The organism is Kitasatospora sp. NPDC091207 (assembly GCF_044768625.1).
Lineage (GTDB): Bacteria > Actinomycetota > Actinomycetes > Streptomycetales > Streptomycetaceae > Kitasatospora.
This window is the reverse complement of record NZ_JBIVVS010000005.1, coordinates 115343-171904: the sequence shown is the minus strand read 5'-3', so window position 1 is coordinate 171904 and position 56562 is coordinate 115343. Positions and strand designations below refer to the sequence as shown.

General features: G+C 73.8%; 47 protein-coding genes (2 of these 47 only partly in view). 17 read left to right on the top strand and 30 right to left on the bottom strand.

Translation table 11 applies throughout. The features are described 5' to 3' along the window. Positions 1-74 carry the 3' end of a UBP-type zinc finger domain-containing protein gene (locus tag ACIQTO_RS12285; RefSeq protein ID WP_402386584.1) on the top strand. Its footprint begins 286 nt before the window's first position, so the window shows 74 of its 360 coding nt (coding positions 287-360); its start codon lies beyond the left edge, outside the window; its stop codon occupies positions 72-74. 5 nt (positions 75-79) lie between these two features. Here the strand turns inward: ACIQTO_RS12285 and ACIQTO_RS12280 are convergent, their stop codons facing one another. The 4 genes from ACIQTO_RS12280 to ACIQTO_RS12265 all read right to left on the bottom strand — a co-directional run bounded on the left by ACIQTO_RS12280 (position 80) and on the right by ACIQTO_RS12265 (position 5830). Beyond that, on the bottom strand, positions 80-1024 hold the full coding sequence (locus ACIQTO_RS12280; RefSeq protein WP_402386581.1) for a DUF5996 family protein: 945 nt from the start codon (positions 1022-1024) through the stop codon (positions 80-82). A 253-nt stretch (positions 1025-1277) separates the two neighbouring features. Next, entirely contained in the window at positions 1278-3113 is a 1836-nt protein-coding gene (locus ACIQTO_RS12275) for a glycoside hydrolase family 15 protein (protein WP_402386578.1), read from the bottom strand. A gap of 99 nt (positions 3114-3212) precedes the next feature. After that, positions 3213-4469 (bottom strand): FAD-dependent monooxygenase, encoded by a 1257-nt coding sequence (locus tag ACIQTO_RS12270; protein ID WP_402386575.1) that lies wholly within the window; start codon positions 4467-4469, stop codon positions 3213-3215. Between the two features lie 359 nt (positions 4470-4828). Then, positions 4829-5830, bottom strand: coding sequence for a 2-hydroxyacid dehydrogenase (locus tag ACIQTO_RS12265; protein ID WP_402386572.1), 1002 nt, complete (start codon positions 5828-5830; stop codon positions 4829-4831). Between the two features lie 476 nt (positions 5831-6306). Between ACIQTO_RS12265 and ACIQTO_RS12260 the strand changes: the two genes are divergently transcribed. Beyond that, positions 6307-6711, top strand: coding sequence for a tyrosinase cofactor (locus ACIQTO_RS12260; RefSeq protein WP_402386569.1), 405 nt, complete (start codon positions 6307-6309; stop codon positions 6709-6711). Between the two features lie 56 nt (positions 6712-6767). After that, positions 6768-7595 (top strand): tyrosinase family protein, encoded by an 828-nt coding sequence (locus tag ACIQTO_RS12255; RefSeq protein ID WP_402386566.1) that lies wholly within the window; start codon positions 6768-6770, stop codon positions 7593-7595. A 156-nt stretch (positions 7596-7751) separates the two neighbouring features. On the opposite strand, the gene ACIQTO_RS12250 is transcribed toward ACIQTO_RS12255, so the two are convergent. The 9 genes from ACIQTO_RS12250 to asnB form a co-directional block, all read right to left on the bottom strand. After that, on the bottom strand, positions 7752-8570 hold the full coding sequence (locus tag ACIQTO_RS12250) for an alpha/beta fold hydrolase (protein ID WP_402386563.1): 819 nt from the start codon (positions 8568-8570) through the stop codon (positions 7752-7754). 200 nt (positions 8571-8770) lie between these two features. Continuing rightward, positions 8771-9442 carry a DUF4097 family beta strand repeat-containing protein gene (locus ACIQTO_RS12245; RefSeq protein ID WP_402386972.1) on the bottom strand — a complete coding sequence of 224 codons (672 nt, stop codon included), beginning with the start codon at positions 9440-9442 and terminating at the stop codon, positions 8771-8773. 290 nt (positions 9443-9732) lie between these two features. After that, positions 9733-10758, bottom strand: coding sequence for a 6-phosphofructokinase (locus ACIQTO_RS12240; protein WP_380575072.1), 1026 nt, complete (start codon positions 10756-10758; stop codon positions 9733-9735). Between the two features lie 348 nt (positions 10759-11106). Continuing rightward, the gene (locus tag ACIQTO_RS12235) at positions 11107-11835 is read right to left on the bottom strand and encodes a type 1 glutamine amidotransferase (RefSeq protein WP_402386561.1); all 729 of its coding nucleotides are present in this window, start codon (positions 11833-11835) and stop codon (positions 11107-11109) included. A gap of 43 nt (positions 11836-11878) precedes the next feature. Further along, positions 11879-13141 carry a MurT ligase domain-containing protein gene (locus ACIQTO_RS12230; RefSeq protein ID WP_402386558.1) on the bottom strand — a complete coding sequence of 421 codons (1263 nt, stop codon included), beginning with the start codon at positions 13139-13141 and terminating at the stop codon, positions 11879-11881. Between the two features lie 335 nt (positions 13142-13476). Further along, on the bottom strand, positions 13477-14895 hold the full coding sequence (locus ACIQTO_RS12225; RefSeq protein WP_402386555.1) for a GNAT family N-acetyltransferase: 1419 nt from the start codon (positions 14893-14895) through the stop codon (positions 13477-13479). A 170-nt stretch (positions 14896-15065) separates the two neighbouring features. After that, a complete protein-coding gene (locus ACIQTO_RS12220) occupies positions 15066-16502 on the bottom strand; it encodes a pyridoxal phosphate-dependent decarboxylase family protein (protein WP_402386552.1) in 1437 nt (478 codons plus the stop codon). 163 nt (positions 16503-16665) lie between these two features. After that, positions 16666-17790 (bottom strand): hypothetical protein, encoded by a 1125-nt coding sequence (locus tag ACIQTO_RS12215; protein ID WP_402386549.1) that lies wholly within the window; start codon positions 17788-17790, stop codon positions 16666-16668. Positions 17791-17991: 201 nt separating this feature from the next. Further along, positions 17992-19842, bottom strand: coding sequence for an asparagine synthase (glutamine-hydrolyzing) (asnB, locus tag ACIQTO_RS12210; protein ID WP_402386546.1), 1851 nt, complete (start codon positions 19840-19842; stop codon positions 17992-17994). A gap of 271 nt (positions 19843-20113) precedes the next feature. Between asnB and ACIQTO_RS12205 the strand changes: the two genes are divergently transcribed. From ACIQTO_RS12205 to ACIQTO_RS12185, 5 genes are all read left to right on the top strand, one after another. Then, a complete protein-coding gene (locus ACIQTO_RS12205) occupies positions 20114-20398 on the top strand; it encodes a hypothetical protein (protein ID WP_402386544.1) in 285 nt (94 codons plus the stop codon). A gap of 44 nt (positions 20399-20442) precedes the next feature. After that, positions 20443-22269: a glutamine--fructose-6-phosphate transaminase (isomerizing) gene (gene glmS / locus ACIQTO_RS12200; RefSeq protein ID WP_402386541.1), complete on the top strand. Its 1827-nt coding sequence runs from the start codon at positions 20443-20445 to the stop codon at positions 22267-22269. Positions 22270-22557: 288 nt separating this feature from the next. Next, positions 22558-23877 carry an aldehyde dehydrogenase family protein gene (locus tag ACIQTO_RS12195; protein WP_402386538.1) on the top strand — a complete coding sequence of 440 codons (1320 nt, stop codon included), beginning with the start codon at positions 22558-22560 and terminating at the stop codon, positions 23875-23877. Between the two features lie 347 nt (positions 23878-24224). Then, complete coding sequence (locus tag ACIQTO_RS12190) at positions 24225-24428, top strand: cold-shock protein (protein ID WP_042388274.1); 204 nt, start codon at positions 24225-24227, stop codon at positions 24426-24428. A 211-nt stretch (positions 24429-24639) separates the two neighbouring features. Next, positions 24640-25002, top strand: coding sequence for a hypothetical protein (locus tag ACIQTO_RS12185; protein ID WP_402386535.1), 363 nt, complete (start codon positions 24640-24642; stop codon positions 25000-25002). A 113-nt stretch (positions 25003-25115) separates the two neighbouring features. Here the strand turns inward: ACIQTO_RS12185 and ACIQTO_RS12180 are convergent, their stop codons facing one another. From ACIQTO_RS12180 to ACIQTO_RS12165, 4 genes are all read right to left on the bottom strand, one after another. Beyond that, positions 25116-26090, bottom strand: a complete 975-nt coding sequence (locus ACIQTO_RS12180; RefSeq protein WP_402386532.1) for a DUF1648 domain-containing protein — start codon at positions 26088-26090, stop codon at positions 25116-25118. Continuing rightward, the gene (locus ACIQTO_RS12175) at positions 26087-26434 is read right to left on the bottom strand and encodes a GntR family transcriptional regulator (RefSeq protein ID WP_402386529.1); all 348 of its coding nucleotides are present in this window, start codon (positions 26432-26434) and stop codon (positions 26087-26089) included. The genes ACIQTO_RS12180 and ACIQTO_RS12175 overlap by 4 nt, the downstream gene beginning before the upstream one ends. A gap of 114 nt (positions 26435-26548) precedes the next feature. After that, positions 26549-28342: a beta-galactosidase family protein gene (locus tag ACIQTO_RS12170; protein WP_402386526.1), complete on the bottom strand. Its 1794-nt coding sequence runs from the start codon at positions 28340-28342 to the stop codon at positions 26549-26551. A gap of 205 nt (positions 28343-28547) precedes the next feature. After that, complete coding sequence (locus ACIQTO_RS12165) at positions 28548-29516, bottom strand: carbohydrate kinase (RefSeq protein ID WP_402386524.1); 969 nt, start codon at positions 29514-29516, stop codon at positions 28548-28550. 251 nt (positions 29517-29767) lie between these two features. Between ACIQTO_RS12165 and ACIQTO_RS12160 the strand changes: the two genes are divergently transcribed. Further along, positions 29768-31171, top strand: coding sequence for an amidase (locus tag ACIQTO_RS12160; protein WP_402386521.1), 1404 nt, complete (start codon positions 29768-29770; stop codon positions 31169-31171). Between the two features lie 240 nt (positions 31172-31411). Here the strand turns inward: ACIQTO_RS12160 and ACIQTO_RS12155 are convergent, their stop codons facing one another. Further along, positions 31412-33442: an FUSC family protein gene (locus tag ACIQTO_RS12155; protein ID WP_402386518.1), complete on the bottom strand. Its 2031-nt coding sequence runs from the start codon at positions 33440-33442 to the stop codon at positions 31412-31414. A 303-nt stretch (positions 33443-33745) separates the two neighbouring features. On the opposite strand from ACIQTO_RS12155, the gene ACIQTO_RS12150 reads away from it, so the two are divergent. Next, positions 33746-34111 carry a hypothetical protein gene (locus tag ACIQTO_RS12150; protein WP_402386515.1) on the top strand — a complete coding sequence of 122 codons (366 nt, stop codon included), beginning with the start codon at positions 33746-33748 and terminating at the stop codon, positions 34109-34111. Between the two features lie 183 nt (positions 34112-34294). Here ACIQTO_RS12150 and ACIQTO_RS12145 read toward each other — a convergent pair whose 3' ends face one another. The 4 genes from ACIQTO_RS12145 to ACIQTO_RS12130 form a co-directional block, all read right to left on the bottom strand. Next, a complete protein-coding gene (locus ACIQTO_RS12145) occupies positions 34295-35692 on the bottom strand; it encodes an MFS transporter (RefSeq protein WP_402386513.1) in 1398 nt (465 codons plus the stop codon). After that, entirely contained in the window at positions 35689-36201 is a 513-nt protein-coding gene (locus tag ACIQTO_RS12140) for a helix-turn-helix domain-containing protein (protein WP_402386969.1), read from the bottom strand. Before ACIQTO_RS12140 ends, ACIQTO_RS12145 begins: the two co-directional genes overlap by 4 nt. A gap of 457 nt (positions 36202-36658) precedes the next feature. Next, entirely contained in the window at positions 36659-37066 is a 408-nt protein-coding gene (locus ACIQTO_RS12135) for a MerR family transcriptional regulator (protein ID WP_402386510.1), read from the bottom strand. 116 nt (positions 37067-37182) lie between these two features. Continuing rightward, a complete protein-coding gene (locus ACIQTO_RS12130; protein WP_402386507.1) occupies positions 37183-38202 on the bottom strand; it encodes an MDR family NADP-dependent oxidoreductase in 1020 nt (339 codons plus the stop codon). A 197-nt stretch (positions 38203-38399) separates the two neighbouring features. On the opposite strand from ACIQTO_RS12130, the gene ACIQTO_RS12125 reads away from it, so the two are divergent. After that, a complete protein-coding gene (locus tag ACIQTO_RS12125) occupies positions 38400-39143 on the top strand; it encodes a PIG-L deacetylase family protein (RefSeq protein ID WP_402386505.1) in 744 nt (247 codons plus the stop codon). Between the two features lie 124 nt (positions 39144-39267). Here the strand turns inward: ACIQTO_RS12125 and ACIQTO_RS12120 are convergent, their stop codons facing one another. From ACIQTO_RS12120 to ACIQTO_RS12110, 3 genes are all read right to left on the bottom strand, one after another. Then, positions 39268-39924: a DedA family protein gene (locus ACIQTO_RS12120; RefSeq protein WP_402386502.1), complete on the bottom strand. Its 657-nt coding sequence runs from the start codon at positions 39922-39924 to the stop codon at positions 39268-39270. Between the two features lie 49 nt (positions 39925-39973). Further along, the gene (locus ACIQTO_RS12115; protein WP_402386499.1) at positions 39974-40168 is read right to left on the bottom strand and encodes a DUF1918 domain-containing protein; all 195 of its coding nucleotides are present in this window, start codon (positions 40166-40168) and stop codon (positions 39974-39976) included. 129 nt (positions 40169-40297) lie between these two features. Then, positions 40298-40975 (bottom strand): TetR/AcrR family transcriptional regulator, encoded by a 678-nt coding sequence (locus ACIQTO_RS12110; protein WP_402386496.1) that lies wholly within the window; start codon positions 40973-40975, stop codon positions 40298-40300. Between the two features lie 484 nt (positions 40976-41459). Here ACIQTO_RS12110 and ACIQTO_RS12105 point away from each other — a divergent pair, with 484 nt between their 5' ends. The 5 genes from ACIQTO_RS12105 (at position 41460) to ACIQTO_RS12085 (ending at position 47289) form a co-directional block, all read left to right on the top strand. Then, entirely contained in the window at positions 41460-41756 is a 297-nt protein-coding gene (locus ACIQTO_RS12105) for a hypothetical protein (protein WP_402386493.1), read from the top strand. Between the two features lie 212 nt (positions 41757-41968). Next, positions 41969-43873 (top strand): amino acid transporter, encoded by a 1905-nt coding sequence (locus ACIQTO_RS12100; protein ID WP_402386490.1) that lies wholly within the window; start codon positions 41969-41971, stop codon positions 43871-43873. A 403-nt stretch (positions 43874-44276) separates the two neighbouring features. Next, positions 44277-45098: an SDR family NAD(P)-dependent oxidoreductase gene (locus ACIQTO_RS12095; protein ID WP_402386487.1), complete on the top strand. Its 822-nt coding sequence runs from the start codon at positions 44277-44279 to the stop codon at positions 45096-45098. 279 nt (positions 45099-45377) lie between these two features. Next, positions 45378-46907 carry a hypothetical protein gene (locus ACIQTO_RS12090; protein WP_402386484.1) on the top strand — a complete coding sequence of 510 codons (1530 nt, stop codon included), beginning with the start codon at positions 45378-45380 and terminating at the stop codon, positions 46905-46907. Positions 46908-47010: 103 nt separating this feature from the next. Then, the gene (locus tag ACIQTO_RS12085; protein ID WP_402386481.1) at positions 47011-47289 is read left to right on the top strand and encodes a hypothetical protein; all 279 of its coding nucleotides are present in this window, start codon (positions 47011-47013) and stop codon (positions 47287-47289) included. Positions 47290-47350: 61 nt separating this feature from the next. Here ACIQTO_RS12085 and ACIQTO_RS12080 read toward each other — a convergent pair whose 3' ends face one another. The 4 genes from ACIQTO_RS12080 to ACIQTO_RS12065 form a co-directional block, all read right to left on the bottom strand. After that, complete coding sequence (locus tag ACIQTO_RS12080) at positions 47351-48247, bottom strand: universal stress protein (RefSeq protein ID WP_402386478.1); 897 nt, start codon at positions 48245-48247, stop codon at positions 47351-47353. Positions 48248-48369: 122 nt separating this feature from the next. Next, positions 48370-49248, bottom strand: coding sequence for a universal stress protein (locus ACIQTO_RS12075; RefSeq protein ID WP_402386475.1), 879 nt, complete (start codon positions 49246-49248; stop codon positions 48370-48372). A 224-nt stretch (positions 49249-49472) separates the two neighbouring features. Next, a complete protein-coding gene (locus ACIQTO_RS12070) occupies positions 49473-50378 on the bottom strand; it encodes a CAP domain-containing protein (RefSeq protein ID WP_402386473.1) in 906 nt (301 codons plus the stop codon). A gap of 205 nt (positions 50379-50583) precedes the next feature. After that, a complete protein-coding gene (locus ACIQTO_RS12065; RefSeq protein WP_402386470.1) occupies positions 50584-51696 on the bottom strand; it encodes a basic secretory protein-like protein in 1113 nt (370 codons plus the stop codon). 305 nt (positions 51697-52001) lie between these two features. Here ACIQTO_RS12065 and ACIQTO_RS12060 point away from each other — a divergent pair, with 305 nt between their 5' ends. Next, positions 52002-54038 (top strand): serine/threonine protein kinase, encoded by a 2037-nt coding sequence (locus ACIQTO_RS12060; protein ID WP_402386467.1) that lies wholly within the window; start codon positions 52002-52004, stop codon positions 54036-54038. 79 nt (positions 54039-54117) lie between these two features. Here ACIQTO_RS12060 and ACIQTO_RS12055 read toward each other — a convergent pair whose 3' ends face one another. Next, positions 54118-56562, bottom strand: the 3' portion of a protein-coding gene (locus tag ACIQTO_RS12055; protein WP_402386464.1) for an AfsR/SARP family transcriptional regulator. It continues 486 nt past the right edge of the window; 2445 of the gene's 2931 nt are visible here — the last part of the coding sequence; its start codon lies off the right edge, out of view; the stop codon is at positions 54118-54120.

The window sequence follows — 56562 nt, the reverse complement described above, 5'->3', positions numbered from 1 at the left end:
CGCACCCGGCCTCGCAGCCGACGCCCGGCCCGCGGGGCAAGGTCCCCGCCGACTGGCAGCTGCACCTGCGCTGAGGCGTTCAGAGCGGCAGGGTCGGCACATCCGGGTCCGTGATCCCACCCGGGCAGGCGAGGCGGCCGACGTCCCAGCCGGAGCGGACGGCTCCGGCCTGGTAGGCGCTCTCGTAGAAGGCGAGTACGGCCGCTCTCGGATCGGCCTCGGAACGGGCCGCGTCGTAGCGCAGTACCGCCAGGTGGCTGTCGTTGAGCGCGATCCACTGGGCGGACGCGGGTGTGAGCGGGTCGTCGGCCAGGTGCGCGGGCTCGGGAGCCGTGTAGGAGTAGAAGGCCGGTTCCCCCAGGTCGGCGTCGCCGAACCAGAACCCGAAGCTGATCAGCTCCCGGGAGTACGCCTCACGGGTCACCGGGTCCACCCGCGGTGGAGGGTCGACGACGCGTCCGGAGAACCGGGTGTGGGCGATGTCCAGTGAGTGCCAGAAGAGGTGGACGGGGCTGACCTTGCCCGAGAAACGGGCCGCGAACTCCTCCAGCACCAGCCCGACCTGGCCGAGTACCTGCCAGGAGCGATTCACCCAGGCGGGATCGTACGTCGTGTGCTCGAAGTCCTCGGCGAACGGCCGGGCGGAGTCGGCGAGCCGGTAGGGCCGGGGGACCTGGATCTCCATCCGGACACCCAACGCCGCCAGGGTCTCCAGCGTCTGCCGGTGGAACGAGGCCACGGACTGGCCGAGGAGGGGGAAGGAATCCGTCCTGCCGTCCGCCGTCGCGACGACCAGCCGGTGGTCGACGAAGTCGAAGTCGATGGTGAAGATCGGGTTGCCGTCGACCTGTCCCATGGGCCGTGTGGTGATCCCGCGCCCGGTGAGGTGGAACGGAACGTTCCACCAGTGGTTGCGCCGCACGCTCGCCGCCAGGCGGATCTTGCCCACCACCTGGGTGAAGCGGTGCAGCGTCTCCTTGGTGTCCTGCCACTCGGCGAGCGGCATCGGTGGGAACAGCTCCATCGAATCCCTCCTGACCGTCGGCCCCGGTTCCATGATGACCACGGTGGTCCGGACGCGCAGCGGCGGGCCGATCCGGCGGCCGTCCGGGCGGGCCGGGCTGGTCGGGGTGGGCCGGTCGGGGCGGGCTGATCGCAGGGGTCGGCGGCCTTGTCACAGGGGTGCCGGCGAGCGCCCCGAGGAGGTTGCCCTCGGCCGCCCGTACCCGGGTCCGCACAGTCCGGAGGGTCTCCACGCCCCGGACGGAGGTGCCGCGTCAGCCCAGCGCGCGGTCGAGGTTGAAGGCGGCACTGATCAGGGAGAGATGGGTGAAGGCCTGCGGGAAGTTGCCCAGCTGTTCGCCGGTCGGGCCGATCTCCTCCGCGAACAGACCGAGGTGGTTGGCGTAGGTGAGCATCTTCTCGAAGGCGAGCCGGGCCTCCTCCAGCCGACCCGCGCGGGCCAGCGCCTCCACGTACCAGAAGGAGCAGATCGAGAAGGTGCCCTCGGGGCCGTGCAGGCCGTCGGGGCTGGTGGCCGCGTTGTAGCGGTAGACCAGCGAATCGGACACCAGGTCCGTGGTGAGGGCGTCCAGGGTGGAGAGCCACTTGGGGTCGGTGGGCGAGACGAACTTGGCCATCGGCATCATCAGCAGCGAGGCGTCCAGCTCATCGCGGTCCAGAGCCTGGACGAACGCGCCCCGCCGGGCCGACCAGCCGCGCCGCATGATCTGCCGGTAGATCGCGTCACGGGACTCCCGCCAGCGGGGCAGGTCGGCCGGCAGGCCGCGGCGGTTCGCCATCCGCATCGCCCGTTCCAGCGCCACCCAGCACATCAGCCGCGAGTACACGAAGTCCCTGCGGCCCGCGCGGGTCTCCCAGATCCCCTCGTCGGGCTGGTCCCAGTGCTCGCAGAGCCAGTCCGCCACCGCGCCGACCTCGTCCCAGCGGGCGCTGCTGATCGGCTGTCCCCACTTGTCGTACAGGTAGACGGAGTCGATCAGGGCTCCGTAGATGTCCAGCTGGAGCTGGCCGGTGGCGGCGTTGCCGACCCGGACCGGCGCGGAGCCGAGGTAGCCCTCCAGGTGCGGCAGCTCGTACTCGGGCAGCTCACTGCGTCCGTCGATGCCGTACATGATCTGCAACGGGCCGGTCGCACCGGCGCCGCGCATGATGCCGCGTTCGTCGAGGAACCCCATGAACGCCTCGGCCTCCGCGGTGAACCCCAGGCGCAGCATGGCGTAGACGCAGAAGGCGGCGTCCCGGACCCAGACGTACCGGTAGTCCCAGTTGCGCTCGCCGCCGATCCGCTCCGGCAGGCTGGTGGTCGGTGCGGCGACGATCGCCCCGGTCGGCGCGTAGGTGAGCAGCTTGAGCACCAGGGCGGAGCGGTTCACCATCTCCCGCCACCGCCCCTGGTAACGCGACCCGGCCAGCCAGTGGCGCCAGAACCGGACGGTCGCCTCGGCCTGCTCCTGCGCCTCGGCACGCGGACAGGACCGGGCCGGGACGTCGTCGCCGACCCGGTCGAGGGCGAACACATGGGATTCGCCCTCAAGGAGCTTGAAGTGCGACCACACGTCCAGGCCGTCGCTCTCCAGCGGGACGGTGGCGGTCAGCGCGAGGGTCAGGGACGGCGAGCGGAACACCGCCGTGTGGCCTTCGAGGCGCGTGGTGTGCGCCTCGGCGCCGTAGCCGAAGCGCGGGGCGATCCGCGCCCTGAAGGGGAGGGTGCCGCGGACGCAGAGCACCCGACGGATCAGCCGGTGCCGGGCCGCCTCGCGCGCCTCGTCGACCACGGGCATGAAGTCCTGGATCTCCGCCACCCCGTCCGCCGCGAAGAACCGCGTGATCAGCACGTTCGTGTCGGGGAAGTAGAACTGCCTGGTGCGGGTCGGGACCTCTGGGGCCAACTCGAACGACCCGCCCCGGTCGGCGTCGAGGATGGACCCGAACACACTGGGCGCGTCGAAGCGCGGGCAGCAGTACCAGTCGATGGTGCCGTTCGCGCCGACCAGGGCGGCCGTCCGGAGATCGCCGATCAGGCCGTGTTCGGAGATCGGTAGGTAGCGGCCACTGTCCGCCTGCTCGTAACCAGTGGTGTCGAACGCCATGCGGGCCTCCCTGCCGCCGCGACGCGGGCCTGGAGATGAAGCCTTGGCTTTCATGCTAGATCGCTACCCGGGGTGCGGCCCCGGCGGGAGCGCGCTGCTTCACCACGCCGCTTGCGGTCCGGTGCGCGGGACGTCCCAGGTGGGACGGCTGTTGAGGTGCCCGGGTGTGGCTTGGGAGAGCTGCTGGTAATGGCGGGAGATCTCCAGCGCCTCTCCGGCGGGTAGTTCGCCGTGGAGGGCCGCGGCCTCGGCGATGATCTTCTCCGGTCCCAGTGCGCGGTTCTGGAGCACGATGCGGTTGACCGGGGCGCGACGCAGGTGGTCATAGCGCCGCAACGCCGCCGCGGGGTCGGGGTCGCGGGCGAGGCACCACGCGAGGACCCGGGCGTCCACCACCGACTGCGATCCGCCGTTCATGCCCATCGGGAACATCGGGTGCGCGGCGTCGCCGAGCAGCGCGACCCGGCCGGAACTCCACCGGGGCAGCGGGTCCCGGTCGAGCATCGGGTACTCGTAGATGTCCGAGGAGTTCTCGACGAGGGAGGCCAGGTCGATCCACGGCAGGCTCCAGCCGTCGAGTCCCGCCCGGGCCTCGGGAGCGCCGATGCGACGGTTCGACCGGACGAGACCGTCGGCGGTGCCCGGGTGCCGGACCTCCAGCACCCAGTTCAGTACCGCGTTCCCGCCGGACGTCGGCGGGTCGGCGATCGGGTAGGCGACGAATTCGTCACCCGGGTCGCCGCCGGCCACCACGATCGTCCGGCCGCCGAGGATGTGCGGAGCCTCGGCGACCCCGCGCCACATGTGCACCCCGTTCCAGTTCGAGGGGCCCTGTCCCGGGTACAGCTGGGCACGGACGGCGGAGTCGATTCCGTCCGCTCCGATCAGTACGTCGGTGTGCTCCACCGCCGCGCTGCCGTCAGCCCGGTTCAGGAAGTGGACCAGGATCCCGTCCCCGCCCTCCTCGAAGCGCTGGAACGCCATGCCGGTGCGTACGGCGTCGGGGCCGATCCGGCGGCGCACCGCTGTCAGCAACAGCATCTGCAGGTGTCCGCGGTGCACCGAGAACTGCGGCCACCGGTAGCCGCCCGTTCGGCCCAGCCGCTCCTCCCAGACCGGGCCGCCCTTCCGGTCGCAGTACAGCAGCCGCTCCGGGGCCAGTGCGATCCCGGCCAGCTCGTCGCCGAGCCCGAGTTCCGTCAACTCGCGTACGGCGTGCGGCAGCAGGTTGATCCCGACACCGACAGCGTCGATCGCCCGGGCCGACTCCCGTACCTCGGACCGGATACCGGCAGCGTGGAGACTCAAGGCGGTCGTCAGGCCGGCGATGCCGCCACCCACGATGGTGATTCTCACCCTTTCCTTCCCGTGTACGACAACGTCGCTCAGTCACCGAGGCGCGGGCCGGATCGGGCGCGGATGCGCACGGCGGCGCCCCGGTCCAGTGTCGCCCGGCGCCCGGTCGCGGGTGCGGTGGTCGACGGAACCGCCGCGCCCGGCACGTGGCGGCCGGCTCGCGCTCAGGACCAGGCCGCGAGGTTCCGGACGGGTGGGTCGGGACGGGTGGGTCCGGACATCGGGAGCCTCCCCGACCTGGCCGGCCGGCGCTGTCATGAGTGGGACGCGGCTTCTCGGGTGCGGTGCCCGCGCTCGCGTCGTCGCGGAGGAGCGGCGTTGGGCAGAGTGGCAGGGAAGTGTCCGGACGTTCCGGCGGGTCAGGCGTCCGCCGCCGGCACGAGGACGTTCTCGCCGCGTCGGCCGGCTTCGAAGTCGTCGATGTTGCGGACGGTGGTGTCGATGATCTGGCCGACGGCGGTGCGGGTGAAGTAGGCCTGGTGGGAGGTGATCAGGACCTGGGGGAAGGTGACGAGGCGGGCGAGGGTGTCGTCGCTGATGCCCTCGACGGAGCGGTCGTAGAAGAAGACGCCGGTCTCCTCCTCGTAGACGTCCAGGCCGACGCCGGAGAGCCGGCCGGCGCGCAGGGTCTCGACCAGGGCGGTGGTGTCGACCAGGCCGCCGCGGCTGGAGTTGATCAGGATCGCGTCGTCCTTCATCAGGGCCAGTGCGGCGCGGTCGATCACGTGGTGGGTGCTGGGGAGCAGGGGGACGTGCAGGCTGATCAGGTCGGAGCGGGCGAGCAGTTCGGCGCGGTCCACGTAGGTCATGCCGAGGGCGGTGCAGGCCGGGTTCTCGGCGATGTCCCAGCCGAGGAGTTCGGTGCCGAAGCCGTGAGCGATCCGGGCGAAGCACTCGCCGATCTTGCCGGTGCCTAGCACCCCGACCGTCATCCCGTGGATGTCGCGTCCGAGCAGGCCGTCGAGGCGGAAGTCGAACTCGCGGCTGCGGTTGGTGGCCCGGGTGAGCCGGCGGTTCACGGCGAGCGCGAGGGCCCAGGCGTGTTCGGCGACCGAGTAGGGGCTGTAGTACGAGACGCGGGCGACGGTGAGGCCGAGCTCGGCGGCGGCGTCCAGGTCGATGTTGTTGAAGCCGGTGGAGCGCTGGGCGATCAACTCGGTGCCGCCGGCGGCCAGGAGGCCCAGGGTCCCGGCGTCCAGGACGTCGTTGACGCTGCTGCTGATCGCGCGGTACCCGGCGGCCAGGGGCGCGGTGTCGTGGTTGAGGAAGACCGCCAGGCTGCGCAGCGCGTGCCGCTCGGCGAAGGCCTTCTCCAGCAGGGGCCGCTCATCTTGTTGGACGCCGTAGGCGAGGATCTCCATCCCGCCACGCTACCGAGACACCCCCGGCCGCCGGCGCGCGGCGTGCCGGGGCGGCCGTAGTTGCCCGCCGCCCCGACGGCCGTTGTGCGCCACGCCCGACTTCGGCCACCGGCGGCCGGAGGGAGGCCGTCGCATCGCGCCATCCTGCCCGGGTGAGGCCGGTCACCGGGGATGGGTCGGGAACGGAGGATCTTCGGCGCAGGATCTGCACAGAGTGAAGATCGATCGTGTTCTGACGATCCTTCCGTGGAGGAACGGGAGATCTTCCTGGGGCGTCCGAGGCGTGGGCGATCGACGGATGGCTGAATCCAGGCCAACCGTACGTACCCCCGCCGATCGGCTGTTCTCTAGGTCGAGTTGCCCTGAAAGCATCGAAACTGCGAGGGCGATCATGGAATCACCTCGCATTAACGTTTCTGCAAGCCTTTCTGAACGGCGCCCCAACACCAGACGGGGCGCTCAAGGGGGTACCAACCATGTCCGAAGACACCCATGCCTCGGAGCTGACCCGGCGCCGGATGCTGCAGGGGGCCGCCGTGGCCCTGACCGCGGCCGCCGGAACCGTCGTGCTCGGCGTCGCCGGGCCGACCAGCAAGTCGGCGACGGCGGCGGACCCGGGGGCGTCCGACACCTTCGACGAGGTCTTCCAGGGCCGCCGCATCCAGGGTCGCCCGGTCACCGACGGCAGCAGCCACCACCACGGCGGCGCCGGCTACTCGGTCCGGATCGACGGCGACGAGCTGCACATGATGCGCAACGCCGACGGCACCTGGATCAGCGTCGTCAACCACTACCAGACCTTCGCCACGCCGCGCTCGCTCGCCCGCGCGGCCGTCACCGAGCTGCAGGGCGCCACGCTCGTGCCGGTCACGACGGTCTGAGCAACGAGTCCGAACACCCGGACCCGTCACACCACTTCACACCCAAGGGGGGACTCATGGCAGTCCGCAAGAACCAGGCGACCCTGACGACCCAGGAGAAGCGCGCCTTCGTGAACGCCGTGCTCGAGCTCAAGCGGGCCGGCGGCTACGACTCCTTCGTCACCACCCACAACAACTTCATCATCAGCGACACCGACAACGGCGAGCGGGTAGGCCACCGTTCGCCGTCCTTCCTGCCCTGGCACCGGCGCTACCTGCTGCAGTTCGAGGAGGCCCTGCAGGCGATCGACCCGACCGTCACCCTCCCGTACTGGGACTGGACGGCGGACCGCACCACCACCGCTTCGATCTGGGACGCGGACTTCCTGGGCGGCAACGGCCGCAGCAGCGACGGCCAGGTGACCACCGGGCCGTTCGCCTACTCCACCGGCAACTGGACGCTGAACGTGCGGCCGGACAGCCGCAACTTCCTGCGCCGTCAGTTCGGGGTCTCGGTCGCCCAGCTGCCGACCCGCTCCGAGGCCACCGGTGTGCTCGCCATCGCCGCGTACGACGCCGCGCCCTGGAACAGCGCCTCGGACGGCTTCCGCAACAACCTGGAGGGCTGGCGCGGGGTCAACCTGCACAACCGGGTGCACGTCTGGGTCGGCGGCCACATGACCACCGGCATGTCGCCCAACGACCCGGTGTTCTGGCTGCACCACTGTTTCATCGACAAGCTCTGGTCCGAGTGGCAGAAGCTCCACCCGTCCTCGGGCTACCTGCCGACGGCCGGCACGGCGAACGTGGTCGACCTCAACGAGACCATGAAGCCGTGGAACAACGTCACCCCGGCGGACATGCTCGACCACAGCGCCCGGTACACCTACGACACCGGTTTCTGACCCTAGCGCCGGTACGGATCCTGTCGCCGGTACTGATCCGAGCATCGGTACGTATTCTGGCGCCGGTACTGAGCCGGTCACCCGACCCGGTCGGGTACCCGGCTCCGCACCACCGACGGCCCCCGAGCGCGTGCTCGGGGGCCGTCGGCCAGGTCATCACGGCCGGCCGTGGTCGAGGGCGGAGACCTCGCGGACGACCTCGGCGACGGCACGGAAGTCCTTCTTCAGGACCGCCCCGTGGTTGCTCGCGACCTTCGCGCTGACCCTGATGTTCGGGTTGCGGGCGGTCACCGCACCGAGGCCGGCGCGGATCCGTTCCTGCTCGTCGCCGCGGCTGCCGAGCGACGTTCCCGAGGCGACCACGTACCGGGTCGGGACGGTGATGCCGTCGAGGACGGGGCCCAGCTCGCGCTCGCGGGCGACCTTGCCGAGTTCGATGTTGCAGTCCGCCATCTCCTCGGCGCTCATCCGCGGAGTCAGGCCCGTCGGGCGCAGCAGCGGCAGGAGTGGGCCCCACAGCCGGAACTGCTTCCGGATCCGCCGCTCCATGGCCTCGTCCAGCCAGTCGTACGGCTGCGCGCCTTCGATCAGGACCGCGCCCAGGGCACGGTCCTGGTTCCGGGCGGCCCAGTGTGCCGCGACGAACGCCCCGTAGGACCAGCCCACCACCAGGGCCCGGTCCACGCCCCTGGCCGCGAGCACGGCGTCGACGTCCCGGACGGCGGCCTCGAAGGAGTAGTCCGCCGAACGCTTCGACTTCCTGCCGCGGGCCCGCTCGTCGTAGGTGATGTGCCGCCAGCCCGTCCCCAGTTCGGTGAGGACCCGCCGCCAGTATCCCTGGGTGGCGAACTGGCCGTTGAGGTAGATCACGGGGACACCGGGACCGCCGGTGTCGGTGACGGCCAGGGCCGTGTCGTCGACCGGCACCATGCCGGTCCAGGTCGGGTCGGTCGCGGACGGGTTGTTCTTCGTCATGGGTGCCACCTGGTCGCGTCGGGTGAAGGGGACGACTTTTGCGGGTTCCGCACACGGCGAGCGGGCGCCGGGACCGGCTCGGCCGGGACCTGATCGGCTGGGGTCGGCCGGGACCTCGCCGGCCGGGACCTCGCCGGCCGGGACCTGATCGGCCGGGACCTCATCGGCCGCCGGCGCCGGCTCGGCCGGTCCGGGCGGTGCTACAGGCTGCGGGCGGTGATGTCGCCGTGGTCGGTGGTCGCGCGGATGGCCAGGCCGGCCGCGGCGCCCTCGGTGTTCTTCAGCGCGTTGTGGACGCGGCCGTAGCCGGTGCCGGCGTCCAGCGAGGCGGAGACCCCGCGGGCGGCGCCGACCGTCACGTCGCCCAGCACGGTGCGCAGCACGACCGTGCCGGAGGTGGCCTCGGTGACGCGGATGTCGCCCTTCTGGGTGCTGATCTCCGCGGGGCCGGTGAGCAGGCCGACCGTGATGTCGGCGGCGTGGGCGGCCACCCGCGCGCTCGCGGCCTCCTCGATCTCGACCGTGCCGTAGGCACCCTCGCAGACGACGTCGCCGAGTCGCCCGACGCACCGGAGCTCGGCGGCCGCCGCCTTCGCCGCGACGTTCGAACCGGCGGGCAGGTGGACCGTCACCTCGACGGAACCGGACGCGCCGAGGATCCGGTCGCTCTCCGCCGGTGCCGTGATCCGCAGGACGCCGTCGACGCACTCGACGCCGGTCCGCTCGGCCGCCGTCACGTCGCGGCCCTTGGCGGTGTCGGCGGGGCGTACCTCGACGGTGGTGTCGGCCCGGTCGGCGGCGATGACCCGGACGCGCCCGGCGGGGATGTCCACGACGGCGGAGATCACGGCCGGGGTGTGGAAGGTCTGCATCATGCTCTCCTCGTGCCCGCACTGTTTCTGACATGTGAAACGCTACGTTGCGTTCGAAGATCACGCAACGACTCTGTTGCGTCCAATCAGAATATCTGCAGGTCAATGCCCAGATTTCGTTGCAACGAGTCTGGATCTAACGCAATGACAGCGATGCCGGTCGTTGCATTGGATGAGGGATGAACGCTACGTCGGCGGCGCTCGGACGGCGTCCCGGCCGACCGGCCGGCACCGGGACGCCGACGGCCCCCGAGCGGGTGCTCGGGGGCCGTCGGCGGGGGAGGGGAGGGTCAGATGACCGTCTCCGCCTCCAGGTAGCGCTCCTGCGGCACGGTCTTGAGTTCGGCGACGGCCTCGCCGAGCGGCACCAGGTTGATGTTGGTGCCCTGCAGGGCGGTGATGTGGCCGAAGGCGCCCTTGTGGACGGCCTCCACGGCGTGCCAACCGAACCGGGTGGCGAGCACCCGGTCGTACGCGGTCGGGGTGCCGCCGCGCTGGGTGTGGCCGAGGATCACCGGGCGGGCCTCCTTGCCCAGCCGGTGCTCCAGCTCACGGGAGAGCTGGGTGGCGATGCCGGTGAACCGCTCGTGGCCGTAGATGTCCTTGCTGCCCTCTTCCCAGTGCATGGTGCCGGGCTCGGGCTTGGCGCCCTCGGCGCAGACCACGATCGCGAACTTCTTCTGCCGGTCGAAGCGCTCGCGGACCACGGCGGTCAGCTTGTCGATGTGGAACGGGCGCTCCGGGACGACGATCGCGTGGGCGCCGGCGGCCATGCCCGCGTTGAGCGCGATCCAGCCGGTGTGCCGGCCCATGACCTCGACGACCATGACCCGCTGGTGCGACTCGGCGGTGGTCTTCAGCCGGTCCAGCGCCTCGGTGGCGACCGAGACGGCGGTGTCGAAGCCGAAGGTGACATCGGTGGCGGCGATGTCGTTGTCGATGGTCTTCGGCACGCCGACGATCGGCAGGCCCGCGTCGCTCATCAGCTTGGCGGCCTTGAGGGTGCCCTCGCCGCCGATCGGGATGACGGCGTCCAGGCCGAGGTCCGCGCAGTACCGCTTGGCGCGCTCGACGCCGTCCCGCAGATGACTCGGCTGCACTCGCGAGGAGCCGAGGATGGTGCCGCCCTGGGCGAGGATGCCACTCACCGAGTCCAGGGTCAGGGGGCGGTGGACGCCCTCCAGGAAACCTCGCCAGCCGTCCTCGAACCCGATGATCTCGTCACCGTGGTCGACCACCCCCCGGTGGACCACGGAGCGGATCACCGCGTTCAGGCCGGGGCAGTCACCGCCGCTGGTCAGCACTCCAATACGCATTGCTTTGCAACTCCCGAGCAGAACCGAACGGCCGGACTACAGGCTGGGACGACGAACCGTCACCGTAGCGGCTTGATCCCACACCGTGATGGCGGGGAGATGACCGTGGAGTGAAGGACCGGCCGATCCGGACAGAACGCCCGAAATCGGCCGTTCAGTCGAGCATACGGCCCCTGCGTCCGGCCGGGCAGGAGCCGACGCGGGAGCGGCGCCGTCGGCGCCCCCGCGCGGAAGTGCAGCCTGCTGCCGAGGAGGGTGTGCAGCCGGCAGCCCCATTGTCGTACGTCCCGGCCCGCCTGTGGACCGGGTGACCGCATCGCGGGCACCCGGTCGGAGCGGGCCGGCGTACTAGGCGGGGCGCGAAGTGGCCGCGATGCGCTCGGCGCGCAGGGCGTCGTACCAGGTGGTGTCGGCCGGCGGCAGGGCGTTCACGTCCAGCGCCAGCTTGATCAGCATGTCCGCGACCGCGGGGTTGCGGGCCATCACCGGGCCGTGCAGGTACGTCCCGAAGACGGTGTCCCGCCAGGCGCCCTCGGTGCCGTCCCCGGTGCCGTTGCCCCGGCCGGCGGTGACGGTGGCCAGCGGCTGGACGCCCTGGCCGAGGTGGGTGACGCCCTGGTGGTTCTCGAAGCCGGTCAGCTGCGGCAGGGCCAGGCGCGGGTCGACGTCGGCGAGCACGTCGCCGACGCAGCGGGCGCCCTCGCCGCGGGTGGTCCAGACGTCGAGCAGACCGAGGCCCGGCTCGCGCTCGCCGAGATCGTTGACGAACTCGTGGCCGAGGATCTGGTAGCCGGCGCAGACGGCGAAGATGATCGCGCCGTTCTCGGCGGCCCGCACCAGCCCGCTGTCGCCGCGCAGGCGCTCGGCGGCCAGCCGCTGCGGGCGGTCCTCGCCGCCGCCGATCAGGTAGATGTCGCCACTGGTGGGCACCGACTGGTCGGAGCGGACGTCGATCCTGGTCACGTTGAGGTGGCGCTGGCGGGCCCGGCGCTCCACGACCAGGGCGTTGCCCCGGTCGCCGTAGGTGCTGAGCAGGTCGGGGTAGACCCAGACCACGCGCAGGCTGCTCTCACTCATCCTCGAAGGCCTTCCATCGTGAAGTGGGCTGCTGGGCCGGGCATCAGCCGGCCACGACCTTCCGCAGCTGCTGGAAGGCGGTGTAGTTGGCGATCGCCTCGATCCGGCCGGGCGGGGCCATCCGGACGGCCTGCTCCAGCGAGTCCACCACGTGGAACTGCAGCCCGGCGACCTCCAGGCGGACGGCGAGGTCCAGCTTGCGCTGCCCCATCACGAAGACCGGGTGCCCGGCGAGGCGCTCGTAGTCGACGTCCCACAGCCACGAGGTGTCGGTGCCGTCGGCGTCGAGCGCGTTGACGGAGAGGATGACCGGCGCCGGCGGGCCGTCGATCAGCGAGAAGGTCTCCAGCCAGCCGGCCGGGTTCTTGGCCAGCAGCAGCCGGATGTCGCGGCCCTGGTACTGGACCACGTCGTAGCGGCCGGCCACGGCGGCCACCGACTGCATCCGCTCCAGCGCGACCTGCGGGGGCACGCCGAAGACGGCGGCGACGGCGGCGGAGCTGGTGGCGTTGGCCAGGTTGGCGCGGCCGGGCAGCTGGAGCTGGATCGGCCAGGCGCCGCGCTGCGGGTCGATCACGTGGGTGCCCTGGAGCGCCCAGTGCGGGTTGGGGCGCCGGAAGCCGCAGTCCTGGCAGAACCAGTCGTCGCCGGGGCGCTGCATCACGCCGCCGCAGGCGGGGCAGGACCAGGCGTCCTCCTTCCAGGCCTGTCCGGCGGCCACCCAGACCACCTTCTTGCAGGAGGAGGCGGCCCAGGTCACCAGCGGGTCGTCGGCGTTGGCGATGACCACGGCCTCGGTGTCCTGGAGGCCCTCACGCCACTTCTCGGCCATCATCCGGGTCTCGGCGGCACGGTCGAGCTGGTCGCGCGAGAGGTTGAGCAGGGCGATCGCCTTCGGGTGGGTGTCGCGGGCGACCCCGGCCAGGTACTTCTCGTCCACCTCGATGACGCCGAAGCGGGCGTCCGAGCCGCCGGCCAGGGCGGAGGTGATGCCGGCCGGCATGTTGGCGCCCAGGGCGTTGGAGACCACCGGGCCGGCGGCGCGCAGCGCCTCGGCGATCAGCCGGGTGGTGGTGGTCTTCCCGTTGGTGGCGCTGACCAGCACCACGTCCAGGTGGTCGGCGAGGGTGGCGAGCAGATCGGGGTCGAGCTTGAGGGCGATCTTGCCGCCGATCACCGAGCCGCTGCCTCGGCCCGCCTTCTGGGAGAGGGCGGCGGCCACCTTGCCGGCCGTGACCGCGATCTTGGCGCGGGCGGGCAGCGAGGCGTCGCGTGCGCCTGTGGGCTCCGATTCGGTGCCTGCCATGCTCAGTGGTTCCTCCTTGCTGCGGCACCGCCCGGGACCGGATAACGGGCCGTCGGGCGGCGGGGACGGGGCCAGCCTACCGACTCCGTCGCCCGGCCCGACGCTCCGGACCCCGTGCCGCCTGCTGCGACGGCGCCGGCGGCCTCGTCGGCGAGATCCTGACGTGGCGTCAGAACGGGCGGTGTACGGAGGGGCCTTGCACAGCGGGGGACGCCTCCGGCGGGGCGCCCGGTTCCCCCGGTGTGCCGGTCCGGCGGGCCCGGGGACGCGACGGTCCGGACGGCGTGACCGCCGTCCGGACCGGTGTGCGTGGTGAGGATGTGGTGAAGAAACGACTACCTGCCCGGCCGGGTGGGCCAGGGGACGGGCAGCTCCTCGGCGGCCTCCGCCAGGTGCGCGGTGATCACCAGGGTGCCCTCCTCGACCTGGTAGTCCAGCGGCGCGGCCAGCTTGCGCATGGTGGCGATCAGGCCGGTGTTGGAGGAGTGGGTGACGGCGTAGACCGTCTCGACCCCGGCCTCCAGCGACAGCGCGGCCATCCGCCGCATCAGGTCGAGCCCCAGTCCGCGCCGCTGCCAGTCGTCCTCGACCAGCACCGCCACCTCGGCGCTGTCGTCGTCCCACATCAGGTGCCCGAGGGCGACGATCCGCCCGTCGGCGGCCTCGACCGCGAGGGTCTGGCCGTGCCGGGCGTCCAGCAGGTGCTCCAGGTAGCGGTCGGCGTCCCGGACCGGGCCGTGGTAGCGCTTGCGCAGGGTCTCCGGGGAGCAGCGCTGGTGCATGGCCAGGGCCGCCTCGTGGTCGCCCGCGTCCGCGCGCCGGACGGTCAGGTCCGCCCCGGCGGGCAGCCTCAGCCGGGCGCTGACGTCCGGCACCCGGGGGCCGAGCAGGGTGTCCAGCTCCACCAGGGCCTGCGCCCGGGCGAACTCGGTCGGGGTGAACGGCAGGTGCGGGCGGCTGAGCTCGATGAGGTCGCCGGACGGCACCGGCAGCCGCATCACAGGCCCGTCGACCCCGGCGCCGCCGCGCCGGGCCGCGCCCGGGTACTGCCGGATGGCGCACTGCCCGAACAGCCGGCGCAGCGCGATCGGCAGCTCGGCGGCGTCCAGCGCGGTGCGGGTCGCCAGCGCCAGGACGTGGGTGGGCACGTCGACCAGGTCGTGCGCGTCCGCCGGGTCGCTCCAGATGTCGTGTCCGCCGGCCGCCGCCACCATCGCGGCCAGATCGGTTCGGGTGAGCGTGTGCGGTGCGCGGACGAAGAACTCGTCGACGGTGCCGTTCGGCAGCGGGTGGGACTGCATCGAGATGATGTTGACCTGCCGCTGCGCGAAGGCCGTGCAGACCCGGGCCAGACTGCCCGGGGAGTCCTGCACCGTGGTGCGGACCCGCCAGAGCGTGGTCTGCTCGAAGTCGTGCAGCGGCCCCTTCAGACCGTCCGCCCCGGGCGCGGCCGGGGGCGCCGGCGCGTTCGGGGCCGGTGGGCCGTGCAGATGGTGCCGGTGCGACCACCAGGTGTGGAACAGCGCCGTGGCGAGCAGGGCCACCGCGGAGGCGGCGAGCACCACCGGGCCCTCCGGGCCGTGTACGACGATCTTGGCCACCAGGTCGGCGGCGGTCACCGAGAGGAAGATCGCGGCGAGTTCCACGGTGTCGCGGCGCCAGCGGTGGGCTCTGGCGCCGCGCCGCTGGGCACGGGAGGGGGTCGGCGAGTGGTCGGTGCGTTCGGTCGTCGTCAGAGGCTCCGTGTGCTCCATGGCATCAATCTGCCGCTCCGGTGTTTCGCGATCACGAATCCCCCGTGACCTGTCGGTAAATGTCGGTGATTTCGCGCTCGCCTCCGAGTGCAGGGCCGCCCTTCGGCTCGGCGCGGTGATTTCGCGCGCTCGCCTCCGGGCGCTCCCGGGCCCGGGCGCCCGGACAGCGGTTACCGGGAGGCAGTGGCGAGCAGGTCGGCCGCGGCCGACTTCACCTCGCTGAGGAGCAGGTCGAGGTCGGCCTCGGTGGTGTCGGCGTTGAGCAGGCAGGCGCGCAGCATCTCGTGGCCGTCGAGCCGGGCGCCGGTGACGAAGACCCGGCCGCGCCGCTGGACCGCCACCGGCAGCTCCCGGTTGAGGGCGTCCAGCGCCGCCTCGTCGAGGCCGGCGGCGCGGTGGCGGAACGCCACGATCGAGGTCTGCACCTCGGCCAGCAGCTCCAACTCGTCGTCCGTCGCGATGAGTTCGCCGAGCCGGCGGGCCAGCGCGGTGCACCGGGTGATGTCCCGGGCGATGCCGTCGCGGCCCCGGTGGGCGATGGTGGCCCAGACCTTGAGGGCGCGGAACGGGCGGGTCTGCTCGGTGCCGTACTCGGAGAACCAGCCGAGCGAGCCGGCGGCCTCGTCGCGCAGGTAGGACGGCACCAGGCTGAAGGTGGCGCGCAGCTCCTCGGTGTCGCGCACCAGCGCGCAGCCGCAGTCCACCGGTACGCCGAGCCACTTGTGCGGGTCGAGGGCGAGCGAGTCGGCCCGCTCCAGGCCGGCATAGCGGTGGGCGATCTGCGGGTCCAGTACGCCGAAGGCCCCGTACGCGCCGTCCACGTGCAGCCAGAGGCGCTGCTCGGCGCAGACGTCGGCGATCGGCCCGAAGGCGTCCACGGCGCCGGTGCCGACCGTGCCGGCCGAGGCGACCACCAGGAACGGCAGCAGTCCGGCCGCCCGGTCGCGCTCGATCGCGGCCCGCAGGGTGGCCGGGTCGAGCCGGCCGTCGGGGCCGGTGGCGACGGTGCGCAGGTGCCGGCTGCCCAGGCCGAGCAGCTCGGCGGCCTTGCGCACGCAGGAGTGCGTCTCGCCGGTGACGTAGCCGACCAGCGGCGGCATCCCGGCGAGGCCGTCCTCGCGGACGTCCCAGCCGGCCGCGCGGGCGGCCCGGTCGCGGGCGGCGGCCAGGCAGACGATGGTCGCCATCGAGGTGCCCGAGGTGAGCAGGCCGCCGCCGGCCGGGTGGGGGAAGCCGACCAGCTCGGCGATCCAGCGGACCACGGCCCGCTCCAGGTGGACGTCGGCGTGGTCGCCGCCGGCCGAGCTGGGGTTCATGGCGGAGGCGGCGAGCGTGGCGAGGACGCCGGCCGGTGCGGGCGCGGAGTTCACCCAGCCGAAGAAGCGCGGGTTGCCGTTGCCCATCGGGTACGGCAGCACGTCCGCGTCGATGGCGGCGAGCAGCTCGGTGAGCGGGCGGCCGGCCGCGGGCAGCGGCGCGTCCAGCAGGCTCAGCCGGGCGGCGTCGTCCATCGGCTGCCAGACCGGGCGCCCGGGCAGCTCGGCGAGGTAGTCGGAGACCAGGTCGGCGGCGGCGTGCGCGGCGGCGCGGAAGTCCTCGGAGGTCACGGCGGGCTCCTGGTGGTACGGGGCCTGGTGGCGCGGCGTCCTCGGCGCACCCGGATCAGCCCGATCCTACGAAAGCGGGCCCGCGCCGTGTGGCGCGGGCCCGCTCCTCGGGACGGCCGTCCGTCCGGGGTGGCCGCCGGTGGCCGCCGGTGAGGGACGGTCGTCAGTCCAGCGAGGCGGAGAGCCCACTGGCGGAGCGGCAGTAGCCCTGCATCTCCTTGTTCGTGATCTTGGCGCAGAGCCGGCCGGCCGCGCCGCCGTCCGTGTAGTTGACCGTGTAGTAGCTGACCAGGCCCTCGGCGCAGGCCTTGCGCTGCCAGCCGTCGGCGGCGGTCGCGCACTGCTGGGCGGCCCAGTCCTCCCGGTCCAGGTTGTACTTCATGGTCCGCGAGCCGACGCCCCGGCTGCAGTCCACCGCGCCGCCGCTCGCCTTGCCGTTCAGGCACCACTTCAGTGCCTCGCCGTACACCTCGGGGTGGTTCGGGTAGTCGTGCGAGGAGAGGAAGAAGGTGGGCGCGTAGAAGTAGCAGGCGGACTGGAACAGGGCCGGCTGGTCCTTGCACGGGTAGAGCGGGTCCTGGGCGAGCTTGTCGGCGGGCAGGTTCGCCTTCGCCTTCTCGTCCTCCTCGTCCGGGCCGAAGAGCTGCATGAACAGGCCCTCCGAGCAGCGGATCCGGTTCTGGTCGGTGGTGAACTTGTTGCACAGGTCGCGGGCCTTGGCGACGTCCTGCTTGGCGACGAACATCGTGCCGTGGCCGACACCGTGGATGCAGGGGCCGCTGTTCTTGGGCGCGCAGAGCTTCAGCAGGTCCACCTCGGGCTGCGCGGAGGCGTTCAGCATCTCCTCGACCGCGCCGTGCAGGTAGCCGGCCGCGCAGGTCTCGTGGGGGAAGGAGATGACCTTCTGGAAGTCGGCGTTGTACCGCTTGACGGCTTCGTGCCCGAGCTCGTGCGCGATCGGGTGGCAGAACCGGACGGTGTACGGCAACTGCTTGGTGATCCGGTCGAGGTCCGCCAGCGCGGTGCCCGGGTCGCCGGCCTGCATCTCGGCCATCATCTTGTTGCGCAGCGTCGAGCGGGTCCACACCGCGGGGTCACCGGTCGGGGTGGCGCTCGCGCCGGCCGTCGCGCTGCCGGCCGGGGGCGCGCCCGAGACCGCCGGGCCGGCCGCGCCCGGCGCGGTCGCCGAGCTGCTCGTGCTGGGCGTCCAGTCGGTGACGGCCACTGATCCGAGGCCCAGGACTCCCAGCAGGAACGCGGTGAGAATCGCGAATACTCGCGGCTGCATGACGAGATCCCCCGGCGGATCGAGATGGACGGTTCGCTCCCCATCCTGACGGCACGGGGGCGGGATTCCGCGTTTTCGGCCGCCATTCGGGAGGTGTCGGCGACGCTATCGCACGTCGTACCCGCTCAACGAGGCGGGATGGCCGAGGGTCACCACCCGGACGGCGGCACCCGGCCGCCGCCGTCCGGAGATGACGGACGTTCACAGTTCCAGGGTCACCTGGTACTCCGTGAGCCAGGTGTTGAGGTCCAGGGCCAGGTCGGCGCCGAGTCGCACACTCTGCGGATCGGTGTCCGGGGCGAGTGCGTCGGTGAGCGCCCGGCGGTCCAGCAGGCCCAGGACGGGGGCGTCGCCGTCGGCGGCCAGCTCGGCGAGCTCGGCCCGCAGCAGCGCCGGGTAGCTCGGGTCCTGGACGACGGGGTACGGGCTCTTCACCCGGTCGGCGATCTCGGCCGGCAGCAGGTCGCGGACGGCGGCCCGCAGCAGGCTCTTCTCCCGGCCGTCGAAGCTCTTCATCGCCCAGGGGGTGTTGAAGACGTACTGCACCAGCCGGTGGTCGCAGAACGGCACCCGGACCTCCAGGCCGTTGGCCATGCTCATCCGGTCCTTGCGGTCCAGCAGGATGCAGACGAAGCGGGTGAGGTTGAGGTAGGAGATCTCGCGCATCCGCCGCTCGACCGGGTCGGCGTCGGGCAGGTGCGGGACTTCGGCCAGCGCCTCGCGGTAGCGGGCCCGCCGGTACTCGTGCACATCGAGCTTGGCGATCAGGCCCCGGTCCAGCAGCTGTTCGCGCGGGCCGGCGCCCGTGCCGCCGAGCTGGGTGACCGCGTCCACCCACGGGAAGTCCTCGGCGGCGATCAGCTTCGGGTCGTGGTACCAGCGGTAGCCGCCGAACAGCTCGTCGGCGGACTCGCCGGACAGCGCCACCGTGGACTTCTCGCGCACGCCCCGGAAGAGCAGCAGCAGCGAGATGTCCATGTCGCCGAAGCCGCCGGGGGTGTCCCGGGCCCGCAGGACGGCGGCGCGCTGCGCCGGATCGGTGAGCGCGGCGCTGTCCAGCTCGATGACGTTGTGGTCGGCGCCGACGTGCCGGGCCAGCATCCGGGCGTACGGGCCGTCCGGTGTGGAGCGGACCTCGTCGGCCCGGAAGTGTTCGCTCTGGCCGGTGAAGTCCACCGCGAAGGAGCGCACCGGGCCGGCGCCGGCCCGACGCAGCGCCCGGGCGGCGATGGCGGTGACGGCGCTGGAGTCGAGCCCGCCGGAGAGCAGTGAGCAGAGCGGGACGTCCGCCTCCAGCTGGCGGTGGACGATGTCCTCCAGCAGGGCGCGGACGGTGGAGATGGTGGTGTCCAGGGTGTGGGTGTGCTCGCGGGCCTCCAGCGCCCAGTACCGCCGCACCGAGACGCCCTGGCGGCGTACCCGGACCACGTGGCCGGGCCGCACCTCGGCGACGCCCCGGTAGACGGAGCGGCCGGGGGACTTGGTCACGGCGAACATCTCGCGCAGCCCGTCCAGGTCGACCACCGGGCGGACGTCCGGGTGGGCCAGGACGGCCTTGGCCTCGGAGCCGAAGATCACGCCGTTCGGTGTCCGGTAGTAGTGCAGCGGCTTGACGCCCATCCGGTCGCGGACCAGCAGCAGCTCCTGGTTGCGGGAGTCCCAGAGGGCGAAGGCGAACATGCCGTTCAGCCGCTCGGCCAGGCCCTCGCCCCACTCCAGGTAGGCGTGCAGCACCACCTCGGTGTCGCTGCGGGTACGGAACCGGTGGCCGGCCGCCTCCAGCTCGGCGCGCAGCTCGCGGTGGTTGTAGACCTCGCCGCTGTAGGTGAGGGCGGCCAGGACGCGGCCGTCGTGCTCGGCGGTCATGGGCTGGGCGCCGCCCTCGATGTCGATCACGGCGAGGCGGCGGTGGCCGAGTGCGGCGTGCCGCTCCAGGTGGACCCCGCCGGCGTCCGGGCCGCGGCAGAGCTGGGTCCGCGTCATCGCGTCGAGCACTGGACGTTGGGAGGTGAGGTCGCGCTCGAAGTCGACCCATCCGGTGATCCCGCACATCAGCAAGCCTCCGGTCTTCCGCTACGTATCTCCGATGCGTATGCGGAGTATCACGCTACGTGGCGTACGGGGATCGCTACAAGGGTGTGTCGGTGGGGTGGCGCACCGGCGCCGGTCCGGGTGGCGAACGCGTGCCGGTCCGGGTGGCGGGGCGCCACCGGCCCGCGGGGCGCGATTCCAGGGCCTTGCTTGACCCGAATGTCTCAAGTCCTGCCCGAAATCGGGCAGGATCTTTGATCTCACCGCCCGCTCCGGCCTAGGCTCCCCCTTCGTGTCCAGCTCACCCGGCTCCTCGCACCCTCACGAAGACCTGCTCGCCCACCTCACCCGGACCAGCCCGCTCGGGCCCCGCGAGGCGGCGCGGGTGGTGGCGGAGGTGCTGGCGTACTTCTCCGAGACCACCGAGGAGTACGTCCGCCGCCGCCACGGCGAGCTGCAGGCACGCGGCCTGACCAACGAGAAGATCTTCGCCCGGCTGACCGAGGAGCTGCCCGCCCGGCGCGTCGCGGCGCCCGGGCTCTCGGCCCGCCAGCTGCGCCGGATCGTCTACGGCTGAGCGCCCTCGCCCCCCGCCCTCCCCGTTACAAGGAGTCCACCAAGATGTGCGGAATCGTGGCCTACATCGGCCCCAAGGACGCGACCCCCTTCCTGCTGGAGGGCCTGGCCCGGCTGGAGTACCGCGGCTACGACTCGGCCGGCGTGGCCGTCACCGGCCGCACCGGGGGCCTCAAGGTCCGCAAGGTCAAGGGCCGGGTCGCCGACCTCGCGGCGGTCGTGCCCGCCCGGTTCAAGGGCGGCACCGGCATCGGCCACACCCGTTGGGCCACCCACGGTGTGCCCAGCGATGCCAACGCCCACCCGCACCTGGACAACGCCGAGCGCATCGCCGTCGTCCACAACGGCATCATCGAGAACGCCGACGAGCTGCGGGCCAAGCTGGCCGCCGACGGCGCCGTCTTCCGCTCCGAGACCGACACCGAGGTGCTCGCCCACCTGATCGCGGCGCACACGGCGGAGGGCACGGAGCTGGAGGACGCGGTGCGTGCCGCGCTCGGCAAGGTGGTCGGCACCTACGGCATCGCCGTGCTCGACGCCGAGCAGCCCGACCGGATCGTGGTCGCCCGCAACGGCAGCCCGATCGTGCTCGGCATCGGCGAGAAGGAGATGTTCGCCGCCTCCGACGTCTCGGCCCTCGTCCGCTACACCCGCCAGGTCGTCCACCTGGAGGACGGCGAGCTGGCCACCGTCCGCGCCGACGGCTTCCGCACCTTCACCGAGGACGCCCGCACCACCCACCGCCAGCCGTCCACCGTGGACTGGGAGATCGACTCCTACGACACCGGCGGCTACGAGCACTTCCTGCTCAAGGAGATCCACGAGCAGCCCGGCTCGGTCGAGCGGACCCTCAGCGGCCGGCTGGACGAGCGGTTCGCCACCGCCCATCTCGGCGGGCTCAACCTGGACGCCCGTGAGCTGCGCGAGATCCGCCGGGTCAAGATCCTCGGATGCGGCTCCGCCTACTACGCCGGCGAGATGGGTGCCCAGCTGATCGAGGAGCTGTCCCGCATCCCCGCCCACAGCGAGCCCGCCTCGGAGTTCCGCTACCGCAATCCGGTGATCGAGGCGGACACCCTCTACGTGGCGGTCAGCCAGTCCGGGGAGACCTACGACACGCTCGCGGCCGTCCAGGAGATCAAGCGCAAGGGCGGGCGGGTGCTCGGCGTCGTCAACACCGTCGGCAGCGCCATCGCGCGCGAGTGCGACGGCGGCATCTACCTGCACGCCGGACCGGAGATCTCGGTCGCCTCGACCAAGGCCTTCACCTCGACGGTGGTCGCCTTCGCGCTGCTCGCCCTGCACTTCGGCCGCATCCACGACCTCTCGCCCGCCGACGGCCGGCGGATCGTGGCCGGGCTGAAGGCGCTGCCCGACCAGATCCGCGAGATCCTCGCGCAGGGCGAGGAGATCGCCGAACTCGCCGCCGTGTACGCCGAGTCCGAGGGCATGATGTTCATCGGCCGGGTCCGCGGCTACCCGGTGGCCCGCGAGGGTGCGCAGAAGCTCAAGGAGATCTCCTACGTCCACGCCGAGGCCTACCCCGCCAGCGAGCTGAAGCACGGCCCGCTCGCACTGATCAGCCCCGAACTGCCGACCGTCGCGCTGGTGCCGGACGACGAGCTGCTGGACAAGAACCTCACCACCCTCGGCGAGATCAAGGCCCGTTCCGGCCGGGTGCTGGCCGTCGCCCACCGCCGGCCCGACGCCAAGCTCGCCGACCACTGCGTCCTGGTGCCCAAGAGCGAGCCCGAGTTGGACCCGCTGCTCCTCAACATCCCGCTCCAGCTGCTGGCCTACCACGCCGCCGTGGCGCTGAAGCGCGATGTCGACAAGCCGCGCAACCTGGCGAAGAGTGTGACGGTCGAGTAGCGGGCACCCGGCCGCGCGGCCTCCGGGGGGTCTCCCGGGGCCGCCCGCCCGGTCGCTCGCTCCGGCGGAATCGGCCGCCCGGCGCCTGTGCGCCGGGCGGCCGTTCGCGTGGTCGCGGCCGGTCCGGCCCGTTCCGGGGTCGGGGCCCTTCCGGCGTTCTTCCGGCTCCCTCGGGCTCCCTCGGGCTCAGAGATGATTGACTTTGCCAACCATCGCGGCCTACTGTCGACAGAAGCTTGATGTTGTCAACTATCAAGTTGATCAAAATTTCCTGTCGGGAGTACTGTCATGAAGGCCTTCACCGATTCCGATCCCGGCGCCGTCGTCGCCGGGCTGCGCGCCGCCTTCGCGAGCGGCCGGACCCGCCCGGTCGCCTGGCGCCGGGAGCAGCTCGACGCCCTGCGCGCGCTGCTCACCGAGCGGAGCGAGGAACTCCTCGCCGCGCTGCACACCGACCTCGGCAAGGGCCCCGCCGAGGCGTACCGCACGGAGATCGCCTTCACCCTCAACGAACTCGACCACACCGTCCGGCATCTGGACGAGTGGCTGAGCCCGCGGCCGGCCGCCGTCCCCGAGGCGTTCCGGCCGGCCACCGCCCGGGTGGTCCGGGAGCCGCTCGGCGTGGTGCTGGTGATCGCGCCCTGGAACTACCCGCTCCAGCTGGCCCTCGCCCCGGTCGTGGGCGCCCTGGCGGCCGGCAACGCCGTCCTCGTCAAGCCCAGTGAGCTGGCCCCCGCCACCTCCGCGGCCCTGGCCCGACTGATCCCGCGCTACCTCGACCCGCGGGCCGTGGCTGTCGTCGAGGGCGCGGTGCCCGAGACCACCGCCCTGCTGGAGCAGCGCTTCGACCACATCTTCTACACCGGCAACGGCGCGGTCGGCCGGATCGTGATGACCGCCGCCGCCCGTCACCTGACCCCGGTGACCCTGGAACTCGGCGGCAAGAGCCCGGTGGTGGTCGATCCGGGAACCGACCTGCGGGTGACCGCGCGGCGGCTGGCCGCCGGCAAGTTCCTCAACGCCGGGCAGACCTGTGTCGCCCCCGACTACGTCCTCGCCGTCGGTGGCACCGGTCCGGCCCTGGCCGAGCACCTGGCCGAGGCCGTCCGCGCGCTCTACGGCGAGGACCCGGCCGCCCACCCCGAGTACGGCCGGATCGTCAACGCCCGCCATTTCGACCGCCTCGCCGCGCTGCTCGGCGACGGCCGGGTGGTGGTCGGCGGTGGCCACGACCGTGCCGCCCGCTTCATCGAGCCCACGGTGCTCGCCGGGGTGGACCCGGACGCCCCGGTGATGCGCGAGGAGATCTTCGGCCCGGTGCTGCCGGTGCTGGAGGTGGCCGATCTGGACGCGGCGATCGCGTTCATCACCGACCGGGAGAAGCCGCTCGCCCTCTACGCCTTCACGGAGTCGGAGACGACCAAGCGCCGGCTCGCCGCGGAGACGTCCTCCGGCGCCCTGGTCTTCGGCCTGCCGGTGTCCCACCTGGCCGTGCCCGAACTGCCGTTCGGCGGCGTCGGGGAGAGCGGTATGGGCAACTACCACGGCGAGTACTCGCTGGCGACGTTCAGCCACACCAAGGCGGTGCTCGACAAGCCGCTGGGCTGAGCCCGGGGACCGGTGCGCGGGTGCCCGCCCACCCCGGTGGGCGGGCCCGCCGGCGCCCCGCGACCCGCCCGACCCGTCGGGTGGCGCGGCGGGCTTTACCGCGCGGGTCGCGACCCCGGACCGGTGTGCCCCGGACCCGCGCGGAAAAGCACGGCGCTTCGCGCCGGCACCTGCTACAGTCGATGTCAGTTGCAGTTTTGGTTCCCATGAACTCTGTGTGCGCCTGCCGGTTGTAACCGCTGGCGCATTTTTGTTTTCCCGAATTTTCCTCGGGTGGGCCTCATCGCGGCGACGCGGGACTTCGCGAGGTGCGAAGCTCCGGAATTGCCCTTTCAAGGAGAATTTTTATGGCTAATGGCACTGTGAAGTGGTTCAACGCGGAGAAGGGCTTCGGCTTCATCGAGCAGGAGGGTGGCGGCCCGGACGTCTTCGCCCACTACTCGAACATCAACGCCCAGGGCTTCCGTGAGCTGCTCGAGGGCCAGAAGGTCGAGTTCGACGTCACGCAGGGCCAGAAGGGCCCGCAGGCGGAGAACATTCGCCCCCTGTAGTACGAACCGCTGAGCGGCCCCGGCCGAACAGCACGGGCCTGCACTGCGCTTTACGCGTGGTGCAGGCCTTTCGTCATGTCCGGGCAAGGACCGGCGGCCGTCCCGACGACCGGCGGTGCCGGCCGGTCACGCGGACCCGGGGCCGGCCGGGTCGAAGGCGGCGGGCCCCGGCCCCCTGCCTCTGCCGGGCCCGGTCCGTTAGCCTGGCGGTATGCCGAACCCGGATCCGTTGCTCATCAGTATCACCACGATGGTGGAGTCGACGGGCAGTAATCAGATGCCGATCACCGTGGTCGTCCCAGGCGCGGTCATCACCGGGCGGCTCGCCGCCGAGACCGTCTGGCGCGAACGGGTCGCCGAAGTCCTGGAGGCGTCGGACCACCTCAAACCGTTCGCGCCGCTCTTCGCCGACGGAGTGACACCCCCCGACGGCCCGGTGACCCACCTGCACCTGCACCTCGCCAAGATCCTGCAGGGCAGCTTCGGGCTCCCGCACACCGGCGGGATGTACCGCATCGCCATCGAGGACGTCAGCAGCTGGACCCTGGGGGACCTCAGCTACTCGGACCAGTGACAGGCCGGGGCACCCCGCCCCGGCGGGGTGCCCCGTGATCCACCCGGTGCGGTGGCCCGTCCGGTGTGACCGGTGTGGTGTGACCCGTGCGAGGACGGTCCGTGCGCGGACGTTCAGTCGCCGGTGCGCTGCGCGGCCAGCGTGTTGAGCAGTGCGGCGCCGCGCTCGGCATCGTCGACGCTGACCGCGAACTCCACGCCCGTGCGCGGGTGGATGACCAGGCACTCGCCGCGGCGGAGCATCACGGTGGTGCCCAGTCCGCTCAGCCGGTAGCCCCAGCCGCCGACCTGGGCGGGAGTCCGCTGCTCGACGCGGGCCGATTCGATGGCCTGGATCGGCCAGCGCCGGACCGGCCAGCCCGCCGGGCCGAAGGCGACCTCCAGGCCCTTCGGTGTCACCCGGGCCTGGACGGAGGAGCAACCGAACACCACCCCGGCGACGAGGACGAGCGGGGCGACCACCGCCCAGGGCGCGCCGATCAGACCACCGGCGGCGGCGATCGCCGCGCCGGCCGCGGCCAGGCCGAGGACGGCGGCGGTCAGTTGGAGCCACGGGTTGGTCGTCCAGGAGAGCCAGACGAACCGCTCACCCACGGGCACGTCGAGCACCGGGCCGCCGGCCGGGGCCGGGGCGGACACGACGCCGCGCCGGCCGGCCAGCAGCCCCAGCAGGCCCGCGAGTACCGCCGCGCCCAGGGTGAGGGCGACCGAGGGGCCGATGGTGGCGGCCTCGGTCCAGTCGGTCCGGTCCAGATTGGCCTGCACGATGGACGCCTGCGCGCCGGTGAGCAGAACACCGGTGAAGAGCAGGGTGGCGCCGGCCCAGGGCCGCACCGGCCCGGCCGCCCGCCGGAAGGTCACGGCGAGGACCAGCAGCAGCACCACCCAGAGCGCGGCCGGGAAGAGCGGGACCGCCCAGAAGGGCATCGAGCCGTTCGGCTGCCCGCCCCCGCCCCAGTGGGTGGCCACCCGCTCCGGCAGCCGGCCGCCCGCGATCAGCGGCAGCGCGACCAGCGCCGCCAGGACGCCGGCCGACCAGGCCGCCGCGCTCCACCGTGCTCCTCGGTTCCCGTTCCCCCTGCCGCTCACGGCAGCCTCCTGATCAGTTCGACGAGATCGGCTCTGCTGTACCCCAGGCGAGCCGCTTCGGCGACCAACGCGGCCGCCTGTTGCAGTAGTTCGGCCCGTTGGTCGGCGCCGCCGGCCACGGTCACGCCCCGGCCCCGGCGGAACTCCAGTACTCCTTCGTCCCGGAGGGCGCGCAGGCCCCGCAGGACGGTGTTGGCGTTGACGCCCAGCGCGCGGGAGAGCTCCCGGGCGGGCGGCAGCCGGTCGCCCGGCGCGCACTCGCCCTCGGCGATCGCGCGCCGGATCGCACCCGCGACCTGTTCGTGCAGGGGGCGGCTGTCCGTGAGGTCCAGCTTGAGCAACATGATGACAGTGACAGTAGCACCATCCCGGCGAGAGCCGGCCGCCCCCGGAAGGTTCCGGGAACGACCGGCTCGGTGGCGGGCCCGGTCCGGCGGTGCGGTTGGTGACCGGGCGGCTCAGTAGTCGACGCTGGGAGCGGCTGCCGTGCTGCCCAGGTCAGGGGTGTCGCGCAGCTCGATCGCGTCGGCGTGGGTCTCCAGTTCGAGTACCACCAGCTCGTTGTGGCCCGGCCGCCAGAGCGGGGCCGGCGCGTACAGGGTGCGCTGCGGGCCCTGCCGGGTGTAGCGGCCGAGCAGGAAGCCGTTCAGCCAGAGCAGGCCCCGGCCCCAGCCCGGGAGGGCGACGAAGGCGTCGGCGGGGGTGTCGAGCGTCGCCTCGAAGCGGTGGAACACCGGGTCGCCGTCGGCTGCCGGTGCGGGGTCCTGGTCGAAGGCGAGCGGGCCCGGGTCGGTGAGCGGGAGCGGGCGGATCTCCCAGTCGAAGAGGCGCTGTCGTTCGTGCGAGACGCCGCGGCCGATGCCCTTGCGGTCGTCCAGCTGCGGGCCGTAGTTCACCCGGCCCAGCGCCTCCACCAGGATGTCCAGCGTCACCCCGGCCGGCCCGGTCTCCAGCGACAGCGTCTCGCCGGGCGCGTTGCGGTCCAGCACGCCGATCGGCACTCCGTCGGCGAACACCTGGGCGCGGTCGCCGATGCCGTCGATCCGCAGCGGCAGGGCGGGGCGGGGGCCCGGGACCCGGGTGCGGTAGTGGATCAGGCCGAGGGACTGGCCGACCTTCTCCATCGGCTCCGGCACCGCGCTGCGGATCGGTGCGGACAGCGTGTCGAGGGAAGCCAGCAGGCGGGCGCGGCCGGTCGCGCTCCCGAGCCGCTGCGGGGCGACGCGCGGGGCGGGCTCCGGCAGTGTCACGTCGGGCAGCGGGGCGTACTTGGCGATGACCGAGCGGAACGCGTGGAACTTCTCGGTCAGTTCGCCCGCCTCGCCGATCGGCGCGTCGTAGTCGTAGCTGGTGGTGGTGGGTTCGAAGCCGGCCTCGTACGGGTGGGTGCCGGCGTGGTTGGCGCCCGCCCAGAAGCCGAAGTTGGTGCCGCCGTGCGCCATGTAGAGGTTGACCGAGGCGCCGGTCGCGAGGAGGTCGTCGAGGGCCCGGGCGGATTCCTCGGCGTCACGCACGTGGTGCGGCCCGCCGAGCTGGTCGAACCAGCCGATCCAGAACTCCATCGCCGTCAGCGGGCCCTTGGGCTGCTGGCGGCGCAGGACGGCGAACCGCTCGGCGGGCCGCGACCCGAAGGTGGCGGTGGCCAGGTGACCGGGGACGCCGCCGCCCTGCTGCATGAAGTCCTCGGCGCCGTCCGCGGTGAAGAGCAGGCAGTCCACGCCCCGGCCGAGCAGCCCGTCGCGCAGGTGGGCCAGGTAGGCGGCGTCATTGCCGTAACTGCCGTACTCGTTCTCGATCTGGACGGCGACCACCGGGCCGCCGCGGCTCGCCAGCAGCGGCAGGATCTCGGGCACGACGGCGTCGAACCAGCCGTCCACCTCGGCCAGGAAGGCCGGGTCGGCGCAGCGCAGCCGCAGGCCGTCGACGGCGAGCAGCCGGGCGGGGAAGCCGCCGAACTCCCACTCCGCGCAGATGTACGGGCCGGGGCGCAGGATCACGTCCAGGTCGTTCGCCCGGGCCAGCGCGGCGAACCGGGCGAGATCCCGCCAGCCGGTGAAGTCGACCTCACCGGAGGGCAGTTCGTGGAAGTTCCAGGGGATGTAGGTGTCGACGGTGTTGGCACCCATCGCGCGCAGTCGGCGCAGCCGGTCGTCCCAGAGGTCGGGGTGGACGCGGAAGTAGTGCAGGGCGCCGGAGATGATCCGGTGCGGTGCGCCGGCGCGGCGGAATCCGGTGTCGTCGTAATCGAGCATGAGGGCCTGCCTTCGGTGGTGACGCGGTGGATCGCGTTCTGCCGGACGAGGGTTGGTGGGCAGACGGTCGGTGGACTGTCGATCTTCGGAGCCTACTCGGGGTGGCCTGCGCGGGGGTGGCCTGCGCGGGGCGGTCCGCTCGGGGCCTGCTCGGGGTGGCCTGCGTGCGAAGGGCCTCGGGGGTGGCTCGGCTGCGGGGGGTGGCTTACGGCGCGGTCGGGCGGGGCGCGGCCCGGAGGTCGGCCGGCCAGGGCGGGTTGGGGCCGGCGACCGAGCAGGTCAGGGCGGCCACCCGGGCGGCGAAGCGGCAGGCGTCGTGCACCTCGTCCGGGGTGAGCCCGTCGAGCCGGCCACCGAGGCGGCCGATCCCGCCGAGGTGGTGCAGCAGGCCGCCGGTGAAGGCGTCGCCGGCGCCGACGGTGTCGACGACCACCGTCTCCGGGGCGGCGACGGTCACCCGCTCGCCGTCCAGGGAGGCGAGCGCGCCGCGGCTGCCCAGGGTGATCACGACCAGTCGGACGCCGGCCAGGTGCCAGGTGTCGCAGGCGTGTTCGGGGGAGACCCCGGGCAGCAGCAGGTCGAGGTCGTCCGCGCTCAGCCGCAGGATGTCGGCGGCCGCGCACCAGCGCGGGAGCCGGGACCGGTAGCGCGCCGGATCGACCAGCAGCGGACGTACGTTGGGGTCGATCGAGACGGTCGGGCGACCCGGCGCCCGGGTCAGCAGCTCCTCGATCCGGGGGCCGCCGGGTTCGCGCACCAGGGCGAGCGAACCGGTGTGCAGGCAGGCCGCGCCGGCCAGTGGGAGGGCGGTGAGCTCGGCCCGCGTCCAGGCCCAGTCGGCGGTGCCCTCGGCGTGGAACGAGTAGCGGGCCTGGCCCTGTTCGTCGAGGGTGGCGATGGCCAGGGTGCTGGACTCGGCCGCCCGCACGCAGCCGGCGAGATCGACGCCGGACGAGTCCAGGTGCCGCCGGAACAGTTCGCCGAAGGGGTCGGCGGAGATCCGGCCGAGGAAGCGGGTCGGGGTGCCCAGCCGGGCCAGCGCGACGGCGGTGTTGGCGGGGCCGCCGCCGGGCAGCACGCGCAGCGCGAGCTCACCGGGGCGCCGCTCGGCGGAGGAGTCGGTGAACGCGTCGGCGACGCACTCGCCGAGCACGGCGATCGGGAGTCGGCTCATCACGACCGCTTTCGGGGGAGGGCTCGCTTCGGGTGTGCGGGGCGCCTCGGGTGACACCGCGGCGGTGGTCCGGGGCACCTCAGGGTACTGGGGGCGCTGTTGGGGCGGGAGCCCCCGGGGCGGGCCGGCCGGTCCCGGGCGGCCCGCCCGCCGTCCGGTGGGGTCGTCCGGTGGGGTGTCCGGGCGGGCGGAGCGCGCCTAGACTGCGGAACTCTCGTGGTATTACCGACCGGTAGGGATGGGGAGTTCGGATGGCCGAGGAGCGGGTCCACGCGTTCGGGGACGATGCGTTGGGGGAGCACGACGCGGTCGCACTGGCGGCGCTCATACGGTCGGGCGAGGTCGCGCCCGGTGAGCTGGCCGCCGCCGCGGCGGCGCGTGCCGAGCGGATCGACGCGGCGCTGGCGCCCGTCGCGTTCGCCTCCTACGGGCAGCCGCGAAGCGCCCCGGCCGGCGACGGGGCCCCGCTGTTCGGGGTCCCGAGCTACCTCAAGGACAACGTGGACCTGAGGGGGATGCCCACCGGGCAGGGCAGTTCGGCGTTCCGCGCCAAGCCGGCGCGGCGCGATGCCGGCTTCGCCGAGCAGTTCCTGAGTACCGGTCTGGCGGTGCTGGGCAAGACCAGGATGCCGGAGTTCGGCCTCAACGCCTCGACCGAGTTCGCCGAGGCGCGGCCGGTGCGCAATCCGTGGCGGACCTCGCACTCGCCGGGGGCGTCCTCCGGCGGAGCGGCCGCGCTGGTGGCGGCCGGCGTCGTGCCGATCGCCCACGCCAACGACGGCGGCGGCTCGATCCGCATACCGGCGGCCTGCTGCGGTCTGGTCGGCCTGAAGCCGACACGCGGCCGGCTGGTGGCCAACGACCAGGGCCGCCGACTGCCGATCGACCTCGTCACCGACGGCGTGGTGACGCGCTCCGTGCGGGACACGGCCGCCTTCTTCGCCGCCGCCGAACTCCACCACCGCAACCCGGCGCTGCCGCCGCTGGGCCTGGTGGAGGGGCCGGGCGACCGGCCGCTGCGGATCGGACTGGTGACGGACTCCCCGCTCGCCGTCACCGATGGGCCGACCCGGCAGGCGGTCGAGCGGACGGCGGCGCGGCTGGAGGCGATGGGGCACAAGGTCACCCCGGCGACGCTGCCGTTCGGCGAGGACTTCTCCCGGGACTTCACGCTCTACTGGGGGTGTATCGCCTTCATGATCGCCACCACCGGCCGCCTGCTGCTGGACCCGGGCTTCCAGGCGCGGAATCTGGACGGCCTGACCACGGGTCTGCGGCGGCGCTTCCACCGGGAGTTCCACCGCACGCCCGGTGTGCTGCGCCGGCTGAGGCAGACGGAGGCGGCGTACGGCGGGCTGTTCCGCGAGCACGACGTGATCCTCTCGCCGGTACTGGCGCACGTGGCGCCGCCGATCGGACACCTGAGCCCGAACGTGGCCTTCGACGAGCTGCTGGACCGACTGGGCCGCTACGTGGCCTTCACCCCGGTGAACAATGTGACGGGCGGTCCGGGGATCTCGCTGCCCGCCGAGTCGGCCGGGAACGGCCTGCCGATCGGGGTGCACCTGTCGGCCGCGCACGGCCGGGAGCGGCTGCTGCTGGAGCTTGCGTTCGCCCTGGAGGCGGACCGGCCCTGGCAGCGGATCCAGGACTGAGGGGGACCCAGGGCCTGGCGTTGATCCGTGATCTGGCGTTGATCCGGGACCGAGCATTGATCTGGGATCTGGCGTTGATCCGGTACAGAGTGCCGACCGGGGAGGGAGCGCTGCTACGCGAGCGCCGAGCGCCGACCGGAGGCGGAGCGCCGACCGCACACCGAGCGCCGACCGTGGAGTGAGCGCCGATCCGGGGCCGAGCGCCGACCCGCACTCCCAGCGCACGGCCGGGCCGGGAGCTCAGCGCGGGCCCGGGGTGGCGATGGCCCGTGCCGCCCGCACTTCGTGGCGCAGCGGAGCCAGCACCCCGTCCTCCCCGTCGCCGACGGCGGCGTCCACGGGGCCCGCGGGCCCCGTATCAGGTGTCCCGGGCGGGAGAGGTGCGGCGGAGGGCGGGCCGGGAGCCGGCGCCGGGTCCGTCGCCCCGGCGCGCAGGGCCTCGGCGAGCTCGTCGAGCTCACGCTTGATGGCGGCGACCTCGGCGGCGGGCGGTGGGGGCACCCCGTGGTCGATCCGGACCCGGGTCGCGGTGGTGGCCTCCACGATCCGTTCGACGGCGATGACCAGCGGCCACCACGCGGCGGCCCGGGCCCCGGTGGGCGGCGGCTCGGTGAGCGCGCGCTGGAACTCCGACCGTACGGCGGACAGGTCGCGGTAGAGCCTGCGCCGGTGGCGGAGCCGGGCCGACTGGTCCCGGCCGGGCTCCGGGTCGAAGGCCAGCGCGACGTAGGCGGCCGTGTCCGCCGTCGCGTCCGCGAGCCGGTCGCCGATCCGGGTGTGCCAGGACTCCAGCCAGAGCAGGTAGCCGGCGACCAGCGAGACCGCGCAGCCGATCAGCGAGTCGTAGAGCCGGGGTGCCACCAGCCGGAAGCCCTGGTGGTTGAGCAGATCGGACAGCAGCAGGATGACCGGGGTGATGGCGGCGGTCTGGAAGGCGTAGCCCTTCGCGGTGAAGGCCGGGATCAGCATCGCGAGCACCGCGATCGTCGGCACGTCCCACCATCCGCGCGGCACCTCGGCGAGGACCGGGATCGCGATCAGCAGGCCGACCGCCGTACCGAACGCCCGCAGCACGGCGCGTGAGAAGACGGAGCCGAAGTCGGGTTTCATGACGAAGGTGACGGTGAGGGCGACCCAGTACGAGCGGGGTACCGCGATCACCGAGACCAGTGTCTGGGCGAGGCCGATGCAGAGCGCCAGCCGCAGACCGTACCGCCAGGACGCCCCGGAGAGCAGGGCGGCCCGGGCCGTGCGCCGGGCCCGGACGTGGAGGACGGCCGGGCGGCCGAGCCGGTCGATCCCGCCGAACGGGTCGGGCGCGGGCTCCCCGGCGACGTCGGCCGCGTAGCGCAGCGCCTGGTCGATGGCCCGCTCCGACGGGCCGGTCGGCGCGGGCAGGTCGAGCGCGTGCGGCACGCCGGGGCGCCCCCGTTCGACGGTGTCGGCCAGCTCCCGGGCCGCCGCCCGGTACACGTCCGGCAGCGGGCCGAGGGAGGCCGGGCGCAGCTTGGCCGCCGAGGCGGCCTCCACGATCGGGATCACGGCGTTGAGCTGGGCGAGCAGCCGGGTGAGGCCGGGGGAGCGGCCGTGCCGGCGGGTGCGGTGGGCGAGCAGCAGGTCGTACGACCGGTTGAGCGACTGGGTGACGGCGAGCCGCTGCTCGTCGTGCGCGGGGGTGCCGGCCGCCCGGAGGAAGTCGCCGACCGTCCGGTACGTCCCGGCGACCGCCGTCCGCTCCGGGACGCCACCGCGCAGCGGCCAGGCGAACAGGGTGAGGAGGAGCACCACCAGGCCACCGAGGAGCAGCAGCAGCGGTGGCTTCCACCAGGGGGCGGGCATCGGCAGGCCGGCGCCGACGACGGCGTTGAGCAGGAGCAGCAGGCCCGACACCGAGGCGACCGCGCCGATCGAGGAGATCATGCCGGAGACCAGGGCGATCAGGGTGAGCACGACGACCGCGAGCCAGCCCTCCCCGTAGACCAGGGTGCCGAGTGTGACGCCGACGGCGCCGAGGAGCTGCGGGACGGCGATGTTGTAGACCCGCATCCGGTAGGCGTCGGCGGTGTCGCCGATGACGCCGGAGAGCGCGCCCATGGAGACGAGGGCGCCGTACTCGGGCCGCCCGGTGGCGAAGCCGACGGCGAGCGGGGCGGAGAGGGCGACCGAGGCGCGGGCGGCGGCTGCCCAGGGGATCGGCGCGGGGTGCGGGCGCAGGCCCGCGGTGAGCCAGCTGGGGGGTGCGAGCCGGCCGGCTCGTGAGCTCCGTGCCATGGGAGAAACGTACGGCTCCGGGGCGGCGCGGGCCCGGCGCGGCCGGGCGCGTCGGCGGGTGCCGGGTCGTGTCGGGCGTACCGGTTCGCCGGGGCCGGCCGGCCGGTGGTTCCCTTGGGGTGGGCTCGGCGGGCCGCCGGGTGCGCCGCCCGGCCGGACCGGAACGGGTGGGCCAGCATGCCGGACAGGCCCGGGCAGTGTGCCCGACGGCGTCCGGGCCGCAGTTGTCCGTCCGCGCACCGAAGCGCCGCCGGCTCGGGCCCCGCGCGGCGGCCGGTCCCCCAAGAGCTGGAGTCCCCGCTGATGATCACCGTGTTCCGCATCGACGCGCCCCCGACCGGCATCGAGGCCGCCGGGGGCGGCGCCGACCCCACCGACGAGCAGATCGAGCAGGAGAACAAGGCCCGGCAGGCCTTTCTGGACGCCGTCTCGCCTCACTTCGCGGCGTTGCCGGAGCGGCCCGTCAGCCACTCGGGCAACGTCGCGAAGGTGGAGCTGCTCGGCTCGAACGTCGAGTCCCGGCTGAACCAGTACCTGCTGCTGGTCACCGTTGACATCGGCGATCCGCGGATCGACTTCGACTCCTTCGTGCCGCCCGGCACCGCCGTGACCCTGGTGGGTGCCGAGTTCACGCTACTCTCCCACTGGCCGGGCGGCTCCCGCGCCTGACGGCCCGACGGCCCGAACACCTGAGCGACTGACCACCGGTTCGGGCCCGGGCGCGCTCCGGCAGGTCCGGGCCTTCTGCCGCCCGCGTCCGTCGCCCGCCCGGAGCCGTCCCCGTCCCCGCTACGTGACGGTCTGCCCCGACATCTCGTCCCACCTGCCCGCGATGCGGGGCCGGCCTCCTGGTCAGCGGCTGTTGAGGTCGGCGGTGAGGGCGGTCGGGGCGACCGCGAGCGCGGAGCTGTCGGGGAGGTCGCGCAGGCGGGGCAGGGGGGACAGCCAGAGCACGGCGGCGCTGAGCGGCACCGCGGCGGCGGCGAGCCACATCGCGGGCAGTACGCCGACGGCCGAGGCGGTCGCGCCGCTGGCGAGGGCGCCGAGGGGGATGGTGCCGTAGTTGAGGAAGGAACCGCAGGCGCTGATCCGGCCCAGCACCCGGGCCGGCACGTGCCGCTGCTGGAAGGTGGCCCGGAGGACGTTCCCGGCGACGATGCCCGCCGAGACGGCGAAGCCGCCGAGGACGTAGCAGGCGACCCCGGCGCCCGGTGTGGTCAGGGGGATGAGCAGGGCCAGCATCGGCACCCAGAACAGGAAGATCATCATGGCGCGGGCGGTGCCGATCGCGGCTCCCACCCGGCGGGCGACGACCGCGCCGAGAACGCCGCCGGCACCGGCGGCGCCGACGACCGCGCCGATCGCGCCGTCCGAGAGCCCGGCCTGTTCGACCAGGAAGACGACCTGGATCGACTGGTAGGCCATCAGGGCCATGTTGGCCAGGGCCCCGTGGAGGGCGAAGGTCCGCAGCCAGACGTCGTGGGTGATCAGGCGCAGGCCCTCGGAGACCTCGCGCCGCAGGCTCGGGCGGGGCTTCCGGTCACCGCTCAGGCCGTCGCTCAGGCCGTCGCTCAGGCCGTCGCTCAGGCCGTTGCTCAGGTCGTCGCTCAGGTCACCGCGAGTCCCGTCGCCGCGGCGGTCCCGGTCGGGTGCGGGCTCGGGGGTGCGGATGGCCGCGGTGGAGAGGAGGGAGAGCAGGAACGTGGCGGTGTTCGCGAGCAGGCTGTTGACCGGGCCGAAGGCCTGGGCGGCGGCGCCGCCGGAGCCGAGGCCGACGATCTGGGCGGCGGAGGCGCTGCCGTGCAGGGCGGCGTTCCCCTCGGCGCGGTCCGGTTCGGCGACGACGGTGGGGAGGTAGGCCGTGTACGCGGTCTGGAAGAAGACCTCGGCGGCACCGGCGGCCGCGGCGACCGCGAGGAGGTGGCCGATGGTGAGGTGTCCGAGCGCGGCCGCGGCGGGGACGGTGAGGTAGAGCACGAGGGACACGGCGGTCGAGACGAGCATGATCGTTCGCCGGCGCATCCGGTCGACCCAGGCACCGGCCGGCAGACCGATGAGCAGCCAGGGCACCCACTTCGCGGCGACCACCAGGGCGGCCTCGAAGGCGGTGGCGTGCAGGGCGCCGACGGCGATCAGCGGTAAGGAGAGGTTGGTCAGGGCACCGCCGAACCTGCCGGCGACCTCGCCGGTGAACAGCAGGCGGAAGTCACGGTTGCGGCGGAGCAGCCCGCCGCGGGCGCCGCGGTTCATCCGGTGCCGCGTGTCTTGCGCGGGAAGGCCTGGAGCTGCACCACGACCGGCAGCGCGCCCGGGGCCGGCTCGGCGTCCGCGGCGGGCGTGTGGCGACTGATGACCTCGGCCAACTCGGCGTTCAATTGCATGAGTTGATGTGGCGTCAGGCGCAGGTTGGTCCAGTCCGCGATGGTGCCGGCGTTGCGCCAGTCGCCCTCCCAGTCCTCGCTGATGTAGGAGGTGACCCGGTTGAAGTACTGCTGTACCAGCTCGTGAGTGTAGAGGGAGACCGCGCCCCGGCTGTCCGGGTCGTTCCGGAACTCGGCGGTGTTCAGCTCGTTGCGGACGGGAATCCGTCGCCACCAGCGCTCGCGCTTGGTGCCGCGCCCCGTCTCCTCCTCGATGAAGCCGTGCTCGGCGAGGTGGCGCAGGTGCCAGCTGACAGTGCCGGTGTTCTCGCCGAGCCGTTCGGCGAGCAGCGTCGCGGTGGCGGGGCCGTCCAGGTTCAGCAGCTCGAAGATCCGCATCCGCAGCGGATGGGCGAGCCCGCGCAGGCTGCGGGCGTCGAGCCGGCGGAGGGGGCGGGCGGACGGGTTCGGCTGCTCCGCCGGGTCCGGGTGTTCGGTCATGGCGCCATCGTAGGGTGCAGAGAGTTCTCTGCATAGGCTTCTCTGCAGAGAAAACTCTGCAAGATGCCCGGAGAGGGCGGGCTGGAGTGGGAGCCGCTCGGCGCGGGGTACGCGGCCCGGCCGGAGCGGCTGCGGCCGGGTGTGCGGGGCGAGCTCCGAGCGGGCCTGCGCCGGCCGGGGGCGGGGGCGGGGGTGACCGGGTACGAGGGCCCGGCGCCCCACCCGCTCCTCCGGCCGGCGCGGGCCCGGGAGAGCCTCGCCGCCACCGGTCACCGACCGGTTCCGGTGGCCGAACGCGGCGGTATCTCAGCCGAGTGCGTCGCTCAGTCGCTCAGATGGTCGGCCGCTCAGCCGCTCAGCCGCCCGGATGGTCAGCGGCGTCCCCGGGAGACGGCCGGCGGGCCTGCCGGGACAGGTTGTCGCGCAGCGCGGTGAGGTGGGCGATCTCGGCGTCCAGGGCGGCCAGCCGCCGGTCGACCACCGGGGCGAAGGTCTCGGGCCCCGCGTCGTCGGCCGAGCCGCAGCTGCGTGGCTCGTCGCCGGTCAGCAGGTGGAGCCGGTGGGCGCGGCTGCGCAGGTCCTCGACGGTGAGGCCGAGTGCCAGCAGTTCGCGGATCGCCCGCACCCGGGCCACCTCCACCCGCCCGTACTCGCGTTGGCCGGCCGCCGTCCGCACCGGTGGCGGCAGCAGCCCGCGCTGCTCGTAGAAGCGCAGCGCCCGGGGCGTGGTACCCGCAGCTGCCGCCGCGTCGCCGATCCGCATCCAGCCACCGCCCTCCCCGGTTCGTGCCGTCGACGTCCCGCTCCCGCGTCCCCCCGGTCGGCCCGGCAGGGCGGGCGGCGCCGCTTCGACGGCACTCCGCGCCGTGCGGACGTCCCTCAGACCTCGACGATCGTGGCCCCGAAGGTACGGCCTCCAATCAGCTGGGGCAATGCCTGGGGGGCCTGATCGAGGCCCGCTACGGCCGTCCACGGGAAGGTGATCTGCCCGGCGCGCAGCCAGTCGCTGAACCGCCGCCGCCATTCCGCCTCCAGATCGGGGTGGTCCAGGCCGCGGAACCCACGCACGGTGACGCCCTGGTTGAGCAGCCGGAAGGTGTCGACCACCGCCGGGGAGCTGCCGCCGAGCCGGTCCGGTGCCAGCTGCCCGGCCAGCGCCCCGACCAGGGCGAACCGCGCGCCCGGCCGGGCCGCGTCGACGGCGGCGGTGAGCTGCTCGCCGCCGACGGTGTCCAGCAGCACGTCGATGCCGTCCGGCGCGGCCTCGGCCAGCTGCTCGCGGATCGGCCCGGCGCCGCGGACCAGCACCGCGTCGAAGCCGAGTTCTGCCTTCAGCCGGGCTGCCTTGGCCGGCGAACCGGCGGTGCCGATCACCCGGGCGGCTCCCAGCAGCCGGGCGACCTGCCCGGCCACCGTGCCGACCGCGCCCGCCGCGCCGGTGACCAGCACGATGTCGCCCGCGCGGACCTCGGCCGACCGGGTCAGCCCGCCGTACCCGGCCGAGCCGGGGGAGAGAAGGGCGACCGGATCCGGCAGGGAGCCGTCCACCGGGGTGAAGTCGTCGGCGTCGGCGACTGCGTGGTCGCGCCAGCCGTGCAGGTGCGTGACCAGCTCGCCGGGCCGCAACGGGCTGTCCGCCGGGGCGGCCAGGACCTCGCCGAGCGCCGGGCCGAACAGGGCCTGGCCCGGCCGGATCGGCGGCAGCGGCAGGCCGGCCACCTCGCCGCCGATCAGCGTGCGCAGGCCGGGGAAGACCAGGAAGGCGCGGTTGCGTACCAGGATCTGCCCCGGTCCGGGGGCGGGCAGCGGAGTCTCGACGAGGGCGAAGTGCTCCGGGGCGGGCAGCCCGCCGGGGGCGGCGGTCAGTCGGACCTCGCGGGCGGTCGTGGGGAAGGGCATCGCGGTACTCCGGTGGAGCCGGGGCGACGGGCTGTTCCGCCGCGGGTGCCGGGACGGTAACCCCTGACCCGCGGGTCAGGGGCAAGCGGCCCTGGCCGCGCGCTGTCTGATGGGCGGTCGGCCTGGTGATCTTCTAGAGTCGCCAACGGTATGACCGTACGACCGCACGGAGCGCGACACCGAGAGGCGGCACCACCATGAGCGACCAGCAGGCACCCGAGCCGTTCGAGCCCGTCGACGAGGACTGGCAGACCGCGCTGGCGGTCGTCGCCCACCCCGATGACATGGAGTACGGCGGCGCCGCCGCCGTCGCCCGGTGGACGGCCCAGGGCAAGAAGGTGGTCTATGTGATGGTCACCAGCGGCGAGGCCGGCATCGACACGATGAGCCCGGAGGCCTGCGGCCCGCTGCGCGAGGCCGAGCAGATCGCCTCCGCCGCCGTGGTCGGGGTCGACACCGTCGAGTTCCTCGGCCACCCGGACGGCGTGCTGGAGTACGGGCTGCCGCTGCGCCGTGACATCGCCCGGGAGGTCCGCCGCCACCGTCCGGACATCGTCATCACCAGCAACTTCCATGAGACGTACGGCGGGGTGTTCCTCAACCAGGCCGACCACATCGCGGTCGGCCGGGCCACCCTCGACGCGGTCCGGGACGCCGCCAACCGCTGGGTGTTCCGCGAACTGTCGGCGGAGGGGTACGAGCCCTGGGACGGGGTGCGGGCGGTCTGGGCGGTCGCCTCGCCCGAGGCCCGGCACGCGGTCGACACCACCGAGCACTTCGACAAGGGCGTCGCGTCGCTGGCCGAGCACAAGGCGTACCTGGCCGGGCTGGGGGGCGCGATGGCCGAGCCCCGGGAATTCCTGGAGGGCTTCGGCCGGGGCGCCGGCAGCCGGCTCGGCACGCGGTTCGCCGTCCCGTTCGAGGTGTTCCCGCTGCGCTGAGGGACGCTCGCCGGTGGCCCGGTGGCCCGGTGGCCCGGTGGCCCGGTGGCCCGGTGGCCCGGTGGCCCGGTGGCCCGGTGGCCCGGTGGCCCGGTGGCCCGGTGGCCCGGCAGCCCGGTGGCTTTCAGGGGTGGCGGTCGGTCCGGTCGGGGTGCTCGCGGCGCCGCCGCCGGTGGCGCAACAGGTGTCGGGCGGCGAGCGCCGCGCAGAGCACGCCGAGGGCGATCAGCAGCCACAGCTGGTAGCGGACCGCCGTCCGGTACACCGCGCCGATGTGGGCCCCGGCCAGGTAGCCGAAGGCGGACCAGACCCCCACCCAGAGCGCCGCGCCGAGCACGTTGAACGGCTGGAACCGCCGCCAGGGCATCTCGGTGGTGCCGGCGATGATGCCGTTGGTCTGGCGCAGCCCGTCCACGAAGCGCGCGACGGTGACGACCTTGCCGCCGTGCCGGGCGAAGAACAGGTCGGCGCGCCGCATCCGGGCCGGGGTGAGCAGCACGTAGCGGCCCCACCGGTGGACGAAGGCGCGGCCGCCGGTGCTGCCGATCAGGTAGCCGAGGCTGTTGCCGAGGACCGCCGCCGCGAAGGCGATCGCGACCACGCCGGCGAAGCTGAGGTGCCCGGTGCCGGCGTAGACGGCGGCCAGCACCAGGATGGTCTGGCCGGGGGCGGGGATGCCGCAGTTGTCCAGCAGGACGAACAGCGCCACGGCCGGGTAGCCGTACTGGTCGAGCAGCGGCGCCAGCCCGGCGAGCGGGCCGGGCAGTGCGGGCTCGGACACGTGACTCACCACCCCGTGCCGGTCGGGCCCGGGGTGGTGGCCGGATGGGTCAGTGGAGCGCCTCGCGGCGTTCGATGTTGCAGTCGGGGCCGGGGTAGATCAGGCCCGTGTGGCCGTCCTCGAAGCGGACCATGTACGGCGGCTCGCCCTCCGTGCCGCGTACCTCGATGATCTCGCCCTTCTGGTCGACCATGCCCACCGACCTGCTGTGGATGTGGAGCTGGTCACCTACCGCTGCGTGCATGGTCTGCTCCTCGGGTAGCGATGGCCGCGCCGGCGGCCGTCCTGCTTCCACTGTGCTGCGGTGCGGGCGGGCCCGCAACGGCTCGGCCGCAGCCCGTCGGGGCCCGTCGGAGCCGGTCGGCGGACGCGGTCAGCGGGGGCCGAGCTGTTCGGCGAGGTAGCAGCGGACCAGTCGCTTGCACTCGGCGATCAGCGCCGGGTCGCCGTCCGGAGCGCTGCGGAAGGCGAGCTTGAGCACGGCGTCCGCGGCCTCCAGGGCCACCCGCAGGGCGAGCGTGAGCGCCGCGGGGTCGGTCGTCGCGAACAGTTCGCCGCCGAGTGCCTGCAGACGCAGCGCGACGGCGGTGTTGTTGTCGAGATCGGTGTCGAGCAGGTGCAGGTCGTCCCGGACCCCGGTGGGCACGGCCGCGCCGGCCAGCCCGAAGTCCACCTGGCCGAAGCCGGGCACCGCCCGCTTCATCGCGACGAACTCGTCCACCGCGAGGTCGGTGAACCCGGCGGCGCCGGTCGGTGCCTCGTCGAGCAGCCGGCGGTCGAGGCGTTCCAGGTACTGGTCGAGGTTGCGGCCGGCGAGCGCGGCCAGCAGGTCCTCCTTGCCGGCGAAGAACTGGTACAGCGTGCCGATCGGCACCTGGGCGCGGTGCGCGACCTCCTTGGTGGTGAGCGCGGTGGCGCCGGCCTCGTCGAGCAGCCCCGCGCAGGCGTCCAGGAGTCGCTGGTAGCGCTCCTGGCTGCGCTGCTGCACCGGCCGTCGCCGGCCCGGCCCGCCCGGCCCGGCCACCCGGTGACTCCTCGTGTCCGCGCTCATGGGGCCACTGTGCCGCATCGGGTGTTCCACGGGCGAATCATCGACCTGAGCCTTGCCCGCCTGCCGCGGACCGAGCGGCGGGCGCGGGTGTGGCCGGACCCCGGCGCGGGGGTGCCGCCGGACCGCTCGGCGGGTCGCTCGGCGGGTCGCCGGCGCGCGGCCGCGGGGCGACGCGGCACGACGGGGCACCGCGGTGCGACGGCGTGGCCCGGGAGGGGGAGCGACCGGGCGGCGCGGATCCGACCGTCCGCGTCCGGCGGCGCCACCGGCTCGGGTGTCAGCGCTCCGTCAGCGGGCGCCCCGGCGGAGTCAAGGAAGTGTCAGGGCCGGCCGGCAGCCGCCCGCGCCGCCATAGCCTCGGGTTCTCGGGCCGACGGGGCCCGGTGGGATCCGGACCGGGGTGACCGCCCCGGTGTTCCCCGGAGCCGGTCCGGGCCCGTCGTCCAGCCGCATCGCGTGATGCTCTACCGGAGGTGAGGTCCACGTGGCCGTTCCCAGTGCCTTCCAGCGCCTGCCGCTCCCTGCCGGATCCCCTGCCGGATCCCGTGGCGGCTCCCTCGGCGGCTCCCGGATCGGGGCGGCCGCGGCTCTGGCGGCGGTCGTCCGCCGACTGGCCGACAGCCCGCTCGACAGCAGCGTGCTCCGGGCCGTGGGCGGGGCGACGGCCTCCGGAGCGTCCGGCGCCGCCGGCCGGGGGAGCGGGATGCGTGCGGCCTGGCGGTCCGTGACGGGCCCCGACGGCGTCCGGCGGCTCGAAGCCCGCTGGGAATCCGACCACTGAGCATGCCTGCGGCCGGGGGAGAGCGTTCCGCCATTGCGGCGACATTCCCCCGGTGCTGCGCGGTCTGATCATCTGCGCTGCATACCCTGTCGCCTTGCCGTCGCTCCGACGGCGAGGTGGCGCGAGTCCGTGGACAGGGGTGCGGCGTGGTTTCGTCGGGTTCAGCCGATCCGGGGGCCGTGCCGTCGGGGCGGCAGCGCTTGCGTGCGTGGATGCTGGACGGGCTGGCCGACATGGCCAAGCAGTACCCCGGACCGCATGCGCAGGCGCCCGTCGAGCACAAGGGCGCCCGCTGGTGGCGGGTGATGTGCCTGACCGGTCTGGACTACTTCTCGACGCTCGGCTACCAGCCGGGCATCGCCGCGCTGGCGGCCGGTCTGCTGTCACCGGTGGCGACGATCGTGCTGGTGCTGGTCACCCTGTTCGGCGCGCTGCCGGTGTACCGGCGGGTGGCGCACGAGTCCCCGCACGGCGAGGGCTCGATCGCGATGCTGGAACGGCTGCTGTCGTTCTGGAAGGGCAAGCTCTTCGTCCTCGCGCTGCTGGGGTTCGCCGCCACCGACTTCATGATCACCATCACGCTGTCGGCCGCCGACGCCACCGCGCACCTGGTGGAGAACCCCCACCTGCAGAGCGTGCTCAGCGGCCGGCAGGTGCTGATCACGCTCGTCCTGGTCGCGCTGCTGGGCGGGGTCTTCCTCAAGGGCTTCAGCGAGGCGATCGGCCTGGCCGTCGTCCTGGTCGCGATCTACCTGACGCTGAACGTGGTGGTCGTCGCCACCGGGCTCTGGGAGGTCCTGCAGTCTCCGGACCTGGTCACCGACTGGTCGAGCGCGCTGACCGCCGAGCACGGCAACGTGGTCGCGATGATCGGCGTCGCGCTGATCACCTTCCCCAAGCTCGCGCTGGGCCTGTCCGGTTTCGAGACCGGTGTCGCGGTGATGCCGCACATCGAGGGCGACCCGGAGGACACCGAGGAGCGGCCGACCGGCCGGATCCGCGGTGCCCGCAAACTGCTCACCACGGCGGCGCTGATCATGAGTGTCTTCCTGATCACCACCAGCTTCATCACCACGCTGCTGATCCCGAAGGCGGCGTTCGAGCCCGGTGGGGCGGCCAACGGGCGCGCCCTCGCCTATCTGGCGCACGAGTACCTGGGCAACACCTTCGGCAGCGTCTACGACCTCTCCACGATCCTCATCCTCTGGTTCGCCGGCGCGTCGGCGATGGCGGGCATGCTCAACCTGATGCCGCGCTACCTGCCCCGCTACGGGATGGCGCCGGCCTGGGCGCGGGCGGTGCGGCCGATGGTCATCGTGCTCACCCTGATCGCCTTCCTGGTGACCTGGCTCTTCGACGCGAGCGTCGACGCCCAGGGCGGCGCGTACGCGACCGGTGTGCTGGTCCTGATCAGCTCCGCCGCGATCGCCGTCACCATCGCCGCGCACAAGGCCCGGCAGCGCAACTGGACCATCGGCTTCGCGGTGATCGCCGGGGTCTTCGTCTACACCACGGCGGTCAACATCGCCGAGCGGCCGGACGGTGTGAAGATCGGTGCCTGCTTCATCGCCGGCATCATCCTGGTGTCGCTGCTCTCCCGGCTCAAGCGGGCCTTCGAACTGCGGGTGACGGACGTCGTGTTCGACGAGGCCGCCGAGCGGTTCGTCCGCGACTACACGCACCGTCCGCTGCGGCTGATCGCCAACGAGCCGAACAGCCGGGACCTGGCGGAGTACCAGGAGAAGAAGCGGCAGATCCGGGCGGACAACGACATCCCGGCCGAGGACGACCTGGTGTTCGTGGAGGTCACCGTGCTCGACCCCTCGGAGTTCGAGACCGTGCTGACGGTCCACGGCGAGGTGCTGCACGACCGCTACCGGGTGCTCACACTGGAGAGCTCCAGCGTGCCGAACGCCCTGGCGGCGCTGCTGATCCAGGTCCGGGACCGGACGGGGCAGCAGCCGCACATCTACTTCGAGTGGACCGAGGGCAATCCGTTCGCCCAGTTCCTGCGGTTCTTCCTGTTCGGCCACGGCGAGGTCGCGCCGGTCACCCGGGAGGTGCTGCGCGAGGCGGAGCCGGACCGCAGCCGCCGCCCCCGGGTGCACGTCGGATGAGGGGGTGCGCGCGGGGGCTCCACCCTGCTGACCAGGCGTCAAAGAGACGTCAGGGAAACGTCAGGGGCCCGTCAGGGCCGGCGGGGGCGGCTTGCCCGGGCTCGGCGGAGTGGCGTTGGATGGGGGGCATGAACCGCTCGACGCGCCACCACGACCGCCCGCCGCATACGCGGCCGCGGGTCGTCGCTGTCGTGGTCACCGCCGCCGTCCGGTAGGTCCGAGCCTCCCCGCTCCGCCGCCGGCCCGCGCGTCGCGTCGTGCCCGTCCGCCTTCCCCGGCGCTTCGTACCGGGGAGGCGGACGTGCCTCTCACCGTTCCCCCCTCTTCGCACCGCAGGCCCCCGGCCGCGTGCTCCGGCATGCCGTCCGGCACCCCGGCGGTGCCCGCCACCCTTGGATGGGTCATGTCCGACGCTGTTCTGTCCGCCCGCACCGCCCTGGTCACCGGCGCCTCCTCCGGCATCGGCTGGGAGAGCGCCCGCCTGCTCGCCGGGCTCGGGGCCACCGTCCTGGTGCACGCCCGCACCCCCGCCGAGGCCGGGGACGCCGTCGACCGGCTGGTCGCCGCCGGTGCCAGGCGTGACCGACTCGTCGAACTGGCAGCCGACTTCGCCCACCTCTCGGAGGTCGCGGTGCTCGCCGGCACGGTGGTGAAGCACTACCCGGCGCTGGACCTCCTGGTCAACAACGCCGCCGTGATGGCGCCCGAGCGCTGCACCCTCACCGACGACGGCAACGAGGTCTCGCTCCAGGTCAACTTCCTCGCCGCGCACCTGCTCGCCAAGCTGCTGCGCGCCCCGCTCTCGGCGGCCGGTGACGCCCGGATCGTCAACGTCTCCTCGTCCCTGCACCGCACGGCCTCGATGAACTGGTCCGACCCGCACCGGGCGAAGCGCTACTCCCGGGTCGCGGCCTACGCGCAGTCCCAGCTCGCGCTCACCATGGCCACCGCCGACATGGCTCCGGCCGGCTCCGGCATCACCGCGGTCAGCCTCAACCCGGGCCTGTGCGAGACCGCGCTGCTGCCGCTCTACGGCCGGGTCGGCGGGCCGGCGGCCGAGGGCGCGGCCGCCGTGGTGCGGCTGTGCCTGCCGCAGGTGCCGCTGCTCAACGGTGAGTACTACGACGGCGGTGAGCTCGCTCCGACGGCCGCGGTCGCGCAGGAGGAGCGCTCGCAGAAGCGGCTGGTCAAGCTGGCCGACCAACTCGTCGGCCAGGCCGCCTGAGCCGCTCTCCTGAGCCGCTTTCCTGAGCTGCTTTCCTCAGCCGCCCGTGCGCCCCGCCAAGGGTGCGTCAAGATCCCTCGGCGGGGCGTCAAGGAGGCGTCAGGACCGGTCGGCCGGGATCCGGCCGGACATAGCGTCAGCGGTGAGGAAACGGTTCGCCACCAGGGTCGACGACTGGACGGCGCACCGTGCCGAAATCCCAGCCCCGGCAGTTCCTCCGGGGCCGTTTCGGCGGCCGGTGAAAACAGGGTAGGGGGGCGCACGGCGATGCCAACGGGTATGTCGGGCAGATCGGTCGTCGTGGGGACGGGCTCGCCGGGGGTGGCGGGCTTCGAGCCGGTCGCTCCGACACCCGCGCCGCGCGCCCCCCGTCACCGGCCCTCCCGGGCGGGGGCGTCCCACGGCCGGTTCCGCCGGTCGTGGTGGAACACGCCGCGCCTGGTCCGCGGCCTCACCGGACTCTGCCTGGTGGCGCTGGTGGTGGCCGGAGCCGTCGGTGCCACCGTCCTGGCCGGTGCCCGGGAGGGGACCGACGCGATCGGCCGCCGCGCCGCACCCCAGGTGGTGCGCTCCGCGGACCTGTACTTCGCGTTGAACGACATGGACGCCCAGGCGGCCAATCTGCTGCTGTTCGGCGCCGATCCGGACTTCGCGAACCTGCGCGGACAGACCCTGGACAGCTATGAGCGGCGCCGCGCCCAGGCGGACACCGACCTTCAGCGGGTGGCCGAGGCGGTGGCGGGCGATCCGGCCGGCCGGCGGGCGGTGCAGACGGTGATCGGTGAACTCGGCCGCTACGAGGGCCGGGTGGCCCGGGCCCAGCTCCTGGAGGAGCAGGCCCACGCGCCCGCCGGCAAGCCCTCGGCCGAGGCGCTCGCGGCGTACCGGGAGGCGACCGACCTGCTGCGGCAGCGGCTGCTGCCCGCCGTGGACGAGGTCACGGCGGCCAACTCGGCCACCGTGCAGCGGACCTACGCGGCGCAGCGGGGCGACCTGGGTGCCGGACGGTGGTGGATCCTGGTCGCCGGCCTGCTCGCGCTCGCCGCCCTGGTCGCCCTGCAGATTCTCCTGACGGTCCGTTACCGTCGTGTGTTGAACGCCCCGTTGGCCGCCGCCACGCTGCTGGTGCTCCTCGGGCTGATGGCCGGATCGACCCTCGCCGCCCGGGCGGAGCGCCAGTTGGTCGTCGCCAAGAGCAACTCCTACGACTCGGTGATCGCGCTCGGCCGGGCCCGCGCGGTGGCGTACGACCTGAACGCGGACGAGAGCCGCTACCTGACCGATCCGGCCCGGGCGGCGGCCTACGAGCAGAGCTTCTTCGACAAGACGCAGTCCTTCGCCCGGGTCGACGGCGCCACCCTCGCCGGCTACGACGCCGGACTCGCCGCCCTGGCGGACGCGCACCGGGCCGACCACGCCAGGGTTCCGTTCGGCGGGTTCCTGGGGGACGAATTGCGCAACATCACCTTCGCCGGCGAGCAGGACGCGGCAGAGCGGGTGCTGGCGGCGTTCCAGGCCTACCAGCGGGACGACCGCACGATCCGCGAACTCTACGGACAGGGAAGGCTGAAGGAGGCGGTCACCTTCAACACGGGCCTCGCCGCCGGTCAGTCCAACGCCGACTTCGGCGTCCTCGGCGCGGCGCTCGACGACGTCCAGGCGATCAACCGGAACGCGCTCGACCGTGCGGTCGCGGCCACCGACGACGATCTCGACGCCGCCTCCGCCGCTGTCGGATCGGCGGCCCTGGCACTGGCGTTGGCGCTCACGGCCCTGGGGGTCCGGCCGCGGCTGCGGGAGTTCGCCTGAGTGCCCGGCGGCGGCGCGGGCGCGGGAGCGGGCGCGGGAGCAGGCGCGGGAGAAGGAGTGGCCGCTGTTGACCGCATCATCGACGGGGAAGGGGGGATCGGCGATGGCCGGTTCACCGAAGGACCAGGAGGGTGCCGGTTCGCCGGCGAGCGTCGCGCCGCTGACGTCGGCGCTGTCCGGCCTCGCCGACGAGCACGCCGGGCTCGCCGCTCTCGGCGCTCGCGCGGGCGCCGCCGCGGTGGCCGCCCTCGACGGGTTCGCCACCGGTGACGCGCTCGGTGCGGCGCTCGCCCGGTGGCGGTGCCGCACCGAAACGGTGGAGCGGGCGCTCGGCGAGGCCGCGACCGCCCTCGGTGACGGCCGGCCGGGCCCGGCCGGCTGACCTGTCGGGGGCGGGTCGCGACAGGGGCCCGGGGTGCCGGGCCCGGGGTGAGCCGCCCGGCTCAGTCCCCGCCGGCCGGCGGGACGGGCACGGTGACGACCGGGCAGTGGGCGCGGTGCAGCAGGCCGTGCGGGACGGACCCGAGCCGCATACCGGTGAACCCGCCGCGCCCCCGGCGCCCCACCACGACGCCGAGCGCGTGCTCCGCGACCTTGGCGAGCTCCTCGACGGGGTGGCCGCGGAGCACGCCGTGCGTGACCGTGACGGCGGGGTACCCCGCGGGCAGGCCGGCCGTGGCCTCGTCCAGCAGCCGTCGCAGGTCATCCACGGCCGCGTCCTCGTCGACCCGGGCGGTCAGCCGGGACCGCCGGACCCGGACGGCCCGCAGCGCGGCCCCGCGACGTGCGGCGAAGTCGAGGGCGAAGTCCACCGCCGCGGCGGACGACGGGCTGCCGTCCACGCCGACCACGACGTACGGCTCCGCCGGTTCCGCCGGCTCCTCCCCGGCGCCGGGCTCGGGTGCGAGGACGACGACCACCGGGCAGTGGGCCTGGGCGCTCACCGGGACGGCCACCGAGGAGGCGCTCAGCACCTCCTCCAGCCGGTTCAGCCGGCGCGAGCCGAGCACGACGAGCGCGGCGTGGGCGGATTCCCGGCAGAGTGCCGGGGCGGCGATGTCCGCCGCGACGGCGGTGGTCACGGACAGGTCCGGGTGACGTCGGCGGGCGGCGTCGGCGGCCTCCTCCAGGGCGTGCCGGCCGCGCTCCCGCAGCTCCTCGCGGTAGCGCTCCGCCCCGAAGACGCGCGCGTCCTGGGAGGTCGGCGGAAGGGCGTGGACCAGGCGCAGCGGCCGTCCGCGGCGGTCCGCCTCGTCGGCGGCCCAGACCACCGGCGTCGCCCCCGGGGCGAGCGCGTCCACACCGAGGACGACCGGACGGTTGCTGCCGGTGGATGTCATGGCCTCTCCTCCCGGTCCGACCCGCTTGCGTGTCGTACTCCCATGGCACCACGTTCCGTGTGGACGGGCAGGACGGTCCGGGCCGTGAGGGCGGCGGTCGCGGCGGTGGGCCGAGCCGGGGCTCAGGCCGGTACGACGACGACCGGGCAGCCGGCGTGCTGGACGACCGCCTGGCTGGTCGAGCCCAGCCTGCCGAGCGGGCCGTGCGGCTCGCCGTGCCGCCCGACGACGACCAGCTGGTGCGACTGCGACCCGGCGACCAGCTCCCGGGCCGCGTTGGACCGCACCGCGGTCGTCGTGACGGTCACCTCCGGGTACTCCGCGCGCCGGCCGGCCAGCACCTCGGCCAGGAGCCGCTCGTGCTCGTCGGCGATGTCCGTCTCCTCGTAGACCAGCGGGAGGTCGTGGTCGGGCCCGGTGACCAGCGGGTAGGCCCAGGCGTGGACGGCGTGCAGGGGGAGGCCGCGCCGACGGGCGGTGTCGAAGGCGTAGGCGAGGACCTCGTCGTCGCGACCCCGGCCCCGGACTCCCACCAGCACGCCGCCACCGGTCCCGGCCTTGCCCCCGGTGCCGGTCCCGGCCTCGCAGGGGCGCACCACGACGACCGGGCACGCGGCGTGAGCGGCGGTCTGGAGGCTGGTCGAGCCGAGCAGCAGGCGGGGAAAGCCTCCCGAACCCCGTGTGCCGAGCACCACGAGCAGCGCGTCTGCGGCCGCCGCGGCCAGTGCCTGCCGCGGGTGGTCGTTCACCAGCTCGGTGGCGACGGCGAGGCCGGGGCGCCGGGCCAGGGCCCGGTCGCGCGCCGCTTCCAGCAGTCCGGCGCCGGCGTCCTTGCTGAGCCGCGTCTCCTGGCCCGCGGGAGCGTGCGCCGCCTCACCGAACCAGGCGTGCACCAGGCGCAGTGGCGCGTCCCGCAGCCAGGCCTCGTCCGACGCCCAGTCCACGGCCTCCAGGCTCGACTGCGACGAAGCGGCGACGCCCACGACGACAGGGTTTCTCATGGCCGGCTCCTCCTGACTCCGGGCGGCATCGCGGGGCGGCCCGGTGCTCGCACCGACCACCGCGTCCGGGCTTGCCCCCAGGTCCAGGCTATGCCCGCCGCCCGCCCGACAGCAGGGCGAGCGATCGGGCGGCCCCGGTGGCGCCGCGTGCCGCCGTCCGTCCGCCGCGCGTCGCTGTGGGCGGTGCGGGCCGCCCCGCCGGGGTGGCGGGGCGGCCCCGGCGGTCAGCGGGTGCCGAAGTCGGCGTTCCAGGAGGCCGCGCCCGTCCGGGCCAGACCGACCTCGGTGTAGTCGCCGAGCATGATCCCCAGGTGCTGGGGCGACCTGATCCAGCCGTCGACGGCGGCGTCGATGTCGGTGGGTCCGTAGAAGGCGATCTCACCGAACCCCCGCCAGGCGTAGCCGAGCCCCCGCGCGATGCCCGCCGAGTCGCAGAAGTGGCCCGAGACACGACGCTGGTTCATCTGGTCGGCGTTGCACCTGGCGGCCTGGGCGAGCGTCTGGTCGAGGCGTACCGGCGACTTGCCGTTCTGGGCGCGCACGGCGTTGAGCCGGTCGACGAAGCGCTGCTCGACGGAGGTGCCCGTACCGGTACCCGTGCCCGGGCCGTTCAGGTCGAACCGCTGCGACATGCTGCCGTCGCAGGTCTCCACCGTGACCTCCCGGTCGAGGCCGTGGTAGGTCAGACAGCGGTTGTCACGGGCGTTGTGGAGGTAGGTGCCGCCCTCGGCGGCGGACTCCAGGGTCCACTGCTGGTTGTCGCCCGCCCACCAGTGGATGAACTGGGTGGATCGGCCGTCGTTGAGGTCCATCTCCAGGACGCGCTCCGTGCCGTTGACGTTGCGGGCGAAGTCCACCCGCCCGCCCGGCTTGTTGGAGATCCAGAACGAGGTGGAGGCGTCCTGGTAGTTGCGGGCGATGATCCGGGAGGCCTCGCCGTCGGAGCTGGCCAGCGCGTGGTGGTTCTGGTGGTCCCGGATGGTGATCATCTGCTCGACCACGTCCGCCGGTGCGGCGTTCGCCGGCGTGGCGAGGAGCGTGAGGCCGCTGACGGATATCGCGGAGACGGCGAGCGCCACCCCCGCCCACCGGGCGCGGGGGCGGAGGTTGCGGGTGGAGGAGTGGGACACGGGACTCTCCTGCTGTCGGTGGACCGCGGGCGCGGCTGCGGCCGCGGACACCGAGAGGCAACCAGGCGGCTGTTGACGATCGATCAGCGGCGCGTTGACGCCCGCGGTCCACCCGCCGGGGCCGCGCGGCGCGTGCCCCGCCGGTCCCGGACACGCCACCGCGCCCCGGCACGGGAGGTGCCGGGGCGCGGTGGGAGGGCGCGTCCTACTTGGGCATCTCGTTCCACAGCTGCTGGGCGTTCTTGCCGGTGAGCTGGACCCAGATCTGGTCGCTGTAGTTCACGGTGTTCAGCAGGTGCGCCAGGTCGGGCTTGGCGTAGGTCTTCGAGACGTGGTCGATGAACCGGGCGGTCGCCTGGTAGCCGCTGTCGTAGGTGGTCGTCGGGCCGAAGTGCTGGGCGCCGGTGCCGGGCTGGAAGTTGTAGTCGCGCACCCAGTCCGCCAGGCCCTCGCCCAGCCACCAGGGGCGGGAGGTCGGGTTGTCCCAGACCGCGACGTGCACGGCCTCGTGCACCAGGAAGCCGGTGTCGTTCCGGTTGCCCCGGGTGTAGTCGATGTTGACGTGGATCTCCTTCACCCCGTTGCGGACCGTGGTGTAGGCGGGATTGGCCTTCACGGTCGGGTCAAGGATGATCTTGAAGTAGGTGGGGGCGCCGAAGGCCCCCTTGGTGATCAGGTCGGAGATCGTCGGGTAGTAGTCCGCCACGGTCCGCTTCTGCTGCTCCAGCCACGGACCGAGGTCGGGGGCCTGCGAGTAGTCCAGGTCGATGGTCGGGCGGTTGGCGCTCGGCGGCGTGGTGCCGGTGGTGCGGTCGAGGTTCCAGGACTGCGCCGGGTCCCCGGCGTCGCAGGAGGCGACCCTGGCGTTCAGGTCCGCGCCGCGGGTGAGGCAGAGGTTGCCGTCCGAGGCACTGTGCAGCAGCCAGGCCCGGCCGTTGCCCATCGAGGTGTTCTCCAGCCACCACTTCTGGTTGTCCGCGCCGATGTAGTTCCAGGCGCCGACGGTGTTCTTGCCCCGGTCGCGGTCGACCGCGTTGTTGGTGCCGGGGACCTTGACCGACCAGGCGCCGTTGCCCTCGTCCCGGACCGACCAGATCTGCTGGGCGGAGGACTCGTTCCAGTCGCGGACCACCACGTTGGAGCCGGCGTTCCGGCTGTCCCACTGGAGGGCGCCGCCCGCGTAACTGGAGATCCGGTACTCGGTGCCGCTGGAGGGCAGCGGCTCGGCCGCGCTCGCGGACCCGGCACCGAAGGCCATCGCGGACACGAAGGTCGCGGCGGACAGCACGGTGGCGGCGGCCGTACGACGGGTGATCATCTCGGAGCTCTCCTCTCGGGCGGCTCCCGGTGGAACCGGCCCGCGGCCCATGCCACCCGGCGGCGGTGTACACGGTGTCGACGGCCCGTCAACGCGGACGGCGACGGTCGGTCGGCCGACCGGACGGCGGACGGCCGGGGCCTGCCGGGGCCTGCCGGGGCAGCCGGCGTCCGGTAGCCGGAGCGCGGCGTGCGCTGTTCGGCAAGTCAGCGTTTATTCGCAGGTGAGAAGGTCGTCGATGCGACCGAGGGCCCGGCCTGGGCCCATGGCGGCGGGCGCGTGGACGAACGGGGTCGGGGAGGATCATGCGTGGCACCACGCTCGGGGACCGCTATCGGTTGGACGAGTGGCTCGGTGGCGGGTCGATGGGCGATGTCTGGCTCGCCGAGGACGAGGTGCTCGGCCGCCGCGTGGCCGTCAAGGTCCTGAAACCCGCCTTGCTGGACGAACCCGGCTTCGCCGAACGGTTCCACGAGGAGGCCCGGGTGATGGCCCGGCTGCGGCACCCGGGCATCGTCGGCGTGCACGACTTCGGCTCCGGCCGTACGGACGGCGGCCAGTCCTGGACCACGGCCTGGGGGAACACCGGCCGTCCGATCGCCTACCTGGTCATGGAGTTGATCGACGGCGAGCCGCTGAGCGAGATCCTGGACCGGCGCGGTCTGCTCGGCACCCAGGAGACGCTCGGGATGGCGCTCCAGGTGCTGGCGGCGCTCCAGGCGGCGCACGAGGCCGGCGTCGTCCACCGGGACATCAAGCCGGCCAACCTGATGGTCCGCGAGGATCGCGTGGTCATCGCCGACTTCGGCATCGCCCGCCCCGGCTGCGACACCCGGCTCACCGTGCCCGGGATGGTGCTCGGCACCGCCGCGTACCAGGCACCGGAGCAGGCCTCCACCGGCACCGTGGGCGCCTCGGCCGACCTGTACGCACTCGGTGTCGTCCTCTACGAGTGCCTGTCCGGGCGGCTGCCCTTCCACGGGGAGACCGCGCTGGAGGTGATCCTCAAACACCTGACCGAGCCCGCGCCACCACTGCCGGCGGACGTCCCGGCCCCGGTCCGGGCCCTGGTCGAACGGGCGATGGCGAAGGATCCGGCCGAGCGCTGGCCGGACGCCGCCGGTATGGCGGCGGCCGCCCGGGCCGCCGTCGCCGGCGAACCGGTCGAGGGCCCGGCGACGGGCACCGCCGGGCGTGCGGTGGTCGTGGCCGCGGCGCGCCCGGTGGCCGGCACCGGGGCGGCCACGGCCGCGCGGCGCCCCCTGGCCCGGTGGCGGGCCGTCCTCGGCGGCCGCCGCCGACGGTCCCTGATCGCGGCGGGGGCGGTCCTGCTCTGTTGCGTGATCACCGCCGGTACGGCCACCGTGCTGCGCCTCCACGAGGACCGCACCGCCGCGGCCGGCGGGCCGGCCGTCGGCGAGGCGTCGGTGCTGCCGCCCGGCCTGGCCATCCCGCTCTCCGCCCCGGGGCCCCAGGTCCCCGAGTCGGGGGCACCGTCCTCGCCCGGTGCGTCCTCGCCGGGTGCGTCCTCGCCGGGAGCCGCGACGGCCTCCGGGGCGCCCGCACCGACCACGCCGGGCGGCCCGGGTCCGGGCGCGGGTCCGGGCCCGGCGGCCGGGAGCGGACCCGGTGCCGGTGCCGGGAGCGGCGCGTCGGGCACCCCCGAGGCCCAGGGCGGCGGGTCGGGCACCCCCGCGCGACCGTCGACCGGCGGGCCGCCCGCAGCCGCCTCGTCGGGGCCCGCGGCCCCGGCCCCCGGGCCGGCACCGGGGACCTCCGCGGCGCCGGTCCCGCCGGTCTACCCCACGGTGGCGCCGCCCGAGAAACCCTCGCCGTCGCCCTCCCCGGCCTACACGTACCTCTCGCCGCCCCCGCCTCCGCCCCCGCCGTACTACACCACTCCGCCCATCAAGCCGCCGACGCAGCCCGTCGGCCCGCTGCCGTCGCGGGCCAGGCTGAGCACCGGCGGGTCCGTCCTGTACGACCAGGGCTCCCTCGACCAGGACGGCAATCCCGTCGTCACGACCCGCGACGACGGCGGCCCCGCCGCCGTCTGGACGCTGAACCCGCACCAGGGCGGCGGGTACTTCCTGGCCAACGGCGCCACCCAGTTCACCAGGGTGCTGGACCTGGAGGAGACGTACTCCCGGGCGCAGCTGTGGCGCTCGCCGCCCTACAGCGCGAACCAGATCTGGTCGTTCGTTCCGGTGGCCGGGGGGTACATGATCGTCATCACCAAGGACTCCCTGCGCTGCCTGTCGGCCGCCGGCCCCTCGGTGCCCGCCGCGATCCGGCTCTGCGACGGCTCGTCCGAGCAGATCTGGACGGTCACCGCGGCCTGACCGCCGGTTCCCGGCCCCGGCCCCCGGTCCCGTGGCCGGGGGCCGGCTGTTCGCTCGGGCGGGGGCGCCCGCCGTCGGCTCAGCCGGGGAGCCAGGAGGGCCAGCGCTGCCGGGGCGGGCCGGCGGGGTGGTCGCCGCCGAGCAGCGGCAGCAGGCGGTCGGCCTCGGGTGAGCCGATCGGGGCCAGGATGCCGTGGGCCTCGGCCCAGCAGGAGCGGGCCCGGGCCAGGTCACCGGCCGGGCCCGGGCCGCCGAAGCGGCGGTCCGCGAGGGCGTCGCCGAGGGTGGCCAGGGCCAGGCCGCGGCCCCGGTGGTCGCCGTCCTGGGTCAGCGCGTCGACCGCGCGCCCCGCCGCGTCGACCGCCTCCGCACCGCGCCCGGCCGCGCGCAGCGACTCGGCGAGCCGCAGCAGGACGCGGCCGGTCCGGCGGTGGTCGTCCGGGTCGGTCAGGGCGAGCGCGGCCCACTGGTGGGCGACCGCCCGGTCGTGGTCGCCCCGGTCGTGGGCGATCGTCCCGAGCGAGTCGCGGGCGCGTGCCTCCAGCTCGCGGTCGGCGAGTTCATGGCTGACCAGCAACGACTGGTCGACCACCCGGTTCGCCGCGTCGAAGCGGCCCTGTCGGGTGAAGGCCCCCGCCAGGTTGAGGAGTTCGGCGGCCAGCGCGCGCCGGTCACCGACCCGCTCCCAGACCGAGGCAGCGGCCGAGAACCCGGTCACCGCCTCGTCGGGGCGGCCGATCTGGACGAAGCAGGCGGCCAGTGAGCCGTGGGCGAGCGCCAGCAGCGGCTGCGACAGCCCGTGCGCGGTGCACAGGTCCCGGGCCCGGAGCAGCTCGGCGAGCGCCGCGGGCGCGGAGCCGACCTCGGTCAGCAGCCGGCCGAGCACCAGGCGGGCCCTGGCCTCCGCCGTCCGGTCGCCCTGCTCCAGGGCGGCGTGCAGCAGGGCGTTGGCGGCATGGCCGAGCGGGCGGGTGGCATGGCCGGAGTCGGCCAACAGGCAGCAGCCCAGCAGCAGTTCGGCGAGCCGGTCGAGGGCCCCGGCGGTACCGGCGGGGCGGCCCGGGAGCTTGGCGCACTGGCTCACCAGCGCACCGACGCCCAGGTATTCGCCGACGGCGAGTCCGGACCGCGCCGCCGTCGCGCCGAGCGCGGCCGAGACCCGCGCGTGGTAGTGGTCCGCCAGCCGGGTCAGGGCGTCCGCCGACTCGTCGGCTCCCTCCTCCCGGTCCGTCGCGGCCTCCTCCTCGGCCCCCTCCTGGGCGACCCGCTGGCCGACCCGTTGGGCGAAGGCCCGCAGCAGGTCGTGGTAGCGGTAGTGGTCGGGGTGCGCCGAGACCTCCAGCATCGAGCAGTCGACCAGGCACTCGGCGAGTTCCACGGCGGCCGGCTCGGGCAGGTCGAGCACGGCGGCGACCGCGGCCGGGGACAGGTCGGGCACCTCCGGGACGGCCAGCAGCCGGAAGGCGCGGGCCTGTTCGGAGTCCAGCTGGTCGTAGCCGAACCGGAACGAGGACTCGACGGCGAGGTCCCCGCTGCGCAGCGCGTCCAGCCGGTACCGGTCGCCGGTGAGCTTCGCCAGCAGTCGGGCGATGGTCCAGCCCGGGCGGCAGGCCAGCCGGGCGGCGAGGATCCGCACCGCCAGCGGCAGCCGGCCGCAGAGTCGGACGAGCTCGCGGGCCGCCTCCTCCTCGGCCGCCACCCGCTCGGCGCCGACCACCCGGGTGAGCAGGGTGACCGCCTCCTCGGCCGGGAGGACCGGCAGTTCGGCGAAGCGGGCGTTGGGCAGCGCTCCGAGCCTGGTCCGGCTGGTGACCAGGACGGAGCAGCCCGCGCTGCCCGGCAGCAGCGGCCGGACCTGCTCGGCGTCGCGCGCGTTGTCGAGCAGCACGAGGACCCGGCGGCCGGAGAGCAGCGAGCGGTAGCGGGCCGACCGTTCGGCGAGGCCTGCCGGGATCGCCTCCCCGACGACGCCGAAGGAGCGCAGGAAGACCGCCAACGCCTCCTCGGGACGGGTCGGGCGGCCGTCCGCGCCGTGCAGGTCGAGGTAGAGCTGGCCGTCCGGGAACTCGGCGGCCAGGCCGTGCGCGACGTGGACGGCGAGCGCGGTCTTGCCGACCCCGCCCATGCCCGCGACGGCTGCCACGGGCACGCTGCCCGGCTCCCGCAGAGCGGCCCGCAGTGCCTCGGCCTCCGCCTGTCGGCCGGTGAAGTCAGCTGTAGTGGCGGGGAGTTGGGCCGGAATGAGGGTGGACGCCGGATCCGGTCCGGCGGCGGGAGCGGCCGGCTCCGGGGGCGCCGGAACGGCCGCCCGCCCGGCCGGTGCCGCCAGGGTCCCGTCCGCCGAGAGGATCCGGGCGTGCAGGTCGCGCAGACCCGGCCCGGCGCCGACACCCAGCTCGGCGCGGAGCCGGCGGTCCGCCGCCCGGTACACCGCGAGCGCCTCGGCCTGCCGGCCGGAGCGGAAGAGCGCGAGCATCAGCAGCTCCGAGAGCCGCTCGCGCAGCGGGTGCTCCTCGACGGCGGC

What these genes read in the sequence shown, in the direction of transcription:
- ACIQTO_RS12280 (WP_402386581.1), bottom strand. Translation starts at nt 1,024, where the DNA reads ATGGAGCTGTTCCCACCGATGCCGCTCGCCGAGTGGCAGGACACCAAG.
- ACIQTO_RS12275 (WP_402386578.1), bottom strand. Translation starts at nt 3,113, where the DNA reads ATGGCGTTCGACACCACTGGTTACGAGCAGGCGGACAGTGGCCGCTAC.
- ACIQTO_RS12265 (WP_402386572.1), bottom strand. Translation starts at nt 5,830, where the DNA reads ATGGAGATCCTCGCCTACGGCGTCCAACAAGATGAGCGGCCCCTGCTG.
- ACIQTO_RS12260 (WP_402386569.1), top strand. Translation starts at nt 6,307, where the DNA reads ATGTCCGAAGACACCCATGCCTCGGAGCTGACCCGGCGCCGGATGCTG.
- ACIQTO_RS12255 (WP_402386566.1), top strand. Translation starts at nt 6,768, where the DNA reads ATGGCAGTCCGCAAGAACCAGGCGACCCTGACGACCCAGGAGAAGCGC.
- ACIQTO_RS12250 (WP_402386563.1), bottom strand. Translation starts at nt 8,570, where the DNA reads ATGACGAAGAACAACCCGTCCGCGACCGACCCGACCTGGACCGGCATG.
- ACIQTO_RS12245 (WP_402386972.1), bottom strand. Translation starts at nt 9,442, where the DNA reads ATGCAGACCTTCCACACCCCGGCCGTGATCTCCGCCGTCGTGGACATC.
- ACIQTO_RS12240 (WP_380575072.1), bottom strand. Translation starts at nt 10,758, where the DNA reads ATGCGTATTGGAGTGCTGACCAGCGGCGGTGACTGCCCCGGCCTGAAC.
- ACIQTO_RS12235 (WP_402386561.1), bottom strand. Translation starts at nt 11,835, where the DNA reads ATGAGTGAGAGCAGCCTGCGCGTGGTCTGGGTCTACCCCGACCTGCTC.
- ACIQTO_RS12230 (WP_402386558.1), bottom strand. Translation starts at nt 13,141, where the DNA reads ATGGCAGGCACCGAATCGGAGCCCACAGGCGCACGCGACGCCTCGCTG.
- ACIQTO_RS12225 (WP_402386555.1), bottom strand. Translation starts at nt 14,895, where the DNA reads ATGGAGCACACGGAGCCTCTGACGACGACCGAACGCACCGACCACTCG.
- ACIQTO_RS12215 (WP_402386549.1), bottom strand. Translation starts at nt 17,790, where the DNA reads ATGCAGCCGCGAGTATTCGCGATTCTCACCGCGTTCCTGCTGGGAGTC.
- asnB (WP_402386546.1), bottom strand. Translation starts at nt 19,842, where the DNA reads ATGTGCGGGATCACCGGATGGGTCGACTTCGAGCGCGACCTCACCTCC.
- glmS (WP_402386541.1), top strand. Translation starts at nt 20,443, where the DNA reads ATGTGCGGAATCGTGGCCTACATCGGCCCCAAGGACGCGACCCCCTTC.
- ACIQTO_RS12195 (WP_402386538.1), top strand. Translation starts at nt 22,558, where the DNA reads ATGAAGGCCTTCACCGATTCCGATCCCGGCGCCGTCGTCGCCGGGCTG.
- ACIQTO_RS12190 (WP_042388274.1), top strand. Translation starts at nt 24,225, where the DNA reads ATGGCTAATGGCACTGTGAAGTGGTTCAACGCGGAGAAGGGCTTCGGC.
- ACIQTO_RS12185 (WP_402386535.1), top strand. Translation starts at nt 24,640, where the DNA reads ATGCCGAACCCGGATCCGTTGCTCATCAGTATCACCACGATGGTGGAG.
- ACIQTO_RS12175 (WP_402386529.1), bottom strand. Translation starts at nt 26,434, where the DNA reads ATGTTGCTCAAGCTGGACCTCACGGACAGCCGCCCCCTGCACGAACAG.
- ACIQTO_RS12170 (WP_402386526.1), bottom strand. Translation starts at nt 28,342, where the DNA reads ATGCTCGATTACGACGACACCGGATTCCGCCGCGCCGGCGCACCGCAC.
- ACIQTO_RS12165 (WP_402386524.1), bottom strand. Translation starts at nt 29,516, where the DNA reads ATGAGCCGACTCCCGATCGCCGTGCTCGGCGAGTGCGTCGCCGACGCG.
- ACIQTO_RS12160 (WP_402386521.1), top strand. Translation starts at nt 29,768, where the DNA reads ATGGCCGAGGAGCGGGTCCACGCGTTCGGGGACGATGCGTTGGGGGAG.
- ACIQTO_RS12155 (WP_402386518.1), bottom strand. Translation starts at nt 33,442, where the DNA reads ATGGCACGGAGCTCACGAGCCGGCCGGCTCGCACCCCCCAGCTGGCTC.
- ACIQTO_RS12150 (WP_402386515.1), top strand. Translation starts at nt 33,746, where the DNA reads ATGATCACCGTGTTCCGCATCGACGCGCCCCCGACCGGCATCGAGGCC.
- ACIQTO_RS12145 (WP_402386513.1), bottom strand. Translation starts at nt 35,692, where the DNA reads ATGAACCGCGGCGCCCGCGGCGGGCTGCTCCGCCGCAACCGTGACTTC.
- ACIQTO_RS12140 (WP_402386969.1), bottom strand. Translation starts at nt 36,201, where the DNA reads ATGCGGATCTTCGAGCTGCTGAACCTGGACGGCCCCGCCACCGCGACG.
- ACIQTO_RS12135 (WP_402386510.1), bottom strand. Translation starts at nt 37,066, where the DNA reads ATGCGGATCGGCGACGCGGCGGCAGCTGCGGGTACCACGCCCCGGGCG.
- ACIQTO_RS12130 (WP_402386507.1), bottom strand. Translation starts at nt 38,202, where the DNA reads ATGCCCTTCCCCACGACCGCCCGCGAGGTCCGACTGACCGCCGCCCCC.
- ACIQTO_RS12125 (WP_402386505.1), top strand. Translation starts at nt 38,400, where the DNA reads ATGAGCGACCAGCAGGCACCCGAGCCGTTCGAGCCCGTCGACGAGGAC.
- ACIQTO_RS12115 (WP_402386499.1), bottom strand. Translation starts at nt 40,168, where the DNA reads ATGCACGCAGCGGTAGGTGACCAGCTCCACATCCACAGCAGGTCGGTG.
- ACIQTO_RS12110 (WP_402386496.1), bottom strand. Translation starts at nt 40,975, where the DNA reads ATGAGCGCGGACACGAGGAGTCACCGGGTGGCCGGGCCGGGCGGGCCG.
- ACIQTO_RS12100 (WP_402386490.1), top strand. Translation starts at nt 41,969, where the DNA reads ATGCTGGACGGGCTGGCCGACATGGCCAAGCAGTACCCCGGACCGCAT.
- ACIQTO_RS12095 (WP_402386487.1), top strand. Translation starts at nt 44,277, where the DNA reads ATGTCCGACGCTGTTCTGTCCGCCCGCACCGCCCTGGTCACCGGCGCC.
- ACIQTO_RS12090 (WP_402386484.1), top strand. Translation starts at nt 45,378, where the DNA reads ATGTCGGGCAGATCGGTCGTCGTGGGGACGGGCTCGCCGGGGGTGGCG.
- ACIQTO_RS12085 (WP_402386481.1), top strand. Translation starts at nt 47,011, where the DNA reads ATGGCCGGTTCACCGAAGGACCAGGAGGGTGCCGGTTCGCCGGCGAGC.
- ACIQTO_RS12080 (WP_402386478.1), bottom strand. Translation starts at nt 48,247, where the DNA reads ATGACATCCACCGGCAGCAACCGTCCGGTCGTCCTCGGTGTGGACGCG.
- ACIQTO_RS12075 (WP_402386475.1), bottom strand. Translation starts at nt 49,248, where the DNA reads ATGAGAAACCCTGTCGTCGTGGGCGTCGCCGCTTCGTCGCAGTCGAGC.
- ACIQTO_RS12065 (WP_402386470.1), bottom strand. Translation starts at nt 51,696, where the DNA reads ATGATCACCCGTCGTACGGCCGCCGCCACCGTGCTGTCCGCCGCGACC.
- ACIQTO_RS12060 (WP_402386467.1), top strand. Translation starts at nt 52,002, where the DNA reads ATGCGTGGCACCACGCTCGGGGACCGCTATCGGTTGGACGAGTGGCTC.